Annotated in this window: 52 protein-coding genes, 3 tRNA genes and 1 pseudogene; 35 read left to right on the top strand and 21 right to left on the bottom strand. The window is 71.8% G+C overall.

Features of this window, described 5'->3' with window-relative positions; all coding sequences use genetic code 11:
• Window positions 1-543: 543 nt before the first annotated feature.
• The 10 genes from dnaN to ACQKM2_RS05495 all read left to right on the top strand — a co-directional run bounded on the left by dnaN (window position 544) and on the right by ACQKM2_RS05495 (window position 12,358).
• The gene (gene dnaN / locus ACQKM2_RS05540; RefSeq protein WP_007265226.1) at window positions 544-1,674 is read left to right on the top strand and encodes a DNA polymerase III subunit beta; all 1,131 of its coding nucleotides are present in this window, start codon (window positions 544-546) and stop codon (window positions 1,672-1,674) included.
• A 195-nt stretch (window positions 1,675-1,869) separates the two neighbouring features.
• Complete coding sequence (gene gnd / locus ACQKM2_RS05535; RefSeq protein ID WP_007265225.1) at window positions 1,870-2,745, top strand: phosphogluconate dehydrogenase (NAD(+)-dependent, decarboxylating); 876 nt, start codon at window positions 1,870-1,872, stop codon at window positions 2,743-2,745.
• A gap of 98 nt (window positions 2,746-2,843) precedes the next feature.
• A complete protein-coding gene (gene recF, locus ACQKM2_RS05530; protein ID WP_427706891.1) occupies window positions 2,844-3,980 on the top strand; it encodes a DNA replication/repair protein RecF in 1,137 nt (378 codons plus the stop codon).
• A complete protein-coding gene (locus ACQKM2_RS05525; protein WP_427706889.1) occupies window positions 3,977-4,504 on the top strand; it encodes a DUF721 domain-containing protein in 528 nt (175 codons plus the stop codon). Before recF ends, ACQKM2_RS05525 begins: the two co-directional genes overlap by 4 nt.
• 459 nt (window positions 4,505-4,963) lie before the next feature.
• Window positions 4,964-6,985, top strand: a complete 2,022-nt coding sequence (gene gyrB / locus ACQKM2_RS05520) for a DNA topoisomerase (ATP-hydrolyzing) subunit B (protein ID WP_427707181.1) — start codon at window positions 4,964-4,966, stop codon at window positions 6,983-6,985.
• Between the two features lie 44 nt (window positions 6,986-7,029).
• Window positions 7,030-9,642, top strand: a complete 2,613-nt coding sequence (gene gyrA, locus ACQKM2_RS05515; RefSeq protein ID WP_427706887.1) for a DNA gyrase subunit A — start codon at window positions 7,030-7,032, stop codon at window positions 9,640-9,642.
• 3 nt (window positions 9,643-9,645) lie between these two features.
• On the top strand, window positions 9,646-10,398 hold the full coding sequence (locus ACQKM2_RS05510; RefSeq protein WP_427706885.1) for a DUF3566 domain-containing protein: 753 nt from the start codon (window positions 9,646-9,648) through the stop codon (window positions 10,396-10,398).
• Window positions 10,399-10,493: 95 nt separating this feature from the next.
• Window positions 10,494-10,567: transfer RNA gene (locus tag ACQKM2_RS05505), tRNA-Ile, on the top strand.
• A gap of 144 nt (window positions 10,568-10,711) precedes the next feature.
• On the top strand, window positions 10,712-10,846 hold the full coding sequence (locus ACQKM2_RS05500; RefSeq protein WP_208809277.1) for a DLW-39 family protein: 135 nt from the start codon (window positions 10,712-10,714) through the stop codon (window positions 10,844-10,846).
• A 135-nt stretch (window positions 10,847-10,981) separates the two neighbouring features.
• Window positions 10,982-12,358 carry a hypothetical protein gene (locus ACQKM2_RS05495; protein WP_427706883.1) on the top strand — a complete coding sequence of 459 codons (1,377 nt, stop codon included), beginning with the start codon at window positions 10,982-10,984 and terminating at the stop codon, window positions 12,356-12,358.
• On the opposite strand, the gene ACQKM2_RS05490 is transcribed toward ACQKM2_RS05495, so the two are convergent.
• Together ACQKM2_RS05490 and ACQKM2_RS05485 are read right to left on the bottom strand one after the other, a co-directional pair.
• On the bottom strand, window positions 12,355-13,503 hold the full coding sequence (locus ACQKM2_RS05490) for a serine/threonine-protein kinase (RefSeq protein WP_427706880.1): 1,149 nt from the start codon (window positions 13,501-13,503) through the stop codon (window positions 12,355-12,357). The two genes, ACQKM2_RS05495 and ACQKM2_RS05490, sit on opposite strands and share 4 nt — an antisense overlap.
• A 31-nt stretch (window positions 13,504-13,534) precedes the next feature.
• Window positions 13,535-14,083 carry a helix-turn-helix domain-containing protein gene (locus tag ACQKM2_RS05485; RefSeq protein ID WP_007265216.1) on the bottom strand — a complete coding sequence of 183 codons (549 nt, stop codon included), beginning with the start codon at window positions 14,081-14,083 and terminating at the stop codon, window positions 13,535-13,537.
• A 162-nt stretch (window positions 14,084-14,245) separates the two neighbouring features.
• On the opposite strand from ACQKM2_RS05485, the gene ACQKM2_RS05480 reads away from it, so the two are divergent.
• Window positions 14,246-14,318: transfer RNA gene (locus tag ACQKM2_RS05480), tRNA-Ala, on the top strand.
• A 70-nt stretch (window positions 14,319-14,388) separates the two neighbouring features.
• On the opposite strand, the gene ACQKM2_RS05475 is transcribed toward ACQKM2_RS05480, so the two are convergent.
• From ACQKM2_RS05475 to ACQKM2_RS05465, 3 genes are all read right to left on the bottom strand, one after another.
• Window positions 14,389-14,742, bottom strand: a complete 354-nt coding sequence (locus tag ACQKM2_RS05475) for a hypothetical protein (RefSeq protein ID WP_427706878.1) — start codon at window positions 14,740-14,742, stop codon at window positions 14,389-14,391.
• Window positions 14,743-15,051: 309 nt separating this feature from the next.
• Window positions 15,052-16,311 carry a DNA sulfur modification protein DndB gene (locus tag ACQKM2_RS05470; protein ID WP_427706876.1) on the bottom strand — a complete coding sequence of 420 codons (1,260 nt, stop codon included), beginning with the start codon at window positions 16,309-16,311 and terminating at the stop codon, window positions 15,052-15,054.
• Window positions 16,312-16,425: 114 nt separating this feature from the next.
• Window positions 16,426-17,871, bottom strand: a complete 1,446-nt coding sequence (locus ACQKM2_RS05465; protein ID WP_427706874.1) for an MFS transporter — start codon at window positions 17,869-17,871, stop codon at window positions 16,426-16,428.
• Between the two features lie 120 nt (window positions 17,872-17,991).
• Here ACQKM2_RS05465 and ACQKM2_RS05460 point away from each other — a divergent pair, with 120 nt between their 5' ends.
• The gene (locus ACQKM2_RS05460; protein WP_427706872.1) at window positions 17,992-18,474 is read left to right on the top strand and encodes a MarR family winged helix-turn-helix transcriptional regulator; all 483 of its coding nucleotides are present in this window, start codon (window positions 17,992-17,994) and stop codon (window positions 18,472-18,474) included.
• Between the two features lie 110 nt (window positions 18,475-18,584).
• Window positions 18,585-19,061, top strand: coding sequence for a LysM peptidoglycan-binding domain-containing protein (locus ACQKM2_RS05455; RefSeq protein WP_427706870.1), 477 nt, complete (start codon window positions 18,585-18,587; stop codon window positions 19,059-19,061).
• A 69-nt stretch (window positions 19,062-19,130) separates the two neighbouring features.
• Here the strand turns inward: ACQKM2_RS05455 and ACQKM2_RS05450 are convergent, their stop codons facing one another.
• Entirely contained in the window at window positions 19,131-19,814 is a 684-nt protein-coding gene (locus ACQKM2_RS05450) for a DUF5324 family protein (RefSeq protein ID WP_427706868.1), read from the bottom strand.
• 175 nt (window positions 19,815-19,989) lie between these two features.
• Between ACQKM2_RS05450 and ACQKM2_RS05445 the strand changes: the two genes are divergently transcribed.
• Window positions 19,990-20,517 carry a peptidylprolyl isomerase gene (locus ACQKM2_RS05445; protein ID WP_125597985.1) on the top strand — a complete coding sequence of 176 codons (528 nt, stop codon included), beginning with the start codon at window positions 19,990-19,992 and terminating at the stop codon, window positions 20,515-20,517.
• 106 nt (window positions 20,518-20,623) lie between these two features.
• Window positions 20,624-21,496, top strand: coding sequence for a rhomboid family intramembrane serine protease (locus ACQKM2_RS05440; protein ID WP_427706866.1), 873 nt, complete (start codon window positions 20,624-20,626; stop codon window positions 21,494-21,496).
• Between the two features lie 129 nt (window positions 21,497-21,625).
• On the opposite strand, the gene crgA is transcribed toward ACQKM2_RS05440, so the two are convergent.
• Window positions 21,626-21,880, bottom strand: coding sequence for a cell division protein CrgA (gene crgA, locus ACQKM2_RS05435; protein ID WP_427706864.1), 255 nt, complete (start codon window positions 21,878-21,880; stop codon window positions 21,626-21,628).
• 91 nt (window positions 21,881-21,971) lie between these two features.
• Here crgA and ACQKM2_RS05430 point away from each other — a divergent pair, with 91 nt between their 5' ends.
• From ACQKM2_RS05430 to ACQKM2_RS05405, 6 genes and pseudogenes are all read left to right on the top strand, one after another.
• On the top strand, window positions 21,972-22,748 hold the full coding sequence (locus ACQKM2_RS05430; RefSeq protein WP_427706862.1) for a DUF881 domain-containing protein: 777 nt from the start codon (window positions 21,972-21,974) through the stop codon (window positions 22,746-22,748).
• Window positions 22,717-23,424, top strand: a complete 708-nt coding sequence (locus ACQKM2_RS05425; protein WP_427706860.1) for a class E sortase — start codon at window positions 22,717-22,719, stop codon at window positions 23,422-23,424. Before ACQKM2_RS05430 ends, ACQKM2_RS05425 begins: the two co-directional genes overlap by 32 nt.
• 103 nt (window positions 23,425-23,527) lie before the next feature.
• Entirely contained in the window at window positions 23,528-23,704 is a 177-nt protein-coding gene (locus tag ACQKM2_RS05420; protein ID WP_030011120.1) for a hypothetical protein, read from the top strand.
• Window positions 23,701-24,339 carry an aminodeoxychorismate/anthranilate synthase component II gene (locus tag ACQKM2_RS05415; protein ID WP_125595746.1) on the top strand — a complete coding sequence of 213 codons (639 nt, stop codon included), beginning with the start codon at window positions 23,701-23,703 and terminating at the stop codon, window positions 24,337-24,339. The genes ACQKM2_RS05420 and ACQKM2_RS05415 overlap by 4 nt, the downstream gene beginning before the upstream one ends.
• Window positions 24,294-25,169 (top strand): annotated as a pseudogene (locus ACQKM2_RS05410) (class E sortase); the annotation flags it as partial. The gene ACQKM2_RS05415 and the pseudogene ACQKM2_RS05410, both read left to right, overlap by 46 nt.
• 13 nt (window positions 25,170-25,182) lie before the next feature.
• Window positions 25,183-25,917 (top strand): class E sortase, encoded by a 735-nt coding sequence (locus ACQKM2_RS05405; RefSeq protein WP_427706856.1) that lies wholly within the window; start codon window positions 25,183-25,185, stop codon window positions 25,915-25,917.
• 94 nt (window positions 25,918-26,011) lie between these two features.
• Here the strand turns inward: ACQKM2_RS05405 and pknB are convergent, their stop codons facing one another.
• The 6 genes from pknB to ACQKM2_RS05375 form a co-directional block, all read right to left on the bottom strand.
• Window positions 26,012-28,060, bottom strand: coding sequence for a Stk1 family PASTA domain-containing Ser/Thr kinase (gene pknB / locus ACQKM2_RS05400; RefSeq protein ID WP_427706854.1), 2,049 nt, complete (start codon window positions 28,058-28,060; stop codon window positions 26,012-26,014).
• A 156-nt stretch (window positions 28,061-28,216) separates the two neighbouring features.
• Window positions 28,217-29,683 (bottom strand): peptidoglycan D,D-transpeptidase FtsI family protein, encoded by a 1,467-nt coding sequence (locus ACQKM2_RS05395; protein ID WP_427706852.1) that lies wholly within the window; start codon window positions 29,681-29,683, stop codon window positions 28,217-28,219.
• Window positions 29,680-31,104, bottom strand: coding sequence for an FtsW/RodA/SpoVE family cell cycle protein (locus tag ACQKM2_RS05390; RefSeq protein WP_427706850.1), 1,425 nt, complete (start codon window positions 31,102-31,104; stop codon window positions 29,680-29,682). The genes ACQKM2_RS05395 and ACQKM2_RS05390 overlap by 4 nt, the downstream gene beginning before the upstream one ends.
• Before the next feature lie 31 nt (window positions 31,105-31,135).
• The gene (locus ACQKM2_RS05385) at window positions 31,136-32,593 is read right to left on the bottom strand and encodes a PP2C family protein-serine/threonine phosphatase (protein WP_427706848.1); all 1,458 of its coding nucleotides are present in this window, start codon (window positions 32,591-32,593) and stop codon (window positions 31,136-31,138) included.
• Between the two features lie 141 nt (window positions 32,594-32,734).
• Window positions 32,735-33,235 (bottom strand): FHA domain-containing protein FhaB/FipA, encoded by a 501-nt coding sequence (locus ACQKM2_RS05380; RefSeq protein ID WP_427706845.1) that lies wholly within the window; start codon window positions 33,233-33,235, stop codon window positions 32,735-32,737.
• A gap of 10 nt (window positions 33,236-33,245) precedes the next feature.
• The gene (locus ACQKM2_RS05375; protein WP_427706843.1) at window positions 33,246-34,052 is read right to left on the bottom strand and encodes an FhaA domain-containing protein; all 807 of its coding nucleotides are present in this window, start codon (window positions 34,050-34,052) and stop codon (window positions 33,246-33,248) included.
• 293 nt (window positions 34,053-34,345) lie between these two features.
• Here ACQKM2_RS05375 and ACQKM2_RS05370 point away from each other — a divergent pair.
• From ACQKM2_RS05370 to ACQKM2_RS05345, 6 genes are all read left to right on the top strand, one after another.
• Window positions 34,346-34,428, top strand: a tRNA-Leu gene (locus tag ACQKM2_RS05370).
• Window positions 34,429-34,558: 130 nt separating this feature from the next.
• Window positions 34,559-36,253, top strand: coding sequence for a sensor histidine kinase (locus tag ACQKM2_RS05365; protein WP_427706840.1), 1,695 nt, complete (start codon window positions 34,559-34,561; stop codon window positions 36,251-36,253).
• Window positions 36,254-36,263: 10 nt separating this feature from the next.
• Window positions 36,264-36,923, top strand: coding sequence for a response regulator transcription factor (locus ACQKM2_RS05360; RefSeq protein WP_362456786.1), 660 nt, complete (start codon window positions 36,264-36,266; stop codon window positions 36,921-36,923).
• 69 nt (window positions 36,924-36,992) lie between these two features.
• Window positions 36,993-38,498 carry a DUF2252 domain-containing protein gene (locus ACQKM2_RS05355; RefSeq protein ID WP_427706838.1) on the top strand — a complete coding sequence of 502 codons (1,506 nt, stop codon included), beginning with the start codon at window positions 36,993-36,995 and terminating at the stop codon, window positions 38,496-38,498.
• Window positions 38,499-38,577: 79 nt separating this feature from the next.
• Window positions 38,578-39,408: a J domain-containing protein gene (locus ACQKM2_RS05350; protein WP_427706836.1), complete on the top strand. Its 831-nt coding sequence runs from the start codon at window positions 38,578-38,580 to the stop codon at window positions 39,406-39,408.
• Between the two features lie 66 nt (window positions 39,409-39,474).
• Complete coding sequence (locus tag ACQKM2_RS05345) at window positions 39,475-39,819, top strand: rhodanese-like domain-containing protein (RefSeq protein ID WP_427706834.1); 345 nt, start codon at window positions 39,475-39,477, stop codon at window positions 39,817-39,819.
• Between the two features lie 8 nt (window positions 39,820-39,827).
• On the opposite strand, the gene ACQKM2_RS05340 is transcribed toward ACQKM2_RS05345, so the two are convergent.
• From ACQKM2_RS05340 to paaA, 6 genes are all read right to left on the bottom strand, one after another.
• Complete coding sequence (locus ACQKM2_RS05340) at window positions 39,828-40,970, bottom strand: acyl-CoA dehydrogenase family protein (protein WP_427706832.1); 1,143 nt, start codon at window positions 40,968-40,970, stop codon at window positions 39,828-39,830.
• A 101-nt stretch (window positions 40,971-41,071) separates the two neighbouring features.
• Window positions 41,072-42,172: a 2Fe-2S iron-sulfur cluster-binding protein gene (locus tag ACQKM2_RS05335; RefSeq protein ID WP_427706830.1), complete on the bottom strand. Its 1,101-nt coding sequence runs from the start codon at window positions 42,170-42,172 to the stop codon at window positions 41,072-41,074.
• Window positions 42,173-42,679, bottom strand: a complete 507-nt coding sequence (gene paaD / locus ACQKM2_RS05330) for a 1,2-phenylacetyl-CoA epoxidase subunit PaaD (protein WP_427706828.1) — start codon at window positions 42,677-42,679, stop codon at window positions 42,173-42,175. It lies immediately after the preceding gene.
• Complete coding sequence (paaC, locus tag ACQKM2_RS05325; RefSeq protein ID WP_427706826.1) at window positions 42,673-43,407, bottom strand: 1,2-phenylacetyl-CoA epoxidase subunit PaaC; 735 nt, start codon at window positions 43,405-43,407, stop codon at window positions 42,673-42,675. The genes paaD and paaC overlap by 7 nt, the downstream gene beginning before the upstream one ends.
• Window positions 43,404-43,688: a 1,2-phenylacetyl-CoA epoxidase subunit PaaB gene (gene paaB, locus ACQKM2_RS05320; protein ID WP_042801229.1), complete on the bottom strand. Its 285-nt coding sequence runs from the start codon at window positions 43,686-43,688 to the stop codon at window positions 43,404-43,406. The genes paaC and paaB overlap by 4 nt, the downstream gene beginning before the upstream one ends.
• A complete protein-coding gene (gene paaA, locus ACQKM2_RS05315) occupies window positions 43,685-44,701 on the bottom strand; it encodes a 1,2-phenylacetyl-CoA epoxidase subunit PaaA (protein ID WP_427706823.1) in 1,017 nt (338 codons plus the stop codon). Before paaA ends, paaB begins: the two co-directional genes overlap by 4 nt.
• A gap of 135 nt (window positions 44,702-44,836) precedes the next feature.
• Between paaA and ACQKM2_RS05310 the strand changes: the two genes are divergently transcribed.
• From ACQKM2_RS05310 to ACQKM2_RS05300, 3 genes are read left to right on the top strand one after another with little or no spacing between them, the layout of a single operon-like run.
• The gene (locus ACQKM2_RS05310; protein WP_427706821.1) at window positions 44,837-45,535 is read left to right on the top strand and encodes a DUF5819 family protein; all 699 of its coding nucleotides are present in this window, start codon (window positions 44,837-44,839) and stop codon (window positions 45,533-45,535) included.
• The gene (locus tag ACQKM2_RS05305; RefSeq protein WP_427707180.1) at window positions 45,532-46,722 is read left to right on the top strand and encodes an HTTM domain-containing protein; all 1,191 of its coding nucleotides are present in this window, start codon (window positions 45,532-45,534) and stop codon (window positions 46,720-46,722) included. The genes ACQKM2_RS05310 and ACQKM2_RS05305 overlap by 4 nt, the downstream gene beginning before the upstream one ends.
• A 26-nt stretch (window positions 46,723-46,748) precedes the next feature.
• Window positions 46,749-47,480, top strand: coding sequence for a TrmH family RNA methyltransferase (locus tag ACQKM2_RS05300; RefSeq protein WP_427706818.1), 732 nt, complete (start codon window positions 46,749-46,751; stop codon window positions 47,478-47,480).
• 82 nt (window positions 47,481-47,562) lie between these two features.
• Here the strand turns inward: ACQKM2_RS05300 and paaN are convergent, their stop codons facing one another.
• A complete protein-coding gene (gene paaN / locus ACQKM2_RS05295; RefSeq protein ID WP_427706816.1) occupies window positions 47,563-49,245 on the bottom strand; it encodes a phenylacetic acid degradation protein PaaN in 1,683 nt (560 codons plus the stop codon).
• Between the two features lie 190 nt (window positions 49,246-49,435).
• Between paaN and ACQKM2_RS05290 the strand changes: the two genes are divergently transcribed.
• Window positions 49,436-50,962, top strand: a complete 1,527-nt coding sequence (locus ACQKM2_RS05290; RefSeq protein ID WP_427706814.1) for a 3-hydroxyacyl-CoA dehydrogenase — start codon at window positions 49,436-49,438, stop codon at window positions 50,960-50,962.
• On the top strand, window positions 50,959-51,549 hold the full coding sequence (locus ACQKM2_RS05285; RefSeq protein ID WP_427706812.1) for a TetR/AcrR family transcriptional regulator: 591 nt from the start codon (window positions 50,959-50,961) through the stop codon (window positions 51,547-51,549). The genes ACQKM2_RS05290 and ACQKM2_RS05285 overlap by 4 nt, the downstream gene beginning before the upstream one ends.
• A 28-nt stretch (window positions 51,550-51,577) precedes the next feature.
• Here the strand turns inward: ACQKM2_RS05285 and ACQKM2_RS05280 are convergent, their stop codons facing one another.
• Complete coding sequence (locus ACQKM2_RS05280) at window positions 51,578-52,132, bottom strand: Lrp/AsnC family transcriptional regulator (protein ID WP_427706810.1); 555 nt, start codon at window positions 52,130-52,132, stop codon at window positions 51,578-51,580.
• Window positions 52,133-52,311: 179 nt separating this feature from the next.
• On the opposite strand from ACQKM2_RS05280, the gene pdhA reads away from it, so the two are divergent.
• The 3 genes from pdhA to ACQKM2_RS05265 are packed head-to-tail and all read left to right on the top strand — an operon-like array spanning window position 52,312 to window position 55,741.
• A complete protein-coding gene (gene pdhA / locus ACQKM2_RS05275) occupies window positions 52,312-53,445 on the top strand; it encodes a pyruvate dehydrogenase (acetyl-transferring) E1 component subunit alpha (protein ID WP_427706808.1) in 1,134 nt (377 codons plus the stop codon).
• Window positions 53,445-54,443, top strand: coding sequence for an alpha-ketoacid dehydrogenase subunit beta (locus ACQKM2_RS05270; protein WP_427706806.1), 999 nt, complete (start codon window positions 53,445-53,447; stop codon window positions 54,441-54,443). Before pdhA ends, ACQKM2_RS05270 begins: the two co-directional genes overlap by 1 nt.
• Window positions 54,443-55,741: a dihydrolipoamide acetyltransferase family protein gene (locus ACQKM2_RS05265; RefSeq protein WP_427706804.1), complete on the top strand. Its 1,299-nt coding sequence runs from the start codon at window positions 54,443-54,445 to the stop codon at window positions 55,739-55,741. The genes ACQKM2_RS05270 and ACQKM2_RS05265 overlap by 1 nt, the downstream gene beginning before the upstream one ends.
• The last annotated feature ends 215 nt before the right edge of the window (window positions 55,742-55,956 follow it).

The raw sequence follows: 55,956 nt of genomic DNA, 5'->3' as shown, positions 1-55,956 counted from the left end.
GCAGACCCACAGGTTCCCGCATCCTGTGCACAGGTTCCCGACGGTTCTCCACACCGTTGTCCACTGTTCGGCAACAGCACACCCCCGGTCACCGCCCCGAGTGAAAGCGGTCACACGGATGTCGACGTTTGGTCTGTGGACTTCTGGGGAAAAGCTGGGGACACACCTGTGGAGTAGTGAGGGTCACCTGGGGACGGCCTGTGCAGAACTTTCCGTTCTCCACAGACACCCCGGGTTGTCCACCGGTCCCACCCACAGGGTGTGGGGATAAAAAATGCGGGTTGACCTGCGAGAACGGGCTTATCCACCGTTTCCACAGGCCCTACTACTACCCCCATGGAGAGTTAGGCCGGTTTCGGTTTTCAAGCGGGTCCTGTGCACAACTCGCCGGACGGCCGTCCCGCCGCCTCGCTCCCGACTTGACCGCCAGCCGCGACGGCTGTCGGCGCCGTACGTCAGACTGGTCCCCGGCATCGGTCGAGGCATCGACGGGCCGACGACGAAGGCCGGCAGACGAGCGAGCAACAGCAGGAGGCGGTTCCGGTGAAGATCCGGGTGGAGCGCGACGTACTCGCGGAGGCGGTGGCCTGGGCTGCACGCAGCCTCCCGGCCCGGCCGCCGGTGCCCGTACTCGCGGGCCTGCTGCTGAAGGCCGAGGAGGGCACCCTGTCCCTCTCCGGCTTCGACTACGAGGTCTCGGCCCGCGTCTCCGTCGAGGCGGACGTGGAGGAGGACGGCACCGTCCTCGTCTCCGGCCGGCTCCTCGCCGACATCTGCCGCGCCCTCCCCAACCGCCCGGTGGAGATTTCCACAGACGGTGTACGGGCGACCGTGGTCTGCGGCTCCTCGCGGTTCACACTCCACACCCTGCCTGTGGAGGAGTACCCGGCGCTCCCGCAGATGCCGACCGCGACCGGCACCGTGCCCGGCGAGGTCTTCGCCTCCGCCGCCGCGCAGGTCGCCATCGCCGCCGGCCGTGACGACACGCTGCCCGTGCTGACCGGTGTCCGCATCGAGATCGAGGGCGACCGCGTCACCCTGGCCTCCACCGACCGCTACCGCTTCGCGGTCCGCGAGTTCCTGTGGAAGCCGGAGAACCCGGAGGCCTCGGCCGTGGCCCTGGTGCCCGCCAAGACCCTCCTGGACACCGCCAAGTCCCTCACCAGCGGCGACACCGTCACCCTGGCGCTCTCCGGCTCCGGCCAGGGCGAGGGCCTGATCGGCTTCGAGGGCGCGGGCCGCCGCACCACCACCCGCCTGCTCGAAGGCGACCTGCCGAAGTACCGCACCCTCTTCCCGACGGAGTTCAACTCCGTCGCCGTGATCGAGACCGCCCCGTTCGTCGAGGCCGTCAAGCGCGTGGCCCTGGTCGCCGAGCGCAACACGCCGGTCCGCCTCAGCTTCGAGCAGGGCGTGCTGATCCTGGAAGCGGGCTCCAGCGACGATGCACAGGCTGTGGAACGCGTCGACGCGAACCTGGAGGGCGACGACATCTCGATCGCCTTCAACCCCACCTTCCTGCTGGACGGCCTGAGCGCCATCGACTCGCCCGCCGCCCAGCTCAGCTTCACCACGTCCACCAAGCCGGCGCTGCTCAGCGGTCGGCCCGCGGTGGACGCGGAGGCCGACGAGGCCTACAAGTACCTGATCATGCCGGTCCGCCTCTCCGGCTGACCCGTTCCCGCCGTACACCGGCCCCGGGCCCGGTCTCGCAGCCGCGAGTGCCGGGCCCGGCGCCGTCCGGAGCGGCCCGGAGCCATGGCCCGGCGTAGGCTCGGACCCGGCGGGCGACCCAGGAAAAACGACCGGAACCCACCGGTACCGGGGAAGCCCCGTACAGACGGCCCCAACGCTTAAGGAACCCACCTGATGGAGCTCGGTCTCGTCGGTCTCGGCAAGATGGGCGGCAACATGCGCGAGCGCATCCGCCGCGCAGGCCACACCGTCATCGGATACGACCGCAACCCGGACCTCGCCGATGTCCACAGCCTGCAGGAGCTTGTGGACAGCCTGCAGTCCCCCCGCGTCGTGTGGGTGATGGTCCCGGCCGGGGCCGCGACGCAGTCCACCGTCGACGAGCTGGCCGAGCTGCTCTCCCCCGGCGACATCGTCGTCGACGGCGGCAACTCGCGCTGGACCGACGACGAGAAGCACGCCGAGGAACTGAAGGCCAAGGGCATCGGCTTCGTCGACTGCGGCGTCTCCGGCGGCGTCTGGGGCCTGGAGAACGGCTACGCGCTGATGTACGGCGGCGACGAGAAGGACGTCGCCGTGGTCCAGCCGATCTTCGACGCCCTCAAGCCCGAGGGCGACTTCGGCTCCGTGCACGCCGGCAAGGTCGGCGCGGGCCACTTCGCGAAGATGGTCCACAACGGCATCGAGTACGCCATGATGCAGGCCTACGCCGAGGGCTGGGAGCTCCTGGAGAAGGTCGACTCGGTCACCGACGTCCGCGAGGTCTTCCGGTCCTGGCAGGAGGGCACGGTCATCCGTTCCTGGCTGCTGGACCTCGCCGTCAACGCGCTGGACGAGGACGAGCACCTCGACCAGCTCAAGGGCTTCGCCCAGGACTCGGGCGAGGGCCGCTGGACCGTCGAGGCGGCCATCGACAACGCCGTCCCGCTGCCGGCGATCACCGCCTCGCTGTTCGCCCGGTTCGCGTCCCGCCAGGACGACTCGCCGCAGATGAAGATGATCGCCGCGCTGCGCAACCAGTTCGGCGGCCACGCGGTCGAGAAGAAGTAGTCGAAAGGAGCGAGCGCTCCACAGCGACACCGCTCCACAGCGACACAGCAACACCGCAGCACAGAGCACAGCAGGAAGCCGGGGGAGGTCGGCGCCGAATGCACGTATCGCATCTCTCGTTGGCCGACTTCCGCTCGTACGCCCGGGCCGAGGTTCCCCTCGCCCCGGGCGTCACGGCTTTCGTGGGCCCCAACGGCCAGGGCAAGACGAACCTCGTCGAGGCCATCGGCTACCTGGCCACCCTGGGCAGCCACCGCGTCTCCTCGGACGCCCCGCTCGTCCGCATGGGCGCCGACCGGGCGGTCATCCGCGCCGCCGTCACCCAGGGCGAACGGCAGCAGCTGGTCGAGCTCGAACTGAACCCGGGCCGCGCCAACCGCGCCCGCATCAACCGGTCCTCGCAGGTCAGACCCCGCGACGTGCTGGGGATCGTACGCACGGTGCTGTTCGCCCCGGAGGACCTCGCCCTGGTCAAGGGCGACCCCGGCGAGCGGCGCCGCTTCCTCGACGAGATCGTGACGGCCCGCTCCCCGCGGATGGCGGCGGTCCGCTCCGACTACGAGCGCGTCCTCAAGCAGCGCAACACCCTCCTGAAGTCCGCCGCGATGGCCCGCCGCCACGGCGGCCGCTCCATGGACCTGTCCACCCTCGACGTCTGGGACCAGCACCTCGCCCGCGCCGGCGCCGAGCTCCTCGCCCAGCGCCTGGACCTGATCGCCACCCTGCTGCCGCTCGCCGACAAGGCGTACGAGCAGCTCGCGCCCGGCGGCGGCCCGCTCGGGCTGGCGTACAGGTCCTCCGCCGGCGACCCGGTCGACAGCGGCGCCGCCCGCACCCGCGAGGAGCTCTACGAGGTCCTGCTCGCCGCCCTGTCCCAGGTCCGCAAGCAGGAGATCGAGCGCGGGGTGACCCTGGCCGGCCCGCACCGCGACGACCTCCTGCTGCGCCTCGGCGAGCTCCCCGCGAAGGGGTACGCCAGCCACGGCGAGTCCTGGTCGTACGCGCTGGCCCTGCGCCTGGCCTCGTACGAGCTGCTGCGCTCGGAGGGGGCGGAGCCGGTGCTGATCCTCGACGACGTCTTCGCGGAGCTGGACGCGCGCCGCCGCGAGCGGCTCGCGGAACTGGTGTCCGGCGGCGAACAGGTACTGGTGACGGCGGCGGTGGACGACGACGTCCCGGGCGTGCTGACGGGCACCCGCTTCGGGGTGTCCGGCGGTGAGGTGACCCGGCTGTGAACGACGGCGAGCGGCACGAGCGCAAGGCTCCGGAGCCCTCCGGGGTGGACCTGGCCCGCCAGGCCCTCGCGGCCGCGCGCGAGCAGGCCCGCGCGCGGGGCAACGCGGTGGGCGGGAAGAAGCGCCAGCAGCAGCCCGGGCTGCGCTCCGGGGCCCGTGCCGACGGCCGGGACCCGATGCCGCTGATGGCGGCCCTGGACCGGCTGCGGACCGAGCGCGGCTGGGAGATGCCGATCGCGGTCGCCGGGGTGATGGAGCGCTGGGCGGAGATCGTCGGCCCGGAGATCGCGGCGCACTGTGAACCGGAGCGCTACGAGGAGCGTGAACTCCTCGTGCGGTGCGATTCCTCGGCCTGGGCCGCGCAGCTGAAGCTGCTGGCCCCGCAGCTGGTGGCGCGGCTGAACGCGGAACTGGGACAGGGCACGGTCCGGCTGATCAAGGTGCAGGGACCGGGCGGCCGCCCCAAGCGGTACGGGCCGTGGCGGGCCCCCGGCAGCACCGGGCCCGGCGACACCTACGGCTGACCGGGTTCCGGCCCGCCGGCCGGTTCCGCGACCGTACGGGTTCCGGCCAGCGGCGACGGCCGGGGCGAGGGCCCCGCACGGCCTGCGCAGGGCCCGTGACGGGTCCTGGGGAGGCCTCCGGCGGGCCCCTCGGAGCCCCCTTCGAGGGCCGGGGCGGAGCGCCCCGGCATGCCCGGCGCGGGTGGCGTCCCTCACGGTAGTGGAAGGTTGACAGGCCGAAGCGCTGGACGCCCGCGTGAGCCTCTTTGAGCCCCTCCCCGAATATGGGGAGTCTCGGAGAGGAGGTTCAGGGCGGCACATGCGGACTCAGGCACCGGCAAACCCCCATTCGTGTCAGTGGTACCGGTAGACTGGAAGCAATCCCGCCCGATCCGCGGGGGACAGCACGACAACGCAGACAACGCAGATCGACGCGGCCGCTCCCGCCGGCGCACACGCTGGTCCGGAGTACGGGCTGCGCTGTGCCAGAAAGGGCGCTTCGTGGCCGATTCCGGCGACTCCAACGAGAAGAATTACGACGCCAGTGCGATCCAGGTCCTCGAGGGCCTGGACGCAGTGCGCAAGCGGCCGGGTATGTACATCGGCTCGACGGGCGAGCGTGGTCTGCACCACCTCGTCTACGAGGTCGTCGACAACTCGGTCGACGAGGCGCTGGCCGGACACGCGGACACCATCGACGTGACGATCCTCGCCGACGGCGGGGTGCGCGTGGTCGACAACGGCCGAGGCATCCCGGTCGGCATCGTGCCGTCCGAGGGCAAGCCGGCCGTCGAGGTCGTCCTGACCGTCCTGCACGCGGGCGGCAAGTTCGGCGGCGGCGGCTACGCCGTCTCCGGCGGTCTGCACGGCGTCGGCGTGTCCGTCGTGAACGCCCTGTCGACCAAGGTCGCGGTCGAGGTCAAGACGGACGGCCACCGCTGGACCCAGGACTACAAGCTGGGCGTGCCGACGGCCCCGCTGGCCAAGAACGAGGAGACCGGCGAGACCGGTACGTCGGTGACGTTCTGGGCCGACGGCGACATCTTCGAGACCACCGAGTACTCCTTCGAGACGCTGTCGCGGCGCTTCCAGGAGATGGCCTTCCTCAACAAGGGCCTGACCCTGACGCTGACCGACGAGCGCGAGTCGGCGAAGGCCACGGCGGGCGCGGACGACCCGGACGCGGACACGGCCGAGCCGCAGGCGCGCACGGTGAAGTACTTCTACGAGGGCGGCATCGTCGACTTCGTGAAGTACCTCAACTCGCGCAAGGGCGAGCTGATCCACCCGACCGTCATCGACGTCGAGTCCGAGGACAAGGAGCGGATGCTCTCGGTCGAGATCGCGATGCAGTGGAACTCGCAGTACAGCGAGGGTGTCTACTCCTTCGCGAACACGATCCACACGCACGAGGGCGGCACCCACGAAGAGGGCTTCCGCGCGGCGCTGACCGGCCTGGTCAACCGCTACGCGCGCGACAAGAAGCTGCTCCGCGAGAAGGACGACAACCTCGCCGGCGAGGACATCCGCGAGGGTCTGACGGCGATCATCTCGGTCAAGCTGGGCGAGCCCCAGTTCGAGGGCCAGACCAAGACCAAGCTGGGCAACACGGAGGCCAAGACCTTCGTGCAGAAGGTCGTCCACGAGCACCTGAGCGACTGGTTCGACCGCAACCCGGTCGAGGCCGCGGACATCGTCCGCAAGGCCATCCAGGCGGCCACGGCGCGCGTCGCGGCCCGCAAGGCCCGTGACCTGACCCGCCGCAAGGGCCTGCTGGAGAGCGCCTCGCTGCCGGGCAAGCTGTCCGACTGCCAGTCGAACGACCCGACCAAGTGCGAGATCTTCATCGTCGAGGGCGACTCCGCCGGCGGCTCCGCGAAGTCCGGCCGCAACCCGATGTACCAGGCCATCCTGCCCATCCGCGGCAAGATCCTGAACGTCGAGAAGGCCCGTATCGACAAGATCCTCCAGAACACCGAGGTCCAGGCGCTGATCAGCGCCTTCGGCACCGGTGTGCACGAGGACTTCGACATCGAGAAGCTCCGCTATCACAAGATCATCCTGATGGCGGACGCCGACGTCGACGGCCAGCACATCAACACCCTGCTGCTGACCTTCCTGTTCCGCTTCATGCGCCCGCTGGTCGAGGCCGGTCACGTGTACCTGTCCCGTCCGCCGCTCTACAAGATCAAGTGGGGCCGCGACGACTTCGAGTACGCGTACTCGGACCGCGAGCGCGACGCCCTGGTCGAGCTCGGCAAGCAGAACGGCAAGCGCATCAAGGAAGACTCGATCCAGCGCTTCAAGGGTCTGGGCGAGATGAACGCCGAGGAGCTGCGCGTCACCACCATGGACGTGGACCACCGCGTGCTCGGCCAGGTCACGCTGGACGACGCGGCGCAGGCCGACGACCTGTTCTCGGTGCTGATGGGTGAGGACGTCGAGGCGCGGCGCTCCTTCATCCAGCGCAACGCCAAGGACGTCCGCTTCCTCGACATCTGAGTCGGCCTCCGCTGACCGCCGCCTGAAAGGATTCCTGACCAGCAATGGCCGACGAAACCACCCCCACCGCCGAGAATTCCGCGGAGGAGCAGCCCGTGCTGCGCATCGAGCCCGTCGGGCTCGAGACGGAGATGCAGCGCTCCTACCTCGACTACGCGATGTCCGTCATCGTCTCCCGCGCCCTGCCCGACGTGCGCGACGGCCTCAAGCCCGTCCACCGTCGTGTGCTGTACGCGATGTACGACGGCGGCTACCGGCCCGAGAAGGGCTTCTACAAGTGCGCCCGCGTCGTCGGCGACGTCATGGGCACGTACCACCCGCACGGTGACAGCTCCATCTACGACGCCCTGGTCCGCCTGGCCCAGCCGTGGTCGATGCGCATGCCGCTGGTGGACTCCAACGGCAACTTCGGCTCCCCGGGCAACGACCCGGCGGCCGCCATGCGCTACACCGAGTGCAAGCTCATGCCGCTGGCCATGGAGATGCTCCGGGACATCGACGAGGAGACCGTCGACTTCCAGGACAACTACGACGGCCGCAACCAGGAGCCCACCGTCCTGCCGGCGCGGTTCCCGAACCTGCTGGTCAACGGCTCCGCCGGTATCGCCGTCGGCATGGCCACCAACATCCCGCCGCACAACCTGCGCGAGGTCGCGGCCGGCGCCCAGTGGGCGCTGGAGCACCCGGAGGCCTCGCACGAGGAGCTCCAGGACGCGCTCATCGAGCGCATCAAGGGCCCGGACTTCCCGACCGGCGCCCTCGTCGTGGGCCGCAAGGGCATCGAGGAGGCGTACCGGACCGGTCGCGGCTCCATCACGATGCGCGCGGTGGTCGAGGTCGAGGAGATCCAGAACCGCCAGTGCCTGGTGGTCACGGAGCTCCCGTACCAGACCAACCCGGACAACCTGGCGCAGAAGATTGCCGACCTGGTCAAGGACGGCAAGATCGGCGGCATCGCCGACGTCCGCGACGAGACCTCGTCCCGGACCGGCCAGCGCCTGGTGATCGTGCTCAAGCGCGACGCCGTCGCCAAGGTGGTGCTGAACAACCTCTACAAGCACACCGACCTGCAGACGAACTTCGGCGCGAACATGCTGGCGCTGGTGGACGGGGTGCCGCGCACCCTGTCGATCGACGCGTTCATCCGCCACTGGGTGCAGCACCAGATCGAGGTCATCGTCCGCCGTACGCGCTTCCGCCTGCGCAAGGCGGAGGAGCGGGCCCACATCCTGCGCGGCCTGCTCAAGGCGCTGGACGCCATCGACGAGGTCATCGCCCTCATCCGGCGCAGCAACACGGTCGAGATCGCGCGCGAGGGCCTGATGGGCCTCCTGGAGATCGACGAGATCCAGGCGAACGCGATCCTGGAGATGCAGCTGCGCCGCCTGGCGGCCCTGGAGCGCCAGAAGATCGTCGCCGAGCACGACGAACTCCAGGCGAAGATCAACGAGTACAACGCGATCCTGGCCTCGCCGGAGAAGCAGCGCTCGATCGTCAGCGAGGAACTGGCCGCGATCGTCGAGAAGTACGGCGACGACCGGCGCTCCAAGCTGGTGCCCTTCGACGGTGACATGTCCATCGAGGACCTGATCGCCGAAGAGGACATCGTCGTCACCATCACGCACGGCGGCTACGTCAAGCGCACCAAGACCGAGGACTACCGCTCGCAGAAGCGCGGCGGCAAGGGCGTGCGCGGCACGAAGCTGAAGCAGGACGACCTGGTCGACCACTTCTTCGTCTCCACCACGCACCACTGGCTGCTGTTCTTCACGAACAAGGGCCGCGTCTACCGGTCCAAGGCGTACGAGCTCCCGGACGCCGGCCGCGACGCCCGCGGGCAGCACGTGGCGAACCTGCTGGCCTTCCAGCCGGACGAGAAGATCGCCCAGATCCTCGCGATCCGCGACTACGAGGCGGCGCCCTACCTGATCCTGGCCACCAAGGGCGGCCTGGTGAAGAAGACGGCGCTCAAGGACTACGACTCCCCGCGTTCGGGCGGCGTCATCGCCATCAACCTCCGGGAGACCGAGGACGGCGGCGACGACGAGCTGATCGGTGCCGAGCTGGTGTCCGCCGAGGACGACCTGCTGCTCATCAGCAAGAAGGCGCAGTCCATCCGCTTTACGGCGACGGACGACGCGCTGCGCCCGATGGGCCGTGCCACTTCCGGTGTGAAGGGCATGAGCTTCCGCGAGGGTGACGAACTGCTGTCGATGAGCGTTGTCCGGCCGGGTACGTTCGTCTTCACCGCCACCGACGGCGGCTACGCGAAGCGGACGGCGGTGGACGAGTACCGGGTCCAGGGCCGTGGCGGTCTGGGCATCAAGGCGGCGAAGATCGTCGAGGACCGCGGTTCGCTGGTCGGCGCGTTGGTGGTCGACGAGTCGGATGAGATCCTCGCCATCACGCTCGGCGGTGGTGTGATCCGCACGCGCGTCAACGAAGTCAGGGAGACCGGCCGTGACACCATGGGCGTCCAGCTGATCAACCTGGGCAAGCGCGATGCCGTGGTCGGTATCGCTCGTAACGCCGAGGCCGGTCAGGAAGCTGACGAGGCCGACGAGATCGAGTCAGAGATCGAGGCCGCGGCGGCCGACGCACCGGCCGCCGGGGCGGCCGAGGGCACGGAGCCCTCGGTCGGGGAGCACGAGGAGTAAGTCGTGAGTGGAGCCACGGGCGCCGGACCGGCCAAGACTGGAGCGAACGGTGCCCGTGGCCCCGCCGCGGACTCCCAGGGGGGAACCGTGACGGACACCCGAGAACCGGAACCCAAGCCGGCGGCGCAGACCAAGACGCAGCCGAAGGCGAAGGAGCCGGTCAAGGAGCAGGCCAAGGAACAGGCTGCCAAGGACCAGACCGGCGCCAAGGACCAGGCCAAGGTGCCGACCAAGGCGCCGGCCAAGGAGCAGCCCGCCAAGGACCAGCCCAAGGGGCCGGCCAAGGAGCGGGCCGGGCAGCCCCAGAAGCCCCCGCAGGCCTACGCGGCGCCCACGGGCCCGGGTGCGCAGCGCGGGGCCGTCCCGGGGGTCCGTACGGCCCCCAGGACGCGCAAGGCGCGGCTGCGGGTGGCCAAGGCCGACCCGTGGTCCGTGATGAAGGTCAGCTTCCTGCTGTCGATCGCGCTGGGCCTGTGCACCGTCGTCGCGGCGGCGGTGCTGTGGATGGTCATGGACGCCATGGGCATCTTCTCGACCGTCGGCGGCACCATCAGCGAGGCGACCGGCTCGAACGAGGGCAACGGGTTCGACCTCCAGTCGTTCCTGTCGCTGCCGCGCGTGCTGATCTTCACCTCGGTGATCGCGGTGATCGACGTGGTGCTGATGACGGCTCTGGCGACGCTGGGTTCGTTCATCTACAACCTGTCGGCGGGCTTCGTGGGCGGCGTGGAGCTCACGCTCGCCGAGGACGAATGACCGGCTGACTGACCTGCGGGAAAGCCCCTCAGGAGCGGATTTGGGTTCCACTGCGTCTGTGCGCTAATCTTCAGGAGTCAGCGCGCAGGCGCGGAGGGGCTATAGCTCAGTTGGTTAGAGCGCATCCCTGATAAGGATGAGGCCACAGGTTCAAATCCTGTTAGCCCCACAGTGAAGAAGACCCCCAGGCCAAGGCCTGGGGGTCTTCTTCGTTGGGCCGTCCGGGTTGGTCCCAGGTAACCGATCGGTATCGGTCGGTGTGTATTGTTGGCGGCCAGAAGTCCCCAACGTCTACGAAAGACGAGGTCGCGCCGTGAAGAAGCTGCTCCTGGTCGCCCTGGCCGCCATCGGCGGGCTCCTCGTGTACCGCCAGATCCAGGCGGACCGTGCCGAGCAGGACCTGTGGACGGAGGCAACCGACTCCGTGCCCTCTGGTTCCGGTGTGTGAGCCCCACGATTGATTCCATGAAGCCCCGGCTGCCGCTGCTGCCGGGGCTTCGTGCTGTTCCGGCGACAAGTCCGGCCGCAGGAAGTTCTGTTACGCAAAGATTTTAGTTGCTGTAGCGAATTCGGGGTGGGTGTGATGGATCGGGTGCGCCACGGGCGCCGGACGGCGCCGGCCGGGGCGGCGGCCCTGGGGCTGCTGGCCCTCTCGGCGTGGCTGCCCGGGGCGGCGTACGCGGTCCCGGCCGCCGGGCCGACGGGAGGGCCGACGGGAGGGTCGCCGGCGGCGGTCTCCGGGCCGGGCGGGGCACTGCCGGAGTACCGGCCCGCGGACGGTGCCGAGCCGGTGCGGGGCGCGCCCTCGACGGCGGACGCCCCGCTGCTGGAGGCCGGCACGCCCTACGAGGACACCCTCGCCCCGGGCGAGCGGGTCTACCGGCTCGGCCTCGACGACGCCTCGACCGTCTACGTCTCCGCCGTGCTGCGGCCGCCCGCGGGCGCCAAGGCCGGCTACGGGGACGACCTGGAGGTCGAGGTCATGACCAGCGGCGGCCGGGCCTGCCCCGGCAACCCCGGCCGGGCGTCCTTCGGTCACGACCCGGTCCCGCTCGGCGCGGTGGGCCAGCGGAGGCTGGCGGAGGACGCCGAGTGCCAGGGCGCGGGCACGTACTACGCGAAGGTCACCCGGACCGCGGGCAAGGACTCCGACCGGGCGGCATGGCCGGTGGAGCTCCTCGTGATGCGCGAGCCGGCCCCGGCCGCCGGCACCGCCCCCGCCGCCGCGCCCAGCGTCCGGCCCTCGGCCTCCCCGGCCCTGCCGGGCACGGACCCGGTGGCCCGTACCGGAGGCACCGGCTTCAACGACGCGCGCGCCCTGGGCCCCGGGGTGTGGCGCGACGGCCTGCGGCCCGGCCAGACCCGGTTCTACCGGGTGCCGCTGGACTGGGGGCAGCAGCTGGGGATCGGCGCCGAGGTGGCCAAGGCGCGGATGACCAAGGACTACGGCTCCGCCCCCGACGGGCTCACCGTCGCGCTGTACAGCCCGTACCGGGGGCCCGTGGACGCGGAGGGCACCTCGTACGACGGGAGGCAGGCGGCGGTGACGCTGCCGAAGACCGCGCCGGTGGCCTACGAGAACCGTTTCTCCAGCGTGCGCGAGGTGGAGCCGGTCCGGGTCGCGGGCTGGTACTACATCGCCGTCACCCTGGGCGGGAAGGTCGGGGAGTTCACCGAGGACGCGACGCCGGTGCCGCTCACGCTGCGGATGGACGTGACCGGCGGCCCGGTCAAGGCCCCCGCGTACAAGGAGGGCCTGGCCGCCGCGGGGTTCGGGGTCGGCGCCGCCGACCGGGCCGCCGCGAAGGAGGGGCTCACCGCCCCGGAGGCGGCGGCCGCGCGGGACGACGCCTCGGCGATGCGGGTGGTGGCCGGGGCCGGCTTCGGCACGGGGGCGGTGCTGCTGCTCGTACTCGGGGGATGGATCCTGCTGGCCCGCCGCGGCCGGGCCGCGTCCTAGAGCCGCGTCAGGGCCCAGGCGCCGACCGCGAAGCACAGCAGGGCCGCGGTGAGGATGCCGGCGGTGACCTTCGCCGGGGGCGGGGCGATCCCGCCGGACCGGGCGGCCCGCGGCGCCGGGGACGCGGCCTGCGGGGCGGCGGTGGGAGGGGCGGCGGCGGGAGGGGCCAGGTGGAAGCCGCTCGTCTCCGGGGCCCCGGCGGGCTCCGCGGGGCCGTAGGAGGCCGGCGGCGGCCCGAAACCCACCGGCGCTGCGGCGGAGGCGATTTCAGGCCCATGGGGGCCGAAACCAGCCGGAAGCGGACCGAGTTGGTCGAACACCTCCACCGGCTCCTCGCCTGGCGCGGCGTCGGGCAGCAACTGGGCGGCCTCGGCAAGGGCCTTGCGTGCCCCTGTGGCGGTCCGGAACCGGTTTCCGGGGTCCGGGTGCAGGAGGTTCGAGATCACGCCCCACAGGGGCGCGGGGACGCCTTCGGGGGTGTCCGGGGTGCCGTGCGCCCCGAACTGCTCCACCAGCGCGCGCGAGTCGGGCCTGCTCCCGCGCAGGAGGTACAGGGCGACCAGGCCGACGGCGAAGAGGTCGGCGGGGAAGTCGGGCTCGGCGCCCGCCAGTTGTTCCGGGGCGAAGTAGCCCGGGGTGCCGACGACGCGGTCGGTGTCCGTGAGCCGGGGCTCGCCCTTGCGCACGGAGATCCCGAAGTCGGACAGCCGCAGGTGCGGCCGCCCGGTTCCGGTGGCCTCCATCAGGATGTTGGCCGGTTTGATGTCGCGGTGGACGACGCCCTCCGCGTGCACCGCCGCCAGCCCCGACAGGAGCTGGTCGAGCAGCACGCACACGAAACGGGGCGGCAGCGGCCCGTAGTCCCCGATCACGTGGGCCAGGGAGCCGCCGGCGACGAGGTCCATGGTGAACAGGACCTTGTCGTCGTCCGCCGCCCAGCTGGCGGGCGCCAGGACGTGCGGGTGGTCGATGCGCAGGGCCTGCTCGCGCACGAACCGCAGGAGCATGTGGGCATCGCCCTGGAGGAGGACCTTCGCGGCGACGTACTTGCGGCGGCGCCGGTCCCAGGTCCGCCAGACGGCGCCCGCGCCGCCCCGTCCGATCGGATCGACCAGCTCGTACCGGCCGGCGAAGACCTCACCCATCGCTGCGCCCGTCCCCCGTCACCCGCGCGTGTCAGTTCTGGTGGGCCTCGTAGTGGGACACCGCCTCGGAGGTGCGGCCCGCCCCGTAGACCCGGAGGAACTCTGCCAGTTCGGGATGGGTGGGGGCGAGGGTGTCCGCCGCCTCGATGATGTCGCCGGCGGCGGCGACCGAGCGCAGCAGCGACTGGATCTCGCGGACGACGCGCTTGACGGTGGGGGCGCCGGAACCGGTGCTGGTCTGGCCGCTGTTGCTGAGGACGGAGCCGCCCTGGGTGTTCTTGATCTCGTCCATCCGGTCGGTGGCCTCGGCGGCGCTGACGCTGCCGTCGGCCACCTGGCCCGCGAGGTCCTGGAGGGCCTGCACCCGCTGGACCACGGCCGGGTTGCCGATCTTGGCGCGCTGCCCGCTCATCAGCTGGGACAGCATCGGCGCCGAAAGCCCGAGCACGGCAGCGAGGCGGGCCTGGTTGAGGCCGAGGTCATCTATGAGCCGTCGGAACAGCGCGCCGAGCGGCTCCCCGTACCAACTGCGCTGGAGTTCCCGGGCTCTGGCCGTGGCCTCCTGCTGTACTGCGTCCACTCTTCCTACTCCCCTTCGCTGGTGCGAACCTCGCGAGCATCTTACGGAGCGTGGTCGCGGGGCGGGAGTCCCTATCATTTTGCGGGATGCGGGGGTGCACCGGGTACTCTGTCCTGCGGAACGGACACTCCCTCCCGAGGGGACGTCCGCGTCCAGTTGCTCGGGGCCTTAGCTCAGTTGGTAGAGCGCTGCCTTTGCAAGGCAGATGTCAGGAGTTCGAATCTCCTAGGCTCCACAACAAAATCCCCTCTGACCTGCGGAAACGCGGGTCAGAGGGGATTTTTGCGTTCTGCTGGGGGACCGTGTCACCGGGTACGGCAGAAGGCCACGACGGCCTCGCGCAGCCTTTTGTTGGCCTCCCGCAAGGGGCCGGCGGCCTCGGACAGTGCGATCGCTGCGTCCATCTCGGGCAGGTTGGCGTTGCCCGCGAGGGCGAGCCGATAGCTGGTGAGGCACTGCATTTCGGCGTCGAGCAGCTGCTTCAGCGGCCTGGGAGGGCGGATCAGGAAATCCTCCAGCCGGCGGCCGAGGGACTCCAGCTCGGTCTTGGACCCGCTCTTGCGGGCTGCGATGACGGAGTCGACCGCGTCCGTGAAGGGCTTGATCTCCGCCGCGTCCGCGCGATCGTGCTTGCGGCGCTGCAGGACGAAGATCGCCAATGCCCCGATGCCCGCAGCTACGATCGTGACTACGATCCCCCAACCTGCCGTGCCCACCATGTGCCCCCGTGGTTGCGTTGCCTTACGGCAAATCGACGCTCCACCTCGGCAAAATGCCAAAGTGGAGCATCTCAGGGGCAGATGATGCCCCTGAGATGCGTGAGGATCATCGTACTGGCTGTTGTGGGTGTCGATGTGCCGAACCGCTGTTAATCAGGGATCGATCGCTTCCTCGAACTGAACGGCGCAGGCAATCTCCCTGATGAGCGAAGTGCGGGGACCTGAATTCTGATCTGCGGGGATACCTTCTCAGAGGTTCGGACGGCCGTACCGGATCCACTGGAAGCGGGGGGAAGTAGGGTCTCCGAGCGCGCCGGCCGTCTTGCTGCCGTTGTCCTTGACGCCGCCGGCGAGTGAGAAGGCCCCCGTGGCGGTCTGCTTGCCGGCCGTGCCCTCCCAGTAGTGGGGGTCCCTGGTCCACTTCACGTCGGCCAGCAGCCTCATGTACTCGTCCGGGGTGAGCGCGTCGTACCCGGCGTTCCAGGACATGGCGCGGTGGGCGACGGCCCCGAGGGCCGCGAAGACGGCCGGGGACGCGATGACCGTGTTGTTGCGGTCGATGAAGCTGGCGGCGAACGTCGACAGGAGCCGACCGAGCACCAGGTGGATCTCCTCCGTGGCCGACTCCCGCTCGCAGCCGTACGGCAGCTCGGAGATGGGTCCGCTCGTCTTCTCGAAACCGGCCCGGCCGAAGATCGCGGTGACGACGAACGACCGCAGGGTCGACAGGGTCATCCACTCGGTGTCGGCGGCCTTGAGCTGACGCTGCCGCACGGACACGACGTCACCCAGGGGCACCAGCTCGCCCGTGCCGCCCGGGGCAGGCACCTGCACGCTCTTCAGGAGGTCGAGGGTGATGCTCGTCGCCACGTTCGAGGAGTCGGAGGTGAGGGCGACGTTCTTGTTCGGGATCACGCCGAGCAGGTTGCGGTCGTGGAAGATCTGCCGCGCCGAAACGAGGTCGAGGCCGTGGTAGACCTCCACACCCACGAGGCGGGCGTTGATCTGCTGGGCGGTCAGTCCGTACGCGGCCGGGTCGTCCCGCAGGATGAAGTGCGCCAGGTGCTGGGTCTCGGCGTCCATCAGGACACCGGTGGCGTCGTACGGCAGGTAGGCGAAGGTGTCCGCCCCCAGCAGCCCCCGGGCCTGGACGGTCTGCAGCGGGTGCGGGATCCACAGCGCGAACGGCGGCGTGGCCCAGCGCTCGTCGCGTTCGCCGAGGACGACCTCCGCGAGGTACTTCGCATAGTCCTTGGCGTTCTGCGCCTTCTTGGTGGACTTGATGGCGCGCTGGACCTCGTTGCGGGCTTCTGCCTGCTCGCGCTCGCCGGCGGAGAGGTACTTGAAGGCCTGAGGCTGTTCCGCCCTGCGGGGGTCGGGGACGATGCGCGAAAGCTGACCCCACGGCATCGTGGCCATGAGGCGGGTCTGGCTGAGCTGAAGGACGCGGATCGGGTCGCCGAGCCCCCGGTCCAGCTCGGTCACGTACTGCGTGGTCTGGTTGTCCACCGCTGCCCCCGTCGTCTCTGAGATGCCCCGAAATGTGCGGGGCCTTGCACCGGCTGAGCATATCGAAGTGCGGGGGGAGTCAATGTCCGATTCGCCTCCCCCGCACTTCGGGCGTTAGCGGGTCCGGGGGGTGCGCAGGAGGGTGGCCGTGAGGGCGGTGGCGGCCAGGAGGAGGGCGGCGCCGGTGGCGAAGGCCAGGTGGTAGCCGGAGGTGAGGGCCTCGGGCCGGGCGGTCCCGGCGGCCGTCAGGGCCTCGGTGCGCGAGGCGGCGAGCGTGGACAGGACGGCGACGCCGAGGGCCATGCCGATCTGCTGCGTGGTGTTGAAGAGGCCCGAGGCCAGTCCGGCGTCCCGCTCGTCGGCGCCGGACATCCCCAGGGTGGTGAGCGCGGGCAGGGCCAGGCCGAAGCCCGAGGCCAGCAGCATCACGGGCAGCAGGTCGGTGACGTAGTCGGCCCGTACCGGGAGGCGGGTGAGCAGGGCGAGGCCGGCGACCAGCAGGGCGAGGCCGGTGAGCAGGACGCGGCGCTCGCCGAAGCGGGCGATCAGCTTGGCCGCGCCGCCGAGGGAGATCCCGCCGATGGCCAGGGCGGCCGGCAGCATCGCGAGGCCGGTCTCGGCGGCTCCGTAGCCCTGGACCTGCTGGAGGTAGAGCGCCACCAGGACCTGGAAGGAGAAGAGCGCGGCCACCATCAGCACCTGGACCAGGTTGGCGCCGGCCACGGTGCGCGAGCGCAGGATCCGAAGGGGCATCAGCGGGGTGCGGGCCCTGGCCTGGCGCAGGGCGAAGGCGGCGATCAGGGCCAGGGAGAGCGCCCCGAGGCCGAGGGTGTGCGCGGAGGTCCAGCCGTGCTCCTCGACGCGTACGACGGCGTAGATCCCGGTCATCAGGCCGGCGGTGACGAGCAGGGCGCCCGGTACGTCGGCGCCGGCGCGCAGTCCGAGCCCCCGGTCGGCGGGGAGCGCGGGCAGGGCGGCCAGCAGGGCGGCGATGCCGATGGGCAGGTTGATGAAGAAGATCCAGTGCCAGTCGAGGGCGTCGGTGAGGACCCCGCCGAGCACCTGCCCGAGGGAGGCCCCGGCCGCTCCGGTGAAGGAGAACACGGCGATGGCCCTGGCGCGTTCGCCGGTCCCGGGGAAGAGGGTGACGAGGATCCCGAGGCTGACGGCGGAGGCCATGGCGCTGCCCACGCCCTGGAGGAAGCGGGCGGCTATGAGCAGGGCGGGGGACGCGGCGAACCCGGCGAGCAGGGAGGCGGCCGTGAAGACGGCGGTGCCCGCGAGGAACATGCGCCTGCGGCCGATCAGGTCGCCGAGCCGGCCGGCGAGGAGCAGCAGGCTGCCGAAGGCGATCAGGTAGGCGTTGACGACCCAGCTGAGGCCGGCGGGGCTGAAGCCGAGGTCGTCCTGGATGGCCGGCATGGCCACGGTGACGATGCTGCCGTCGAGGACGGTCATCAGCATGCCCGTCGAGAGCACGGCGAGGGCGGTCCGGCGCGAGCGCGGACGGCGGGCCGGAGCGGCCGCCCCGGCGGGGGATTCCGTAACTGCGGTGGTCATGGGTGTCTCCGGTCGTCGTCGGCGGTTCAGCGGCGGGCCATCGGCGGGCAACTGGTGTGACCGTAGCAGATGGTTTCGTTGCAGACTATTTTCTTCGGATCGAATTGTTAGGCTGGACCCATGACTGCGATGGGACCCACCCGCACCGAGCCCGACCTGTCCTTCCTCCTGGACCGCACCAGCCACGTCCTGCGCACCCGGATGGCGGCGGCCCTCGGCGAGATCGGGCTGACCGCCCGCATGCACTGCGTCCTCGTGCACGCCCAGGAGGAAGAGCGCACACAGGCCCAGCTCGCCGAGATCGGCGACATGGACAAGACGACGATGGTCGTCACCGTCGACGCCCTGGAGAAGGCCGGACTGGCCGAGCGCCGGCCCTCCGCCAAGGACCGGCGGGCCCGGATCATCGCGGTGACCGAGAAGGGGGCCGCCCTCTGCGCGGAGAGCCGGCGGATCGTCGACGCGGTCCACGCGGAGGCCCTCGCCGGCCTCGCCGAGGAGGACCGCGCGTGTCTGCTGCGGGTCCTCGGACGGCTCGCCGAGGGGCCGCTGGCCGTGCCCGCCGAGAGCCCCCGCCCGGCCCGGCGGGCCCGGCAGCAGTAGCCGCCGGGGTCCCCCGTACGGCCCAGTCACCCGGCCGTACGGCTGACGGTGGACGACAGTGGGGGGAGGCAATGAGGCCAGGGGGCAACAGCACGCCGGAGGCGCACGCGATGGGACTCTTCGATTTCCTGAAGTCGGACAAGAAGAAGGAACACGAGGCAGCGGAGAAGGCGAAGCGGGAGATGGAGCGGCAGGGGCCGAAGACGGGCTCCGACATGGGCTCCAAGTACGCGGACTCCTACGCGGACGCCGCCTCCGCCACCAAGGCGGCCGCCGAGCGGATGGCCGCCGCCGCTCCGCCCAAGGCGGCGGCGCCCGTGGCCAAGCCCATGGCGCCGGCCGCTCCGAGCCCCACCTCGGCGGCCCACAAGGCCGTCCCGGTGTCGCCGAAGCAGGCCCCGAAGCCCGCGCCGGCCGCGAAGAAGCGCACGTACACCGTCAAGCCCGGCGACTCGCTCTCCGCGATCGCCCGCCGCGAGCTCGGCAACGAGGCCCGCTGGCGCGAGCTCTACGCCATGAACCGGGGCGTGGTCGGCTCCAACCCGGACCTCATCCGGCCGGGGATGGTCCTGACCCTGCCGAACTAGCGACGCACGGCATGCGGGAGGGGCCCGGATCCGCGGGTGGATCCGGGCCCCTCCCGCACGCGGTGGGCGTCAGGCGTTCTTGCCGCCGTTCGACTCGCGCTCCTTCTCCGCCAGCTCGTCGTCGAAGGAGGCCGGAGCGGCGTCCTGCGCGGACAGCTCGGTGGCCGCCGGGGGCTCCACCAGCCAGTCCGGGTTCGACTGCTGGTCCCACCACTTCCACGCCACGTAGGCGCCGCCGGCCAGGAGCCCGACCAGCGCGGCCCCCTTCACCCAGCGGCCGCACCGCGCCCTGCGCTCGTGCCGCCGCACCAGGCGCCGCACCTCCTTCGCCGAGACCTGGCCGCGCAGCGCCGCGAGGGCCGCCGTCGAACGGGAAGCGGCCTCCTCGGCCACCGGTCGGCTCGCCGCGAGGGCGCTCTCGAACCGGGGCGCCGTGTAGTCGGCGGCGTGGCGCGCCGCGAGGCGGGTCTGGTGGACGGCCTTCACCGCGGCCCGGTCCACGTTCGGGGGCACGTGCGTGCGCGCCGCCTGCATCCTCGGATGAAGGTGGTTGTCGTACGCCGCGCGCGCGTGCAGCTGGGCCTGGCAGGCCGCGTGGGAGACCTTCGGCGCCAGCCGCTCGTTCGCCTCGTGCGCGTAGTGGGCGGCCGCGTCCATGGCGGTCTCTGCGTACGGCGCCACCACTTCCGCTGCGTGCTTCACGGCGTCCATGGCGTTCTCGGCGGCCAGGCGCACGCTGTCCTTGCGGGTCACGGGATCCTCCTCCTCGGTGGCGGACACAGTTCACCTTTCCACCCTTTGTCGGATCATGCCCCTCGCAGCGCCGCCCGCGCATGCGCGACAGGGCATACGGGTGGAGGATTTCCGCGGCCTTCCGCCCTCCGTGCGAGGATCGGGCCCGACAGTGATGACTATGGAAGGCAGACCCGTGGCCGAGAAGCTCTACGCCACCCTGAAGACCAACCACGGCGACATCGAGATCGAGCTGCTGGAGAACTTCGCTCCGAAGACCGTGCGCAACTTCGTGGAGCTCGCCACGGGCGAGCGTGAGTGGACCCGTCCCACCGACGGCCAGAAGACCACGGCCCCGCTCTACGACGGCACCGTCTTCCACCGCGTCATCAGCGGCTTCATGATCCAGGGCGGCGACCCGCTCGGGAACGGCACCGGCGGCCCCGGCTACCAGTTCGCCGACGAGTTCCACCCCGACCTGGCCTTCACCAAGCCCTACCTGCTGGCCATGGCCAACGCCGGCCCGGGCACGAACGGCTCGCAGTTCTTCATCACGGTCGCCCCCACGGCCTGGCTGACCCGCAAGCACAGCATCTTCGGCGAGGTCACCGACGCGGCCAGCCGCAAGGTCGTCGACGCCATCGCCTCCGGCCCCACCAACCCGCGCACCGAGCGGCCGCTGGACGACGTGATCATCCAGTCGGTCTCCATCGAGCGCCGCTGACCGGAGGGACGGCGGGGCGGGAACCTTCGGGACCCGCCCGTCCGTACTCGATGTGTACCGGAACGGCGGGGCGCGGGCCCCGTCACGCCGCCGATCGAGGGGACCGATGGACACCGACCGTCTGCCGGGCTGCTACCGCCACCCGGACCGCGACACGGGCATCAGCTGCACCCGCTGCGAGCGGCCCATCTGCCCCGAGTGCATGATCAGTGCCTCGGTGGGCTTCCAGTGCCCCGAGTGCGTCCGGGAAGGTTCCGGTACCGGGCACTCCGCCGCGGCCAACGCCCCGCGCACGATCGCGGGCGGGCTGGTGACCGGCGATCCCCAGCTCGTCACCAAGATCCTCATCGGGATCAACGCGGCGGTGTTCCTCGCCGTCCTCGCGATGCCCAGCCTCGCCATCGGCCTGGAGCTGCTCGGCCGGTACGTGGAGTACTACGGGGCACCTGTGGAGGGGATCTCCACCGGGCAGTACCACCGGCTGCTGACCTCGGTGTTCCTGCACGTCGAGTGGTGGCACATCTTCGGCAACATGCTCGCCCTGTGGGTGATCGGCGGTCCGCTGGAGGCGGCCCTCGGCCGCGTCCGCTACCTCGCGCTCTACCTGCTGTCCGGGCTGGGCGGCAGCGCCCTCGTCTACCTGCTGACCGCGCCGAACACCCCGACCCTGGGCGCCTCCGGCGCCGTCTGCGGCCTGCTCGGCGCCACGGTGGTCCTCGCCCGCCGGCTCCGCTACGAGATGCGGCCGGTGCTGGTCACGCTCGGGCTGATGCTGCTGATCACCTTCGTGCCCTTCGGCGGGCTGTCGGTGTCCTGGCAGGCGCACATCGGCGGCCTGGTGACCGGCGCACTGGTCGGCCTGGGCCTGCTCGTGCCCGCCGCGGGCCGCAGGCGGGCGTTCGTCCAGACGGCGGCCTGTGCGGCGGTGTTCCTGCTGGCCGTGGTGGTGGTCGTCCTCCGGACGGCCGAACTCACCTGATCACACCGGCGTCAACTCTCCACAGAGTTATCCACAGATCTTCTGTCTTTTCCTCAGGTGTGGATGACGCTGTGGATAACTCATGGGGAGAGCTTGCGCCGCTCGGCTATCCGGGTATGGTGCCGGGCACTACTTCCACTGGGTGGAGACGCCGAAGCCGGCCGCGATGAAGCCGAAGCCGACCACGATGTTCCAGTTGCCCAGCGCCTCCACCGGCAGCTGGGTGTCGGACACGTAGAAGACCACGATCCACGCGAGTCCGATGAGGAAGAAGGCCAGCATGACCGGGGCGACCCAGCTGCGGTTCGTCAGCCTGATCGCCTGCGCCTGCCTTGCCGGCGGCGGCGTGTAGTCGTCCTTCTTGCGGATACGTGACTTCGGCACGAGGGGCTCTCCTGTCGATGCGCTGGGGACCTTGCCTGCCCCGGGCGTCCGTTAGCGTAGTGGACCTCTGGCGTTGAAGGAGAAGGGTACGTTGAGCAATTCCGACGACTCCTCCACGGGTGCCCGCCGACGGGCCAGGCCCGTCCGGCTGCTGACGGCCGCCGTCTTCGCGCTCGCCGGCCTCATCTTCGTCACCAGCTTCAACACCTCCAAGGGTACGAACATCCGGACGGACGCCTCGCTGCTGAAGCTGTCCGACCTCATCCACGAGCGCAGCGCCAAGAACGCCGAGCTGGAGAAGACCGCCGCCGCCGCGCGCGACCAGGTCGACGCCCTCGCCGAGCGCGACAACGGCAGCACCAAGGCCGAGGAGGCCAAGCTGGCCGCCCTGCGCACCGCCTCCGGCACCGAGGAGCTCACCGGCCGGGGCCTGACGGTCACCCTCAACGACGCGCCGCCCAACGCCACGGCCCGCGTCCCCGGCGTCCCCGAACCCCAGCCCAACGACCTGGTGATCCACCAGCAGGACCTCCAGGCCGTGGTGAACGCCCTGTGGCTGGGCGGCGCCGAGGGCATCGAGGTCATGGGCCAGCGGCTGATCGCCACCAGCGCGGTGCGCTGCGTCGGCAACACCCTGATCCTCCAGGGCCGCGTGTACTCGCCCCCCTACAAGGTCTCCGCCGTCGGCGACCCGGCCGCGCTGCGCAAGGCGATCAACGCCTCCCCCGCCATCCAGAACTACCTGCTGTACGTCAACGCGTACGGGCTCGGCTGGAAAGTGGAGGAGGAGAAGCGGCTGACACTGCCCGGCTACTCCGGCACAGTGGACCTCCACTATGCGAAGCCGCTGGAGTCCGCCGCGCCCTGACGTCGTACTGCGCCTGGTGGTACGGACGTTCAGCGAGGTGTGCCTGACCGCCGGGACGCTGATCGTCCTGTTCACGGCGTACGTACTGCTGTGGACCGGGGTCAAGGCCGACCGGGCCGCGGCGGCCGAGCGCGACCGGCTGCGCGACCGCTGGGCGGCGTCCGCCCCGGCAGCGGCCCCCACCCCCGCCCCCGGCACCGCGCAGGCCCCCGCGCAGGCCCCGTACGAGCCCGGGCGGGCCTTCGCCGAGCTGTACGTCCCCCGCTTCGGCAAGGACTGGAGCAGGCCCGTCCTGGAGGGCACGGACCCGGAACCGCTGAAGAAGGGCCTGGGCCACTACACCGGCTCCGCCCGCCCCGGCGGCGACGGCAACTTCGCGGTGGCCGGGCACCGGCGCACCTACGGCGACCCCTTCAAGGACATCCCCGAGCTGCGGCCCGGGGACACCGTGACCGTCCGGGACGCCACCGGCTGGTACACCTACACCGTCCGGGCCGCGCCGCTGCGCATCCTGCCGTCCGAGACCGGGGTGGTCGCGCCGGTGCCCCGCCGGTCCCCGTTCGCCACCCCCGGCAAGTACCTCACCCTCACCACCTGCGACCCCGAGTGGGGGCACAGCCACCGCCTGGTGGTCTGGGCGGAGCTCACCGGAACCCGGCCCGCCGGGAGCGGGTGATTGCCCCGCTGACCCCCGCCGCGGGGCCCCGGGCCCTTAGGCTGTTGCGGTACCGCCCCCGCGGTACGAGCAACGAACGTGGACGACGAAGGAAACGGACGCAATGTACGGCTGGATCTGGCGGCATCTGCCGGGCAACGCGTGGGTGCGCGCGCTGATCTCCCTCGTACTGGTCCTGGCGGTGGTGTTCGTGCTGTTCCAGTACGTGTTCCCGTGGGCAGAGCCGCTCCTTCCGTTCAACGATGTGACGGTGGACGAGGGATCGGGAGCCACTCCGTGAGCGCGCGCATTCTGGTTGTCGACAACTACGACAGCTTTGTCTTCAATCTGGTCCAGTACCTCTACCAGCTCGGCGCCGAATGCGAGGTGCTGCGCAACGACGAGGTGGAGCTCGCGCACGCACAGGACGGCTTCGACGGCGTCCTGCTCTCGCCCGGCCCCGGCACGCCGGAAGAGGCGGGCGTCTGCGTCGACATGGTCCGGCACTGCGCCGACACGGGCGTACCCGTCTTCGGAGTCTGCCTCGGCATGCAGTCCATGGCGGTCGCCTACGGCGGCGTCGTCGACCGCGCCCCCGAGCTGCTGCACGGCAAGACCTCGCCCGTGGTCCACGAGGGGCTCGGCGTCTTCGCCGGACTGCCGTCGCCCTTCACCGCGACCCGCTACCACTCGCTCGCGGCCGAGCCGGCGACCCTGCCGGACGTGCTGGAGGTGACCGCGCGCACCGAGGACGGGATCATCATGGGCCTGCGGCACCGGGAGCACGACGTGGAGGGCGTCCAGTTCCACCCCGAGTCGGTGCTGACCGAGTGGGGCCACCGGATGCTCGCCAACTGGCTCGTGCGCTGCGGTGACGCCGGAGCCGTCGAGCGGTCGGTGGGGCTGGCCCCGGTGGTGGGCAAGGCCGTCGCGTGACGGCGGTCGCGCCGTCCGCGCCCAGCGAGGGCCGGGCCGCGCGGCGCAGGGCTGCGCAGGAGGCCGCGAAGCGCTCGCACGCGCGCTCCCGCAGGCGCGGCGGGAGCGGACGGGGCCGCAGGCGCGCCCGTCCGCGGGGCGGCGGGCCGGTGGTGGTGCTCAGCCGGGCCGTCGGCGAGCTGTTCATCACCGCCGGCGTGGTGATGCTGCTCTTCGTCACCTACCAGCTCTGGTACACGAACGTCCTGGCGGAGCGGGCGGCCGACGGGGCCGCGGGATCGCTCCAGCAGACCTGGGAGCACCCGCCGGGGGCGGGCGCGCCGCCGCCCGTGGCCGCTTTCGAGCCCGGCCAGGGCTTCGCGATCCTGCACATCCCGAAGCTGGACCTGAAGGTGCCGGTGGCCGAGGGCATCAGCAAGGCGAAGGTCCTCGACAAGGGGATGGCCGGCCACTACGGCGAGGGGGCGCTGAAGACGGCGATGCCCTCCGACAAGCAGGGGAACTTCGCGGTCGCCGGACACCGCAACACCCACGGGGAACCGTTCCGCTACATCAACCAGCTGGTGCCGGGTGACGCGATCGTCGTGGAGACCCGGGACGCGTACTACACGTACCAGATGACCTCGTCGCTGCCGCAGACCTCGCCGGCGAACGTGGCGGTGATCAAGCCGGTGCCGGAGGGCTCCGGGTTCACCGGACCGGGCCGCTACATCACGCTGACGACCTGCACGCCGGAGTTCACCAGCACCTACCGGATGATCGTATGGGGCAGGATGACCGATGAACGCCCCCGAAACCAGGGCGCCCCGCCCGCGATGACCAGCCCGTAAGGACGAACCCGCAGTGTCTCGTGCCCACCGACGACGTTCCGCACCGCCGCCCGCCGACCGCAGTGTGATCGCGGGGGCCCTGAGCCTGCTGGGCGAGCTCCTGATCACGGTGGGCCTGGTCCTGGGCCTGTTCGTGGCGTACTCGCTCTGGTGGACCAACGTCCTCGCCGACCGGCAGGCCTCGGCGCGCGGCGACGAGATCCGCCAGCGCTGGGGCAGCCCCTCGCCATCGGCGAGCGGTCCGGTGCGGCCGGGCGCCCTGGACACCAAGGACGGGGTCGGCTTCCTGCACGTGCCCGCGATGAAGAACGGCGAGGTGCTGGTCAAGGAGGGCACCGCGCCGGACGTCCTGAACGACGGCGTGGCCGGGTACTACCTGGACCCGGTGAAGTCCGCGCTGCCCTGGGACGACAAGGGCAACTTCGCGCTCGCCGCGCACCGCGACGGCCACGGGGCGAAGTTCCACAACATCGACAAGGTGAAGAACGGCGACGCGATCGTCTTCGAGACCAAGGACACCTGGTACGTCTACAAGGTCTTCGCGGAGCTGGCCCAGACCTCGAAGTACAACACGGACGTGATCAACCCGGTCCCGAAGCAGTCGGGCAAGACCGCCCCGGGCCGCTACATCACGCTGACGACCTGCACCCCGGTCTACACCTCGAAGTACCGCTACATCGTCTGGGGCGAGCTGGTGCGGACGGAGAAGGTGGACGACAAGCGCACCAAGCCGGCGGAGCTGCGCTGAGGGCGTTCCCCCCTTCCCCCCGCGATGTTTCACGTGAAACGGGCCCGGCCCCCCTCCAGGAGGGGGGCCGGGCCCGTTTCACTTCCGGGTCCTGCTAGCGGCGGTTGCCGCCGGTGAGGCCGCCGAACCAGCCTCCGCCCTGCTGGCCGCCGTCCTGCGGCTGGCTGGGGTTGGCCATGGTCCGGACGTTGATCACCGTGCCCGCCGGGACCGGAGACGAGGCGGCCGGCTCGGAGGCCATGATCACGGCGCTGTCGTCCGTCGGGCCGGCCAGGACCGAACCGAAGTTCAGGTTGGCCGCCTTGAGGGTGTTCTTGGCCTGCAACACGGTCTGGCCGGCCAGAGGCGGGACCACGGTCGGCTGGGAGGACGCCTTGGAGATGCTGACGTTGACCGGGGTGTCCTTGGGGAGCTGCGTACCGGGCTCGTACTGCTGCGCCACGACCGTCTGGGGCGCGGCTCCCGGGGAGTCGACCTCGGTCGTGCTGCCGAGCTTCAGCTTGGCGTCCGCGAGGGCCTTGGTCGCGGCTGCCTTGTTCATGCCCTTGAGGTCCGGGACGACGCCCTTGGCGACTTCCTTGGCGACCTGGAGGGTGATCACGGAACCCTGCTCGGCCTGGCTGCCGCTCTTGGGGTTCTGCTCCAGCACGGTGCCGGGAGCGGCGGTGTCGGACTCGACGAGCTTCTTCTCGACCTGGAACTTCTTCGACTTCAGGCTCGACTCGGCGTCCTCGAACTTCAGCCGCGTGACGTCGGGGACCGCGACCTTGGGGGCGCCCGAGGACACCTTCACCTTGACCGTGGCGCCCTTGTCGACCTTCTCGCCGGCTGCCGGGTTCTGCGAGCAGACGTTGCCCTTGGGCTGGTCCTCGCAGGGTTCCTCGGCTTCCTTCTCCAGGCCGAGGCCCATGTTCTTGGCGCTGCTCTGCGCCTGCTCGAAGGTCTGGCCGACGAGCTTGGGCACTGCCGGGCGGTTGTCCGCGGTGTTGCTGAAGATCGTCCGGCCGATCAGGATCGCGCCGACCAGGACGAGGACGGCGGCGACGGCCAGCAGGACCGTCGAGACGCGGCTCTTCTTCTGCTGGCGGCGGCCGTGGCCCTGGTCGTAGCCGCCGTGGCCCTGGTTGTCGTACCCGTAGTTGCCGTCGCCGCCCCCGGGGGGCATCGGCGGCATCATCGAGGTCTGGCCGGAGTCCTGGGAGCGCAGGGCGGTGGTGGGCTGGTCGTAGCCCTGGTGCCCGTAGCCGCCCTGGTCGGGGTAGCCGTAGCCGGCGGCGCCCATGGCGGCGGTCGCGGCGACGGGCTGGCCTTCGAGGCAGGCCTCGATGTCGGCCCGCATCTCGTCGGCGGACTGGTAGCGGTAGTCGGGGTCCTTGACCAGGGCCTTGAGGACGATGGCGTCCATCACGGGCGTGATCTCGGGGTCGAAGTTCGACGGGGGCTGGGGCTCCTCGCGTACGTGCTGGTACGCGACGGCCACCGGGGAGTCGCCGACGAACGGGGGACGGACGCACAGCAGCTCGTAGAGCAGGCAGCCCGCGGAGTAGAGGTCGGAGCGCGCGTCGACCTGCTCGCCCTTGGCCTGCTCCGGGGAGAGGTACTGGGCGGTGCCGATGACGGCGGCCGTCTGCGTCATGGTCATGCCGGAGTCGCCCATGGCCCGGGCGATGCCGAAGTCCATGACCTTGACCTGGCCCGTCCGGGTGAGCATCACGTTGGCCGGCTTGATGTCCCGGTGGACGATGCCGGCGCGGTGCGAGTACTCCAGCGCCTGGAGGATGCCGATGCACATTTCGAGGGTGCGCTCGGGGAGCAGCTTGCGGCCGGAGTGCAGCAGCTCGCGCAGGGTCGAGCCGTCGACGTACTCCATCACGATGTACGGGATGGAGATGTTGTCGACGTAGTCCTCGCCGGTGTCGTAGACGGCGACGATCGCCGGGTGGTTCAGCGAGGCGGCCGACTGGGCCTCGCGGCGGAACCGGGCCTGGAAGGACGGGTCACGGGCGAGGTCGGCACGCAGGGTCTTGACGGCTACGGTACGGCCGAGCCGGGTGTCGTGGCCGAGGTAGACCTCGGCCATGCCACCGCGGCCGAGCACGTGGCTCAGCTCGTACCGGCCGCCGAGGCGACGCGGCTCTTCCATAACGTTCCAGCCCTCTCCGTCAGTCCCGACCGCACCGGTGTGTGGTCCGGCGGTGTGCTGTTCGCGGCAAGGCTACCGGCCGATCGACGGTGATCGGTTCGTGACCACAGGCTGATATCGGACCGGTACCGAGCGCTCGGATCCTGTCTCCGGTACTCATCCCTTGTTCTTCAGGACGGCTTCCATGACGGCCTTCGCGACGGGTGCGGCCAGGCCGCCACCGCTGATGTCCTCACGGTCGGCGGCGCTGTCCTCGATCACGACGGCCACGGCGACGGGCGAGCTGCCGTCGGGGAGCTCGGCGTAGGAGATGAACCAGGCGTAGGGGCGCTTGGCGTTCTTCTCGCCGTGCTGGGCGGTACCGGTCTTGCCGCCTACCTTGACGCCGTTGATCTGGGCCTTGGTTCCCGTGCCCTTCTCGACGACGTTGACCATCATCTGCTGGACCTTCTGCGCGTTCGCCGCGCTGAGGGGCTTGCCCATCTCGGAGGGCTCGTGCTTCTCGATCGTGTCGAGGCCGGGCGCCGTGAGCTGGTCGACCATGTACGGCTTCATCAGCTTGCCGTCGTTGGCGATGGCGGCGGTGACCATGGCCATCTGGAGCGGGGTGGCCGCGGTGTTGAACTGGCCGATGGAGCTCTGCGCGTTGCCGTCGCGGCCCATGGTCTTGTCGTAGACGCTGGCGAAGGCCCGGACCGGGGTGTCGATCTTGTCGTTGTTGAAGCCGAACTTCTGGGCCGTCTCGACCATCTTGTCGCGGCCGACCTTGTCGCCCAGGTTCGCGAAGACCGAGTTGCAGGAGACCCTCAGCGCGTCGTTCAGGCTCGCCTTCTCGCAGCCGACGGCGTGGTTGACCATCGGGGTCTTCGTGCCGGGCAGGATGTACGGCTCGGGGGTGTCCGTGGGCGCGTTGATGTCGCTGACCACGCCGTTCTCCAGCGCGGCGGCGGCCGTGACCACCTTGAAGGTGGAGCCCGGCGGGTAGGTCTCGCGCAGGGCGCGGTTGACGAGCTTCTTGTCCTCGGAGTCCTTCAGCTCGACCCAGGCCTTCTCGTCGCCCTTGGAGTTGCCGGCGAAGGTGGACGGGTCGTACGAGGGGGTGCTGACCAGGGCCAGGATGGCGCCGGTGCGGGGGTCGATCGCCGCGACCGCGCCCTTCTTGGTGCCGAGCTGGTCGAAGGCGGCCTTCTGGGCGGCGGGGTTCAGCGTGGTGATGACGTTGCCGCCGCGCTTCTTCTCCCCGGTGAACATGCCGATGGTGCGGTCGAAGAAGAGCCGGTCGTCGTTGCCGGTGAGGATGCCGTCCTCCAGGGACTCCAGCTGGGTGGAGCCGAAGGCCTGCGAGGCGTAGCCGGTGACGGGCGCCCACAGGGGGCCGTCGACGTAGGTCCGCTTGAACTTGTAGTCGCTGCCCGCGGTGACGGCGGACCCGGTGATCGGCTGGCCGCCCTGGACGATGATGTTGCCGCGTTCGGTGCCGTACTGGGCGATCTGGACCCGGCGGTTCTCCTTGCGCGTGCTGAGCTCCTCGGCCTGGACGTACTGCAGCCAGTTGGTCCGGATCAGCAGGGCGAGGACGAGCAGCCCGCAGAACAGCGAGATGCGGCGCAGGGGCTTGTTCATGACGGGCGGACCACCTGGGTCATCTCGGAGTCGGGGGACGGGGCGGGGGCCGGGGCAGGTCGGCGTGCGGTGTCGCTGATCCGGATGAGGATGGCGATGAGGACCCAGTTCGCCAGGACGGAGGAACCGCCGGAGGCGAGGAAGGGCATGGTCATGCCGGTGAGGGGGATGAGGCCCATGACTCCGCCGGCGACGACGAAGATCTGCAGGGCGAAGGCGCCGGAGAGACCGATGGCGAACAGCTTGCCGAAGGGGTCGCGGGCGGCGAGGGCGGTGCGCACACCACGTTCGATGATCAGGCCGTAGAGCAGGAGGAAGGCCATGACACCGGTCAGGCCGAGCTCCTCGCCGACGGTGGAGAAGATGAAGTCGGAGTTGGCGGCGAAGCCGATCAGGTCCGAGTTGCCCTGGCCCCAGCCGGTGCCGAGCACCCCGCCGGAACCGAAGCTCATGATCGACTGGCCGACCTGCTCGCAGGCGCCGGACGTGGAGTAGCAGGCGAAGGGGTCGAGCCAGGCGGTGACTCGGGCCTTGACGTGGCTGGCCGTGGCGCCGACGACGGTGGCACCGCCGACCGACATGAGCAGGCCGATGACGATCCAGCTGGTCCGCTCGGTGGCCACGTACAGCATGATCACGAACATGCCGAAGAACAGCAGCGAGGTGCCGAGGTCGTTCTCGAAGACGAGGACGAGCAGGCTCATCGCCCAGATCATCAGGATCGGGCCGAGGTCGCGGCCGCGCGGCAGGTAGAGGCCCATGAAGCGGCGGCTGGCCAGGGCCAGGGCGTCGCGCTTCACCATCAGGTAGCCGGCGAAGAAGATCGCGATGACGATCTTCGCGAACTCGCCCGGCTGGATGGAGAAGCCGCCGACGCTGATCCAGATCTTGGCGCCGAAGACGTCCGCGCCCAGACCCGGGATGACGGGCAGGATCAGCAGGATCAGGGCGCCGGCCATGGAGATGTACGTGAACCGCTGGAGCACGCGGTGGTCCTTGAGGACCAGCAGCACGACCGCGAACAGGGCGAGGGCCAGCCCCGTGTACATCATCTGGCGCGGCGCGGACTCCGAGAAGGTGCCGAAGCTGCGCTTGGCGAGGTTCTGCAGCCGCTCCGACTGGTCCAGGCGCCAGATCAGGACGACGCCGAGCCCGTTGAGCAGCGTCGCGATCGGCAGCAGCAGCGGGTCGGCGTACTTGGCGTACCGCCGGACGACGAGGTGGCCGATGCCCGCGAGCACGGCGAAGCCGAGTCCGTAGAGCAGCGTGCCCGGGGGCAGCTCGCCGTGGATGGACAGGCCCACGTTGGCGTAGGCGAAGATCGGGATGACCACGGCGAAGGCGAGCAGCAGGAGCTCGGTGTTCCGTCGGCTCGGCGCCTCGATGGCGCCGATGGTGGTCGTGTTGGTGACAACGCTCATGGTGTGGCAGGCCCCCTGTGCCCGCGTATGTCTACTGCTTTTCGCACTGGCCGACGACAGCCTGCTCCGCGGGAGTCAGGCTGGGGCCGGGCGTCTGGTTGCCCTGGGCTTCGGAGGCGCGGCGTGCCTCGTCCTGCTTGCAGGCGGAGACCTGGACCCCGAGCTCCTCGATCTTCTTGCGCGCGCCGTCGATGCTGCTCTCGCTGATCGTGGCCTCGACCTGCTTGCGCTTGAAGGGCGGGAGGTACTTCAGTTCGATCTCGGGGTGGTCCGTCTCCACCTCCGAGAGGTGGATCCAGGCCAGGTTCTGGCTGAGGCCGCGGTACAGCGCGACGTGGTCACCCTTGACGCCGACGTAGTACTGCGTCTGCGTCCACCGGTGCGCCGCGTACAGGCCGCCGCCGACGACACCGGCCACGAGCAGCAGGATCAGCGTGCGCGTGGTCCACTTGCGCCCTTTGCTGCGCCGCTTGCGCGGGTGGTCGTAGGTGTCCTCGTACTTGCCGTCGGCGTCGTAGGGCTCGGGTTCGCCGAAGCTGCCCAGTGCGCCGCCCTGGCCCTGGTCGGGGTATCCGTAGCCGGGGGCTTCGCCGCTGCCGGGAGGGCCGAAGGCGCCCGCGGGCGGCGGGGCCTGGCGGCCGAGCCCGGAGGCCCGCCCGGCCGGCGTCTGCATGGCGTTGCCGTCGAAGAGCTGGTGCTGGTTCTCGGCGACCGCGCCGACGACGACCGGGGTGTCGTTCAGCTGGGCGGCCATGGTGTCGCCGCTGTCGGTGTCGAGGACGTCCGCGACGATGCAGGTGATGTTGTCCGGACCGCCGCCGCGCAGGGCGAGCTGGATCAGGGACTGCACGGTCTCGTGCGGGCCGTGGTAGTCGGCGAGGGTCTCTTCCAGGGTCTGGTGGGAGACCACGCCGGACAGGCCGTCGGAGCAGATCAGGTAGCGGTCGCCGGCCCGGACCTCGCGGATGGAGAGGTCGGGCTCCACGACGTCGCCGCTGCCGAGCGCCCGCATGAGGAGGGAGCGCTGCGGATGGGTGGTCGCCTCCTCCTCGGTGATCCGGCCCTCGTCGACGAGGCGCTGCACCCAGGTGTGGTCCTGGGTGATCTGCGTGAGGACGCCGTCGCGGAGCAGGTAGGCGCGCGAGTCGCCGACGTGCACGAGGCCGAGGCGCTGGCCGGTCCACAGCAGGGCGGTGAGCGTGGTGCCCATGCCTTCGAGCTGGGAGTCTTCCTCGACCATGGCGCGCAGCTGGTCGTTGGCGCGCTGCACGGCGATGCCGAGGGCGGTGAGGATGTCGGAGCCCGGGACGTCGTCGTCGAGCTGGACGAGCGAGGAGATGACCTCGGAGCTGGCGACCTCGCCGGCTGCCTGGCCGCCCATGCCGTCGGCGACGGCGAGGAGCCGGGGACCGGCGTAGCCGGAGTCCTCGTTGCCCTCGCGGATCATCCCCTTGTGCGATCCGGCGGCGAAACGCAGGGACAGACTCATGCGCACCTGCCCTGTCGACGCCTCGGGGTACAACCGGTCTCGAGCCACACTGCCCACCCTCCGGTCGGGAGCGCGCTCGGGTCCGTGTCCCCGGTGGGACGGACCGCCGCGGCTCGCTCGCTCCGCTCGCTCATTCTCGTACTACTTCCGCAGCTCGATGACGGTCTTGCCGATGCGGATCGGGGCGCCCGGCGGAATGGGCGTCGGGGTGGTCAGCCGGGTCCGGTCGAGGTACGTGCCGTTCGTGGACCCGAGATCCTCGACGATCCACTGGCCGTCACGGTCGGGGTAGATCCTGGCATGCCGGCTGGAGGCGTAGTCGTCGTCCAGCACGATCGTCGAGTCGTGGGCGCGGCCCAGCGTGATCGTCTGGCCGGCGAGGGCGACCGTGGTGCCCGTGAGGGTGCCCTCGGAGACGACGAGCTTGGTCGGCGCGCCCCTGCGCTGGCGCTGCTGGGGCGGGGCGGCCTGCCGTCCCGCCTGCTGCGCGGCTCCGCCGGCGGCGCCGCCGCGGCGCGAGCCGCGCTGCGTGACTCGCGTACCGAAGAGGTCGCTGCGGATGACCTGAACGGCCACGATGACGAACAGCCACAGAACGGCCAGGAAACCCAACCGCATGACCGTCAGGGTCAGCTCTGACATTGCCCCCGCTTCACCCTTCGGCTTGCCGGTAAATGATGGTGGTGCTGCCCACGACGATCCGCGAGCCGTCGCGGAGCGTAGCGCGGGTGGTGTGCTGCCCGTCCACCACGATGCCGTTGGTGGACCCGAGATCCTGGATCGTCGGGGGTGTTCCGGTCCGGATCTCACAGTGCCGGCGGGACACGCCGGGGTCGTCGATCCGCACATCGGCCTCGGTGCTGCGGCCGAGTACGAGTGTCGGGCGCGAGATCTGGTGGCGGGTGCCGTTGATCTCGATCCAGCGGCGCGTGGCCCCCGGGGCGCCGGGAGCCGCGGGCGCGGCGCCGGGGCGCGAGCCGGGTCCGCCCGCGGGCGGACCCGGGGGCATGGGCGGGGCGCCGACCGGCGGGTAGCCGTATCCGCCCTGCCCGCCCTGGGCGCCCTGGGGGGAGTCCTGGGAGGTGCTGGAGGCCAGGGTGCGACTGCGGACCCGGTAGAGGCCGGTGTCCAGGTCCTCGGCCTTCTCCAGGTGCACCTTGATGGGGCCCATGAAGCTGTAGCGCTGCTGCTTGGCGTAGTCGCGTACGAGGCCGGCGAGTTCGTCGCCGAGCTGACCGGAGTAGGGGCTCAGGCGCTCGTAGTCGCCGGCGCTGAGCTCCACGATGAAGTCGTTGGGTACGACGGTCCGCTCGCGGTTCCAGATCGTGGCGTTGTTGTCGCACTCGCGCTGGAGGGCGCCGGCGATCTCCACCGGCTGGACCTCGGACTTGAACACCTTGGCGAAGGTGCCGTTCACCAGACCTTCGAGGCGCTGCTCGAAACGCTTCAGGACTCCCATGGGGCACCTCCTCCGTCGTTGTCGCCCTGTACTGCTTACTGATCGTATCCACGCGTGGCGGATTCGGCTGGTTCCCCTTCGGTCCTGCGCGCAGGAGTGTTGGTGCTCACAAGGGATCGTAGGGGTGCGCCAGGGACAGTGTCCCGCACCCGGAGGGGACAGTGGGAGGGGCCGTGCCGGTCGTCGTGAGGGGGGTCGGGGAAAGCGATTTCAATCCGGCCCGTTCGACGTGTTAATGTTTCGACGTCGCCAGGGGAACGGCCCGAAAGGGAAGAACCACTGGGACGCTGCTCGGGCGAGTGGCGGAACGGCAGACGCGCTGGCTTCAGGTGCCAGTGTCCTTCGGGACGTGGGGGTTCAAATCCCCCCTCGCCCACATCGGGGAAGCCCCGATCCGGACTCCGGATCGGGGCTTCTCGCATGTCCGGCCCCGTACGACTTTCGTCGTGCGGGACGCGACGAAAGAAGACGGCGGGCGGCGGGGGCCGGTGTCTAGGGTCGGGCCTGTGGATGCCAAGGCGAGGACGCGTGCGGGCTGGGACTGGCTGAAGGGCCCCGAACCCTGGTCGCGTCGGATGCTGGCGGGGGACCTGACGAGCGCCGCCGTGCTGGCGCTGCTCGGTGTCGGCGTGGACGAACTCAGCAACAGCTCCGGACTGAAAACGGTCCTCGGGGTCGTGGCCGTGGTGTCTCTGGTGCTGCTGCGCCGGAGACTGCCGGCCACCACGCTGGTGGTGGGTGCGGCGGCCAGTGCGCTGCTGCCCGGGGTGTTCCTCGTGACGGTCGTACTGGGCTGGTCCGCGGGCCGGCGCATCGTCGGCGTGGGCCGGGCGCTCGGCGCGTTCCTGCTGGCCTTCCTCGCGGAGGTCGGCCTCACCCTGCTCGACCAGTGGGCGCAGATGCGGCCGATGCTGGTGGTCGCCTTCTCCACCCTGCTGTTCCTCGCGGCGACCGTCATGCCGGGTCTGGCCAGCCGCTACTGGCACCAGCGCAGGACCCTGCTGAGCGCGCTCCAGGAGCGCAACGACCGGCTGCTGCGCGAGCGGACCATGGTCGCCGGGCAGGCCAGGCTGCGGGAGCGGCAGCGGATCGCCCAGGACATGCACGACAGCCTGGGCCACCAGCTGGCGCTGATCTCGGTGCACACGGGGGCGCTGGAGGTGGACCCCGCGCTCACCGACCGCCAGCGCGAGGCGGTGGGGGTGCTGCGGCAGGCCTCGGTGGCGGCCATGCACGAGCTGCGCGAGGTCGTCGGGATCCTGCGCGACGGGGTGGAGGCGCCCGCGCCGGTGGAGGAGGCGCAGCCGGCCGCGCGGGGGGTGGCCGGGATCGCCGGGATCGTGGAGGCGGCGCGGGCCGCGGGGACCGACGTGCGGCTGGGCACGGCGGGGCAGCCGCGGCCGCTGGTCGCCGCCTGCGACCACGCGGCGTACCGGATCGTGCAGGAGGCGCTGACCAATGCCTACAAGCACGCTCCGGGGTCGCCGATCACCGTGGAGCTGCGCTACGAGGACGACTCGCTGGTGGTGGAGATCGCCAACGGTCCGGCGACCGGACGGGTTCCGGGCGAGGTCGTGTCGGGCGGGCAGGGGCTGACCGGGCTGCGGGAGCGGGCCCGGCTGGTCGGCGGCATGGTGCACGCGGGGGCGACCGAGGACGGCGGGTTCCGGGTGGCGGGCGTGCTGCCGTACGGGACGGAGCCGGCCGGGCTCGTCGAGGACGTCGCCGACGACTTCGGGCAGGGCTCGCAGGCGCGGGCGCTGGCGCTGAAGGGCGCGCCGCCGCTGGACTGGGCCGCGCTGGACCGCGAGCTGGCGGTGCCGCTGCGCAGCCGGACCGGGGGTGTGGCGATGGGCTGCGGGATCGCCGTCGCGGCGGCGGTGGTGATGTTGATCATCGTGATGGGGGTGGCGGTGGTGATGCTGGTCGGCTCCGCGAGCAAGGCGATGATCAGCAAGGAGGAGTACGACGCGGTCCGCGTGGGCGAGTCCGAGGAGTCGGTGCGGGGGCGCCTGCCGAGCGGGGACAGCGTCCTGACGGCGGGCATGGACCGCAAGGGCCCGCCGCGGCCGGAGGGCTCGGAATGCCTGGCCCTGATCTCCAGCGGCACTTCGGACTGGTCCGACGACGACACCGTTTTCCGGTTCTGCTTCAAGGACGGCAAGCTCGTCGACAAGCAGGCGTACGAGGTCGAGCAGTAGGAGCGTGCGGGTGACAGCCAAGGTGATCAGAGTGGTGATCGCTGACGACGAGCCGCTGATCCGCGCGGGGATCAGGATGATCCTGACCTCGGCGCCGGACATCGAGGTCGTCGCCGAGGGCGCCAACGGCCGGGAGGCGGTCGAGCTGGCCCTCTCGCACGCCCCGGACGTGGTCCTGCTGGACATCCAGATGCCGGTGATGGACGGGCTGACGGCGCTGGGCGAGCTGGGCCGGGCCGCGCCGGCGGTCCGGGCGCTGATCCTGACCACCTTCGGGGAGAAGGAGAACGTGCTGCGGGCGCTGAGCCAGGGCGGCGCGGGCTTCCTGCTGAAGGATTCGGCGCCGGGTGAGCTGATCGGCGCCGTCCGCGCGGCCGCGGCCGGGGACGCGTACCTCTCGCCCGGGGCGACCCGGCACGTGGTCGACCAGCTGGCCGCGGGTCCGGCCGCCGGGCGCGGCGAGGAGGCCCGCCGACGGGTCGCGGAGCTGAGCGAGCGGGAGCGCGGTGTGCTGGCGCTGCTGGGCGAGGGCTTGTCGAACGCGGACGCCGGGCGCAGGCTCCACATGAGCGAGGCGACGGTGAAGACGTACGTGAGCCGGATCCTGGCGAAGCTGGGCTGCGAGAACCGGGTTCAGGCGGCCCTGCTGGCCAGGGACGCCGGGCTGTAGGTACGGTCTGCCCGGACTTGATCGGCCGTGAAGCGGCCGGTGTGGCGCGAACAGGGCGGGGCAGCGCGGATGGTGGCGATACCGGAGCAGTACGCGGCGGCGGGCGGGGTGGCCGGGGCGTCGGGCGGAGCGGGCGTGGCGGTGGACCCGTCCGCGGGGCGGGACGGCGGCCGGATCCCGCGCGTCGCGGGCTTCGCACCGCGGAACGTCAGCGGTTCGCCCAAGGAGGCGGGGAAGGCGCTGCGGCTGCGCGTCCCGCGGGCGGCCCACGCGCGCTTCGAGGCGCCCGCCGGGCGGCCGGACGCGGTGCGCGCGGTAGAGGAGTCCAACGTGGGGCGGGTCGCCGAGCTGACCCCGATACGGGTGGGCCGGATGGCCGCGAACCCCTTCGCCTTCCTGCGCGGGGCGGCCGGGCTGATGGCGCACGACCTGTCCGGCGGTCCGGTGACCGGGGTGGGCGCGCAGATCTGCGGTGACGCCCACGCGGCCAACTTCGGCCTGTACGGGGACGCGCGCGGCCGGCTCGTGATCGACCTGAACGACTTCGACGAGACCGTCTTCGGCCCGTGGGAGTGGGACGTGAAGCGGCTGGCGACCTCCCTGATCCTCGCCGGGCGGGTGGCCGGCGCCTGCGAGGACACCTGTCTGGCGGCGGCCCGGGACGCGGTCGGCGCCTACCGGCGCACCATGCGGCTGCTGGCGAAGCTGCCCGCGCTCGACGCGTGGAACGCGATCGCGGACGAGGAGCTGGTCTCCCACACCGACGCCCGGGACCTGCTCGGCACGCTGGAGCGGGTCTCGGAGAAGGCCCGGAACAACACCTCCGCGCGGTTCGCCGCCAAGTCGACCGAGCTCCTCGTGGACGGCGGGCGCCCCCGCGGCGGAGCCGCTCATAGACGCTTCGTGGACGCGCTGCCGGTGCTGCGGCGGGTCGGGGACGGGGAGGCCGCGGCCGTGGCCGCCTCGCTGGGCCCGTACCTGGCGACCCTGTCGGGGGACCGGCTGCCGCTGCTGGCCCGGTACGCGATCCACGACGTGGCCTTCCGCGTCGTCGGCACCGGCAGTGTCGGCACCCGCTCCTACGTGGTGCTGCTGCTGGACCACCGGGGCGAGCCGCTGGTGCTCCAGGTGAAGGAGGCGCGGCCGTCGGTGCTGCTGCCGCACCTGCCCGGGCTGGGCTTCCACGCGCCGGCGGAGGAGCACGAGGGCCGCCGGGTGGTGGCCGGGCAGAAGCGGATGCAGGTGGTCTCCGACATCCTGCTGGGCTGGACCACAGTCGAGGGGCGCCCGTACCAGGTCCGGCAGTTCCGCAACCGCAAGGGCAGCGTGGACCCGGCCGCGCTGGCCGTGGACCAGATCGACGACTACGGCCGGATGACCGGTGCCCTGCTGGCGCGGGCGCACGCGCACAGCGCCGATCCGCGGCTGCTGGCGGGGTACTGCGGCAAGAACGAGGAGCTGGACGAGGCGATGGCCGCGTTCGCCGTGGCGTACGCCGACCGCAGCGAGGCCGATCACGCGGATCTGGTGGCCGCGGTGCGGTCGGGACGGATCGCGGCGGAGTTCGGGGTCTGAGCGGCCGGCCCCCGCGGGGCCGGTGCCGAGGGCATGTTTCACGTGAAACATGCCCTCGGGCGGGCCGTAGGCTGGGCGGGTGAGCGAGCAGACCGAACACACCGCACCCGAAGAGTCCGCCGTCCCCGGTGACGAGCGGCCCGAGGCGCGGCTGGAGCGCGCCGTGCGGGCCGCCGAGCAGGCGCTGATCGAGTTCGAGATCGCCGTGGAGACCTTCCGGGTGGAGGTCGAGAACTTCTCCCGGCTGCACCACCAGAAGCTCGGCCCGATGTACTCCCGCCTCGACGAGCTGGACGCGCTGATCGCGGAGGCGAAGGCGGCGCGCACCGGTGATCCCGAGGACCTGCGGCGGGCCCAGGAGGCCCGCTCGCTGGTCATGCCGATGCCCGGGGTGGAGGAGCTGTTCCACGACTGGCTGGGCTCGGACGGGATCTCCGACGACGCAGCGGCGATGCTCACCGACCGGTCGGTGCGGCCGCCGCAGCGGGTGCGGCCCACCGAGGAGGTCCGGCGGCTGTACCGCGAGCTGGTCCGCAAGGCCCACCCCGACCTGGCGCAGGACGAGGCCGAGCGCACGCGCCGCGACGCCTTCATCTCCCGGGTCAACGCCGCCTACGGGCGCGGTGAGGAGCGGCTGCTGCGCGAACTGGCCGAGGAGTGGGAGGCCGGCCCGGCGCCCGAGGAGGCCGGTCCGAGCGAGAGCGAGGAGCTGTACGCCCGCCTGGAGTGGCTGGCCCAGCGCAAGGAGCTGCTCTCGCTGGTGGCGAAGGAGCTGGAGGACAGCGCGATCGGCGCCATGCTGCGGATGGCGCCGGACGACCCGGACCGGCTGCTGGAGGAGATCGCGGAGCAGCTGCTGGCGCAGGTCTCCGAGCGCGAGGCGGAGCTGGCGTCGTACAGCGCCGGATGAGGCCGGCCCGGCCGGGGCTTCGGATAGGTTGGCAGACCAGATCCGTGAAGAGAGAAGGCGACTGTTATGAACCTCGGACCGCTTCCCTCGGTGGACGCCGCCGCGGTGCCCGCCGAAGGCTTCGTCCTCGACGTCCGTGAGGACGACGAATGGGCGGCCGGGCACGTCGAGGGTGCGCTGCACATCCCGATGAGCGACTTCGTGGCGCGCTTCGGTGAGGTCACCGAGGCGGTCGCGGACGGCCGTACCGCGTACGTGATGTGCCGGGTGGGCGGCCGTAGCGCCCAGGTCACCCAGTACCTGGTGCGCCAGGGCATCGGGGCCGTGAACATCGACGGCGGGATGCAGGCCTGGGACCGTGCCGGGCGCCCGATGGTGACGGACAGCGGGAACCCGGCCTTCGTGCTGTAGTCCGCCGCTCAGGCCAGGGGGTGGGCGGCCAGCAGGTCGCCCAGTGCCTCCTCGTGCGCGGCGGCCGGGCCGAGCTGGAGTTCCAGCTGCTTGGCCCACGCGTGGTAGCGGTGCAGCGGGTAGTCGGTGTCCGCGCCGAAGCCGCCGTGCAGGTGCTGGGCGGTCTGCACGACCCGGCGTACGCCCTCGGAGGCCCAGATCTTGGCGACGGCGACGTCCCCGGCGCTGGGCAGCGGGCCGCCCGCCCCGCCGGTCGCGGCGTCGAGCCGCCAGGCGGCCTGCCAGAGGGTGGCCTCCATGGCGCGCAGGTCGATGTAGCGGTCGGCGGCCTGCACCGCGACGGCCTGGAAGGTCGCCACGGGGAAGCCGAACTGCTCCCGCTTGCCGGTGTACTGGCTGGTCATGGTGAGGGCGGCCTCGCCGAGGCCGAGTGCGAGGGCGCAGGTGCCGGTGGCCAGCAGCTGGTGGAGCCGGTCCCAGGCGCCCGGGGCGTCGATCACGTGGGCGGCGGGTGCCCGTACCGCGTCGAGGGTGACCTCGGCGAGCCGCTCGCCGCTGGTGGAGTACTGGTCGGCGAGCGTGAGGCCCGGGGTGGGGCGGGGCAGGAGCGCGAGGACGGCCTCGCCCTCGCCGCTGTGGGCGGGGACCGCGATCCAGTCGCAGCCGTGGGCCCAGGCCACGGAGGTCTGCACCCCGTCCAGGAGCCAGTCCGCGCCCTCGCGGCGTGCGGTGACGGCGAGTTCGGCGGGGTCGTGGCCGGTGCGGCCGTGCGCGGCCGCGGTGAGGACCAGCGTGCCGTTCCCGGCGCCGGGCAGCAGGGCGGCGGCCAGTTCGGGGCTGCCGTGGGCCTGGACGGCCATGGCGGTGGCGCAGTGTTCCAGCAGCGGTACGCGGGCCAGTACCCGCGCCGCTTCGCGCAGCACGAGGCACAGGGCGATGGCGTCGAGGCCGGCCCCGCCGTGCTCCTCGGCGAGGACGAGGCCCAGCAGGTCGGAGCCGGCGAGCCGGGCCCACAGCGGCCGGTCGAAGTCGTCCGCGACGGCCCCGGGCGTGAGCGCGGGGCTGGGGACGCCGTCGGGGGCCACGCCGGCGAAGACGGCCCGGGCGGCCTCGACGGCGGCCTGCTGTTCCTCGGTGAAGGTGAAGTCCACTGCCTGTCCTCCTGCGCGCACCGGCTCAAGCCCTGATCTGACGGTGCGTCAAGATAGAGCAGCGTGCGGCAATTGGACAGACCTCCCGGCCCCCCGGACGCCTACCGGTCGAAGTCGATCTCCACTTCCTCCGTCAGGGCGTGGGACTGGCAGGCCAGCACGAACCCGGCGTCGGTCTCCTCCGCCTCCAGCGCGAAGTTGCGGTCCATCCGCACTTCGCCGGAGACCACGAAGGCCCGGCAGGTGCCGCACACGCCGCCCTTGCAGGCGTACGGGGCGTCCGCGCGGTTGCGCAGCACGGTGTCCAGCAGGGACTCGCCGTCCTGTACGGGCCACGTGCCCGAGCGGCCGTCGAGCCGGGCGGTCACCCGGCCGTGGGCCGGGGTCGGGACGGAGCGGACGGGGCCCTGCGGGGCGGTGTCCTCGACGTGGAAGATCTCCTCGTGCACCCGGGTCCGGACCACGCCGAGCGCGCCCAGGGCCCGCTCCGCACCGGTCACCAGCCCGTAGGGGCCGCACAGGAACCAGCCCGTCACCTCCCCGACCGGGAGCAGCGCGGGCAGCAGGGACACCAGCCGGGCCTCGTCGAGCCGCCCGGAGGGCAGCCCGGCCTCCTGCTCCTCGCGGGAGAGCACGGTGACCAGCTGGAAGCGGTCGGGGTAGCGGTCCTTGAGGTCCGCCACCTCCTCCAGGAACATCGTCGAGGCCGCCGTGCGGTCGGCACGCACCAGGCAGAACCGGGCGTCGGGCCGTGCCGCCAGCACCGAGGCGGCGATCGACAGCACCGGGGTGATGCCGCTGCCGCCGACGATCGCCGCGTAGTGCGCGGCCTGAGGGGCGGCGGCCGGCTCCAGCACGAACCTTCCGGCCGGGACCATCACGTCCAGCACGTCGCCGGCGGCGACCTCCTTGTGCGCGAACGTGGAGAACTCGCCGCCCTCCACCAGGCGCACGCCCACCCGCAGTTCGGCCGGGCCGGGGCCGTCGGGGGCCGGGGCGGGGGAGCAGATCGAGTAGGTGCGGCGGACTTCGGTGCCCTCGGCGGCGCGGCGGCGCAGCGTCAGGTGCTGGCCGGGGGCGTGGCGGTAGTCCTCGCGCAGTTCCTCGGGGACCCGGAGGGTGAGGGCCACCGAGTCGTCGGTGAGCCGGTCGACTGCCGCCACCGTCAGCGGGTGGAACGCGCCGTGGCGGGGTGCGGCCATCTACAGCTCCTTGAAGTGGTCGAACGGTTCGCGGCAGGAGACGCAGCGGCGCAGCGCCTTGCACGCGGTGGAGGAGAAGCGGCTGAGCAGCTCGGTGTCCGTGGAGCCGCAGTTGGGGCAGCGCACCGACAGCGTCAGCGGTACCGGTCCGCCGGTGGAGTGCGGGCGGGGCGGCGCGATGCCGAACTCGGCCAGTTTGCGGCGGCCTTCGGCGCTGATGTCGTCGGTGGACCAGGCCGGGGACAGCACCGTGGTGACCCGCACCTCGGGGATGCCGTGGCCGGTGAGGACCCGCTCGATGTCGGCGGACATGGCCTCGATGGCCGGGCAGCCGGTGTACGTCGGGGTCAGGACCACCTCGGCGTGCCCGTCCTCGTGCATCCGCACCCCGCGCATGACGCCCAGCTCGGCCAGGGTCAGCACGGGCAGTTCCGGATCGGGGACGGAACCGGCCAGCTCGGCCAGTTCCGCCTCCAGGCGGGTGGTCCCGGCCACGGCGCTCACCACGACGCTCCGGGGTGGCTGCGGTGCAGGTGCTGCATCTCGGCGAGCAGCCGCCCGAACGGCTCCGTGTGCAGCCCCTGGCGGCCGGCTCCGGCGGCCCAGGCGCCGGTGCGCGGCCCCTCGGGCAGGGCGAGCCCCGCCCGGTCCAGTACGTCGCCCACCGCGGCCAGCCAGCGGCCCTCCAGGGCCTCCACGGCGGCCCGGTCCAGGCCGAGGCCCTCGACCGGCAGGAACATCTCCCCGGTGAACTTCCACAGGGCGTCCAGCGCCGTGCGCATCCGGGTCCGGCTCTCCTCGGTGCCGTCGCCGAGGCGCAGCGTCCACTGCTCGGCGTGGTCCCGGTGGTAGGCGGTCTCCTTCACGGCCTTGGCCGCGAGCGGGGCGAACGGGCCGTCGCCGGCGGCGAGCTCCCCGTACAGCTCGTGCTGGTAGAAGGAGAAGTAGAGCTGGCGGGCGATGGTGTGGGCGAAGTCCCCGTTGGGCTGCTCGACCAGCTGGACGTTGCGGAAGGACCGCTCCTCGCGCAGGAAGGCCAGCTCGTCCTCGTCGCCCGCCATGGACAGCAGCAGTCGGGCCTGTCCGAGCAGGTCGAGGGCGATGTTGGCCAGGGCGACCTCCTCCTCCAGGACGGGGGCGTGGCCCGCCCACTCGCCGAGGCGGTGGGAGAGGATCAGCGCGTCGTCGCCGAGGGCGAGGGCGGCCGCGGTGCGGGTGTCGGTGCCGGCGCTCACAGGTGGCGCACCCCCTCGGGGATCTCGTAGAAGGTGGGGTGACGGTAGGGCTTGTCGGCGGACGGGGCGAAGAACGGGTCCCGCTCGTCCGGCGAGGAGGCGGTGATCTCCGCGGAGGGCACGACCCAGATGGAGACGCCCTCGTTGCGCCGCGTGTAGAGGTCGCGGGCGTTGCGCAGGGCCATCTCCGCGTCCGGGGCGTGCAGGCTTCCCGCGTGCGTGTGCGAGAGGCCGCGGCGCGAGCGCACGAACACCTCCCACAGGGGCCAGTTCTGCGTCATGCCTGTACCTCTCGTCCGGTGCTGGTGTGCTTGGCGGCGTAGGCGGAGGCGGCCTCGCGGACCCAGGCGCCTTCCTCGTGCGCCGTGCGCCGCTGGCTGATCCGCTGTTCGTTGCAGGGGCCGTTGCCCTTGAGGACGTCCCAGAACTCGGCCCAGTCGATGGCGCCGAAGTCGTGGTGGCCGCGCTCCTCGTTCCACTTGATGTCCGGGTCGGGCAGGGTCAGGCCCAGCGACTCGGCCTGCGGCACGGCGATGTCCACGAAGCGCTGGCGCAGCTCGTCGTTCGAGTGGCGCTTGATCTTCCAGGCCATCGCCTGCGCGCTGTGGACCGACTCGTCGTCCGGCGGGCCGAACATCATCAGCGAGGGCCACCACCAGCGGTTCACGGCGTCCTGCGCCATGGCGTGCTGGGCCTCGGTGCCCCGGGAGAGGGCGAGGAGCAGCTCGTAGCCCTGGCGCTGGTGGAAGGACTCCTCCTTGCAGATCCGGACCATGGCGCGGGCGTAGGGGCCGTAGGAGCAGCGGCAGATCGGCACCTGGTTGGTGATCGCCGCGCCGTCCACGAGCCAGCCGATGGCGCCGACGTCGGCCCAGGTCAGGGTGGGGTAGTTGAAGATCGAGGAGTACTTCTGCTTGCCCGAGTGGAGCTTGTCGAGCAGCTCGTCGCGGCTGGTGCCGAGGGTTTCGGCGGCGCTGTAGAGGTAGAGCCCGTGGCCCGCCTCGTCCTGCACCTTGGCCATGAGGATCGCCTTGCGGCGCAGCGAGGGTGCGCGGGTGATCCAGTTGGCCTCGGGCTGCATGCCGATGATCTCGGAGTGCGCGTGCTGTGCCATCTGCCGGACGAGGGAGGCGCGGTACTCCTCGGGCATCCAGTCCCGGGGCTCCACGCGCTCGTCGGCCGCCACGGCGGCGTCGAAGTCCGCACGGAGCTGTGCGCCGAGGTCTGCGGACTGCCCGTCCACCGCGCCGTCCACCGTGCCTGACGTGCCCGTTTCCGGGGTCACTGCGACCATCCCGGTCCCCTGTCAGAGTGTGCCGTCCGCCCGACCGACCGATCGTTCGGTTCATCCTCTTCAATGGTGAGACGGCGGCCCGTAGGGTGTCAACCTCTGTGGGCAACCCTGTGGACGCCGGATGATCGGGGCGGGATGGATTCGAACGAGCGCGAGCCTGCGGAAGGAGCCCTTCCGGCGGCCGCCCCGGCACAGCCCGCACCGCCCCGCGCACCCGGGATCGCCGGCCTGTCCGCCCCCTACCGGGTCCTCGCGGCCCTCGCCCTGGGGGCGCTGGGCGTCGGCGCCTGCCTGCACCTCGCACTGGTCTTCCTGCACGTCGCGCCGTCCAACACCGTCGGCAAGCAGAACGCCCGGCTCGTGGACGGCTGGATCTACCCCGAGTTCGAACAGAACTGGAAGCTCTTCGCGCCCAACCCGCTCCAGCAGAACATCTCCGTCGAGGTCCGCGCCCAGGTCCGCACCGCCGGCGGGGAACTCGTCACCCGCGACTGGCGCGACCTGTCCGCCGAGGACGGCGCGGCGATCCGCCACGGCCTGCTGCCGAGCCACACCGAGCAGAACGAGCTCCGCAGGGCCTGGGACTTCTTCACCGGCTCCCACGACGAGGACAACAAGCCCGACGGCGAGCGCGGAGAGCTGGCCGAGCAGTACCTGAAGCGGATCGCCGTGGGCCGGCTGACCGGCGGGGAGGCCGCCGGCCGGCCCGGGGGCGAGCGGATCGTACGGATCCAGCTGCGCTCGGCGACACGGTCGGTGGCCGCGCCCTCCTGGAGCGCGGAGAAGGCCGACACCCAGACGTACTACCGGGAGCTGCCGTGGTGGAACGTGTGAGGGGCACCCTCGCGCGGGCGGTCGCGAAGGCCACCGGACAGGCGCAGGGCCCCTACCAGAGCGCCGTCGTACGCATCGGCTTCGCCGCGACCTGGCTGTTCTTCCTGCTGCGGGAGTTCCCCCACCGGCACGAGCTGTACGGCCCGGACGGGCCGTGGAGCTGGCAGCTCGCCGAGCGGCTGATCGCCTCGAACCGTGCCTTCACGGTGCTGATGTGGTCGGACTCGACGCCGTGGTTCGAGGCCGTGTACGCGCTCTCCGTGCTCGCGAGCGTCCTGCTGGTGCTGGGCTGGCGGACGCGGGCCGCCTCGGTCCTGTTCATGGTCGGGGTGCTGTCGCTGCAGAACCGCAGCGTGTTCATGGGCGACGGCGGGGACAACGTCATCCACCTGATGGCGGTCTACCTCGTGCTGACCCGCTGCGGGCAGGTGTGGTCGCTGGACGCCCGCCGGGCCCGGCTGCGCGGCTCGGCGACCGCGGGGGCCGCCGGGCCGGTGCTGTGGGCGCTGCTGGGCGCCGGGTTCGCGTACGGGGCGGTGAGCGGGCACCTCGGCGCGCTCTGGCTCGTGTTCTTCGGGACCCTGCTGACCGGGACGGCGCTGTGGTGGGTCGCCGACCGGTACGAACCCGGGGGCGAGCGGCGGGCGACCCTCGACGTGTTCGCGAACCTGCTGCACAACGCCGGGATGCTGGTGATCGCGGCCGAGGTGTGCCTGATCTACGCCACCGCCGGCTGGTACAAGATCCAGGGCTCGCGGTGGCAGGACGGGACCGCGCTGTACTACCCGCTGAGCCTGGACTACTTCACCCCGTGGCCCTGGCTGTCGGAGCTGGTGGCGTCCAGCGGGGTGGTGGTGATGCTGCTGACGTACGGGACCGTGCTGGTGCAGGTGGCGTTCCCGTTCACGCTGTTCAACCGGCGGGTCAAGAACGTGCTGCTGGCGGTGATGATGCTGGAGCACGCCGGGATCGCGGTGCTGCTGGGGCTGCCGTTCTTCTCCCTGGCGATGATCGCCGCCGATGCGGTGTTCCTGCCGACGGGGCTGCTGGTGTGGGCGGGGGCGCGGGTCGCTGCCGCGTGGGGGCGGGTGCCGCTGCGCGGAGCCGCTCCCCGCCCCGCCCTTTCCCCGTTTCCCGGGGCTCCGCCCCCGGACCCCAGCGCCCCGAACGCCGGCGAGGCAACGTAGACCGGGCCGGGCTTAGGGTCAGGGGTATGGGTGTGACCTGGGAAGAGGCCGTTTCGCGGGACGACGTCGTGTTGCTCGACGGGTTCCACGCGCTGAAGCACGCGCTGCGGTTCGGCGCCGAGGTGCTGGCCGTCGTCGCCGACGAGCCCGAGCGGGTGCGGGAGCTCGCCGCCGGGCTGGCGCCCGACGTGGAGGAGGCGGTGGCCCGGCTGGTGCGGCAGGGGGCGCTCAAGGAGCTGCTGCCCCGCGTGCACCCCACCGGGGTCGCTGCGCTCGCCGTGCGGCCGGGCCGGGATGCCGGACGGGCCGCGCTGGCGCGGATGCCCCGGCCCGCGCCCGTCGTGCTGCTCGACAACCCGCGCAACCTCGGCAACGTCGGCGCCGTCGTCCGCCTCGCCGCCGGCTTCGGGGCCACCGGCGTGGTGACCCGGGGCGACCTCGACCCCTGGCACCCCAACGTGGTCCGCGCCGGTGCCGGGCTGCACTACGCGACCACGGTGGACCGGCTGGAGCTGGAGGAGCTCCCGCCGGGCCCGGTGTACGCGCTCGACCCGGAGGGCGAGGACATCCGCGCCCTCGTCCTCCCGGACGACGCCCTGCTCGCCTTCGGCTCCGAGCGGCACGGGATCTCGCCCGAGCTGCGCGCCCGGGCGGACCACCTCGTGTCGCTGCCGATGCGGCCGCAGGTGTCCAGCTACAACCTGGCCACCAGCGTGGCCATGACCCTCTTCCACTGGGGCGGTCCCCCCGCCCCGTGACGGCCGGGCGGCCTGCGGGCCCGGCGGGCGGGCGGGCCCGTACGCGTCCCTCGGGGCGGTGCGGAGACGGGTCCGTCCGGCGTCAGCCCTGGCGGCGGACCTCCACCACGCGGAAGCGGTTGGCGACGAACGCGCCGTCGCACAGCGCCGCGTTCGCGGCGGGGTTGCCGCCGGAGCCGTGGAAGTCGGAGAAGGCCGCGGTCTGGTTCACGAAGACCCCGCCCGTCAGGTTCAGCGACAGCTGCGCCGACTCCTCCAGGCAGACCTCCTCGATCGCCCGCTCGGTGTCCGCGGACGTGGTGTACGCGCCCACGGTCATCGCACCCTTCTCCCGCACCGTACGGCGCAGCAGGTCGAGGGCGTCCGCCGTGGAGTCCACCGCCACCGCGAAGGAGACCGGGCCGAAGCACTCGGACAGGTAGGCCGCCTCCGGGTCCGGCTTGCCGGCGTCCAGCTTCACGATCACCGGGGTGCGCACGACCGCGTCGGGGAACTCGGGGTTGACCACCTCGCGGGAGGCCAGCGCGACCTCGCCGAGGCCGGCCGCGGCCTCCAGCCGGGCCTTGACGTCCGGGTTGACCAACGCGCCCAGCAGGGCGTTGGCGCGGGTGTCGTCGCCCAGCAGGCCGCCGACCGAGGCGGCGAGGTCGGCGACGACCTCGTCGTAGGACTTGTGGCCGGCGTCCGTCTCGATGCCGTCGCGGGGGACCAGCAGGTTCTGCGGGGTGGTGCACATCTGGCCGCTGTACAGGGAGAGGGAGAAGGCCAGGTTGGACAGCATGCCCTTGTAGTCGTCGGTGGAGTCGACGACGACCGTGTTGACGCCGGCCTTCTCCGTGTAGACCTGCGCCTGGCGGGCGTTGGCCTCCAGCCAGTCGCCGAACTCCGTCGAACCGGTGTAGTCGACGAGCTTGATCTCGGGGCGGACGGCCAGGGTCTTGGCGATGCCCTCGCCCGGCCGCTCGACGGCCAGGGCCACCAGGTTCGGGTCGAAGCCCGCCTCGGCCAGGACCTCGCGGGCCACCTGCACGGTCAGCGCCAGCGGCAGCACGGCGCGCGGGTGCGGCTTGACCAGGACGGCGTTGCCGGTGGCGAGGGAGGCGAACAGGCCGGGGTAGCCGTTCCAGGTGGGGAAGGTGTTGCAGCCGATCATCAGCGCGATGCCGCGCGGCACGGCCGTGAAGGTCTTGCCGAGCTCCAGCGGGTCCTTCTTGCCCTGCGGCTTCGACCAGGCGGCCTGTCCGGGAACCCGGGTCTGCTCCTCGTACGCGTACGCCACCGCCTCCAGGCCGCGGTCCTGCGCGTGGGGGCCGCCCGCCTGGAAGGCCATCATGAAGGCCTGGCCGCTGGTGTGCATGACCGCGTGCGCGAACTCGTGGGTGCGGGCGGAGATGCGGGCGAGGATCTCGATGGAGACCAGGGCGCGGGTCTCGGGACCGGCGTCGCGCCAGGCGGCGATGCCCGCCTTCATCGCGGGCAGCAGCACGTCCGGGTCGACGTGCGGGTACTCGACGCCCAGCTCCGGGCCGAACGGCGAGACCTCGCCGCCCGCCCAGCCGTCGGTGCCGGGCTGCCCGAGGTCGAAGCGGGTGCCGCGGACGGCCTCGAAGGCGGCGAGCCCGTCGGCCGGGGCGCTCTCCCCGTAGGCCTTGGGGTGCTCGGGGTGCGGGGACCAGTAGGCGCGGCTGCGGATGGCATCCAGCGCCTGGTCCAGGGTGGTCCGGTGCTTCTCGGAAAGCTGGGGGACGGTGAGCTCGGCGGCCATCAGGGACCAACTCCTCGTTGAGCCGGGCGGGATCAGGCTGGTTCGCAGACTGGGATTCAGGCTGGAGTCAGGCTGGGATCGGGCTGGGGCGGGTGAAGAAGAGCAGACTGGAGTTAGAGTAACCGAACGATCGGTCGGTACAAGAGGGCCCGGCAGACCTGTGGACAACCGCGTGCGGGAGGATCAGGACATGACAGCAATCGAGCGGGCTCGCACTGTGGCGGTCATCGGCGCCGGAACCATGGGCCAGGGCATCGCCCAGGTCGCTCTCCTCGCAGGTCATCGCGTACGCCTCTACGACTCCGTGCCCGAGCGGGCCCGCGAGGCCGTCCAGACCGTGGCCGGCCGGGTCGAGCGGCTCGTCGCCAAGGGGCGGCTGGACCGGGCCGAGGCCGACGACGCCGTCGGTCGGCTCGACTCCGCCGAGACCCTGACCGGGCTGGCCTCCGCCGCCCTGGTGATCGAGGCGATCGTCGAGGACGTCGCCGTCAAGCGCGCGCTGTTCGCGGCCCTCGAAGGAGTGGTTTCGCCGGACGCGCTGCTGGCGACCAACACCTCCTCCCTCTCCGTCACCGAGCTCGCCGCGGGCCTCGCGCACCCGGGCCGCTTCCTCGGCCTGCACTTCTTCAACCCGGCCCCGCTGCTCCCCCTCGTCGAGGTGGTCAGCGGCCACGCGACCGACCCGGACGCCGCCGAGCGCGCGTACCGCACGGTCCTGGGCTGGGGGAAGACGCCGGTCCGCTGCGCCGACACCCCCGGCTTCATCGTCAACCGGATCGCCCGCCCCTTCTACGCCGAGGCCTTCGCGGTCTACGAGGAGCAGGGCGCGGACCCCGCGACCATCGACGCCGTCCTGCGCGAGAGCGGCGGCTTCAAGATGGGGCCCTTCCAGCTGACCGACCTGATCGGCCAGGACGTCAACGAGGCCGTCACCCGCTCCGTCTGGGACTCGTTCTTCCGGAGCCCCAAGTTCACCCCCTCGCTCGCCCAGCGCCGCCTGGTCCAGGCGGGCCGCCTCGGCCGCAAGTCCGGCCACGGCTGGTTCCCGTACGCCGAGGACGCGCAGGCCCCCGCCCCGCACACGGCCGGCCCCGAGGACGCCCCGGAGAAGGTCACCGTCGTCGGCGACCTCGGCCCGGCCGCCGTCCTGGCCGACCTCATGGAGGAGGCCGGGATCGCGGTCACCGCCACCGGGCACGGGGGCCCGTACGTCCAGCTGCCCGGCGAGGGCCAGCTGGTGCTCGCGGACGGCAAGACCTCCGTCGAGTTCGCCGACGTCGTCTACTTCGACCTCGCGCTCGACTACCGCGACGCGACCCGGATCGCGCTGTCCGCGAGCGCGGACACCAGCGAGCGCACCCTCGCCGAGGCGATCGGCCTCTTCCAGAAGCTCGGCAAGGAGGTCTCCGTCATCGGCGACGTCCCGGGCATGATCGTCGCCCGGACCGTCGCGATGCTGATCGACCTCACCGCCGACGCCGTGGCGCGCGGGGTGGCCTCCGCCGAGGACATCGACACCGCGATGCGGCTCGGCGTGAACTACCCGCTCGGCCCCGCCGAATGGCACGACCGGCTCGGCCGCGACTGGGCGTACGACCTGCTGCACCACCTCGACGAGCGGTGTCCGGGCGGGCGCTACGCGCCCTCGCTGGCGCTGTTCAAGCTCGGCTACGAGGCCGGCGAGGACGAGGACGGGGAAGAGGAGGGGGCCGAGTGACCACGGCCAGGCGCGACACCTACACCCCGGAGACGCTGCTCTCCGTCGCCGTGCAGGTGTTCAACGAGCGCGGCTACGACGGCACCTCCATGGAGCACCTCTCCAAGGCCGCCGGAATCTCCAAGTCCTCGATCTACCACCACGTCGCGGGCAAGGAGGAACTCCTCCACCGCGCCGTCAGCCGGGCCCTGGACGGCCTGTTCGGGATCCTGGAGGAGCCGGGCGCCGTACGCGGCCGCGCGGTCGCGCGCGTCGAGTACGTCACCCGCCGCACGGTCGAGGTCCTGGTCGCGGAACTGCCGTACGTCACCCTGCTGCTGCGGGTGCGCGGCAACACCCGCACCGAGCGCTGGGCCCTGGAGCGCCGCCGCGAGTTCGACCACCAGGTCGCGGAGCTCCTCAAGGCCGCGGCCGCCGACGGGGACCTGCGCGCCGACGTGGACATCCGGCTCGCCACCCGCTTGCTGTTCGGCATGGTGAACTCGCTGGTCGAGTGGTACCGGCCGCATCCCGGCACCACCCCAGACCAGCTCGCGGACGCGGTGGTCAGCATGGCCCTGGACGGCCTGCGCACCCAGGCCCCGTAACCCGTCCGGCCCAGTCGTCCGGTCCCGCTCAGTCCTCCGCGAGGGCGGGGCCGGACGGCGGGCCCGGGTCCAGCAGATCCGTTTCCTCGAACACCAGCAGCGTGCGCGTGGACAGCACCTCCGGGATGGCCTGGAGGCGGGTCAGGACCAGTTCCCGCAGTGTGCGGTTGTCCGGCGTGTGGACCAGCAGCAGGACGTCGAAATCCCCGCTGACCAGCGCGATGTGCGCCGCCCCCGGCAGTTCCCGGAGCTTCTCGCGCACCGTCCGCCAGGAGTTCTGGACGATCTTCAGCGTGATGTACGCCGACGCGCCCTGACCCGCGCGCTCGTGGTTGACCCGGGCGGTGAAGCCGCGGATCACCCCGTCGTCGATCAGCCGGTTGATCCGCGCGTAGGCGTTGGCCCGGGAGACGTGCACCTGCTCCGCCACCGACCGTATCGACGCCCGGCCGTCCGCCTGGAGCAGCCGCATGATCGAACGGTCGATGGGGTCCAGGGGGCGTGGCGGTACCGGTGGGCCTGAAGGTGCGCCCCCCGGTGGGACCGGTGCGGAACCCGCTCCGGCCATTTGTTCATCCGGCATTGCCCACTGCCTCCCTCTGCTGGACGTCCTGCACCCATCCCACGGCCCCGCCGCCACTTTGTCCACAGCCTGGAGCCGCCTGTAGCCAAATTGCGCCAACGACCGAACAATCGGTTGGTGAGGCGCCTCACACCCGGTGGCGCCCCCAGCCCGCTTCCCACGAGGAGGTGTACGCCGCCATGACGGTCCAAGAGCTGCCCGGTGCCGGTGCGCCGCACCGTGTCACCCCGCCGCCCGCCTGGAGGCCCCGCATGGAGGCCGCCCCCCTGCTGCCGGACCCCGAGCCCTACCGGGTGCTGGGCACTCCGGCGGCGGAGGAGCTCGACCCGGCACTCATGCGCCGGTACTACGCCGAGCTCGTCCGGGGCCGCCGCTACAACGCGCAGGCCACCGCCCTGACCAAGCAGGGCCGTCTCGCCGTGTACCCCTCCACCGTCGGGCAGGAGGCCGCCGAGATCGCGGCCGCGCTCGTCCTGGAGGAGCAGGACTGGCTCTTCCCCAGCTACCGCGACACCCTCGCGGCCGTGGCGCGCGGACTGGACCCCGTACAGGCCCTGACGCTGCTGCGCGGCGACTGGCACACCGGGTACGACCCCCGCGAGCACCGCATAGCCCCCCTGTGCACCCCCCTCGCCACCCAGCTGCCGCACGCGGTGGGCCTGGCGCACGCCGCGCGGCTGCGCGGCGACGAGGTCGTCGCGCTCGCCATGGTCGGCGACGGCGGCACCAGCGAGGGCGACTTCCACGAGGCGCTGAACTTCGCGGCCGTCTGGCAGGCCCCGGTGGTCTTCCTCGTCCAGAACAACGGCTTCGCGATCTCCGTCCCGCTCGCCAAGCAGACCGCGGCCCCCACCCTCGCCCACAAGGCCGTGGGCTACGGGATGCCCGGCCGGCTGGTCGACGGCAACGACGTCGCCGCCATGCACGAGGTCCTCACCGAGGCGGTGAAGCGGGCCCGCGCGGGCGGCGGACCGACCCTGATCGAGGCCGTCACCTACCGGATGGAGGCCCACACGAACGCCGACGACGCCACCCGCTACCGCACCGACGCCGAGGTCGAGGTCTGGAAGGCGCACGACCCGGTGCAGCTGCTGGAGCGCGAGCTGACCGCGCGCGGGATCCTCGACGAGGAAGGCATCCGCGAGGCGCGCGACGCGGCCGAGGCGATGGCGGCGGACCTGCGCGAGCGGATGAACGCCGATCCCGTGACCGACCCGATGGACCTCTTCGCGCACGTCTACGCGGAGCAGACCGGCCGGCTGCGCGAGCAGGCCGCCATGCTGCGCGCCGAGCTGGAAGCGGAGGGAGAGTGATGACGACCGTTGCCGCGAAGCCCGCGACGATGGCGCAGGCCCTCACCCGAGCCATGCGCGACGCGATGGCCGAGGATCCCACCGTCCACGTGATGGGCGAGGACGTCGGCGCGCTGGGAGGTGTCTTCCGCATCACCGACGGGCTCGTGAAGGAGTTCGGCGAGGACCGCGTCACGGACACCCCGCTCGCCGAGGCCGGGATCCTGGGCACCGCCGTCGGCATGGCCATGTACGGGCTGCGGCCCGTCGTGGAGATGCAGTTCGACGCGTTCGCCTACCCGGCCTTCGAGCAGCTCCTCTCGCACGTCGCGAAGATGCGCAACCGCACCCGGGGCAAGATGCCGCTGCCGATCACCATCCGCGTGCCCTACGGCGGCGGGATCGGCGGCGTCGAGCACCACTGCGACTCCTCCGAGGCCTACTACACGGCCACCCCCGGGCTCACCGTCGTGACCCCGGCGACCGTCGAGGACGCGTACGGGCTGCTGCGCGAGTCCATCGCCAGCGACGACCCGGTGGTCTTCCTGGAGCCGAAGCGGCTCTACTGGTCCAAGTCGCAGTGGTCGCCGGAGGCCCCCGCGGCCGTCCCGGGCATCGGCAAGGCCCTGGTCCGCCGGGCCGGCACGAGCGCCACCCTGATCACGTACGGCCCCTCGCTCCCGGTCTGCCTGGAGGCGGCCGAGGCGGCCCGCGAGGAGGGCTGGGACCTGGAGGTCGTCGACCTGCGCTCCCTCGTCCCCTTCGACGAGGAGACCGTCGTCGAAGCCGTGCGCCGCACCGGGCGCGCGGTCGTGGTCCACGAGGCCGGCGGCTTCGGCGGACCTGGCGCGGAGATCGCCGCCCGCGTGATGGAGCGCTGCTTCCACCACCTGGAGGCGCCGGTGCTGCGCGTGACCGGCTTCGACATCCCGTACCCGCCGCCGATGCTGGAGAAGCACCACCTGCCCGGTGTGGAGCGGATCCTGGACGCCGTGGCCCGCCTGCAGTGGGAGAACTGATGCCGCAGGTCATGGAATTCAAGCTGCCCGACCTCGGCGAGGGCCTGACCGAGGCCGAGATCGTGCGGTGGCTGGTGGCGGTGGGCGACGTCGTCGCCATCGACCAGCCGGTCGTCGAGGTCGAGACGGCCAAGGCGATGGTGGAGGTGCCCTGCCCGTACGGCGGTGTCGTCACCGCCCGGTTCGGGGAGGAGGGCGAGGAGCTGCCGGTCGGCGCCCCGCTGATCACCGTGGCGGTGGGCGCGGAGTCGGCGCCCGCCGGGGCGGCGGAGCCCGTCGAGGCGGGTGCCGAGAAGGGCTCCGCCGACGCGCCCCGGCCGCTGATCGGGTACGGCTCGGACCACTCGCGCCCGGCGCGTCGGCGGCGGGTGCGACCCGTCACCGCCGCGGTGTCGGCTCCGGCTCCGGCTCCGGCCGCTCCTGTGGTGGCTGCCGGGCCCGTGCCCGTCATCTCGCCGCTCGTGCGCAAGCTGGCCCGGGACAACGGGGTCGACCTGCGGTCGCTGCGCGGGTCCGGGCCGGAGGGCCTGATCCTGCGGGCCGACGTGGAGGCCGTGCTCCGGGCTCCCGCGCCCGCCCCGGTGGCCGGGCCGGTTCCGGTGGCCGCGCAGGGCGAGCGGATCCCGCTCAAGGGGCTGCGCGGGGCCGTCGCCGAGAAGCTCTCGCGCAGCCGCCGGGAGATCCCCGAGGCCACCTGCTGGGTCGACGCGGACGCCACCGAGCTGATGGCGGCGCGGGCCGCGATGAACGCCGTGGACGGGCCGAAGATCTCGGTGCTCGCGCTGCTGGCGCGGATCTGCACGGCCGCGCTGGCCAAGTACCCCGAGCTCAACTCCACGGTCGACCTCGCCGCCAACGAGATCGTGCGGCTCCCGTCCGTGCACCTGGGCTTCGCCGCGCAGACCGAGCGCGGGCTGATGGTCCCGGTGGTGCGGGACGCCCACACGCGCAGCCCGGAGTCCCTGGCGGCGGAGTTCGCCCGGCTGACCGAGCTGGCCCGGGCGGGGAAGCTGGCCCCGTCGGACCTGACCGGCGGGACGTTCACCCTGAACAACTACGGGGTGTTCGGGGTGGACGGCTCCACGCCGATCATCAACCACCCCGAGGCGGCGATGCTCGGCGTGGGCCGGATCATCCCGAAGCCGTGGGTCCACCGGGGGGAGCTGGCCGTCCGTCAGGTCGTGCAGCTGTCCCTGACCTTCGACCACCGCGTCTGCGACGGCGGGGCGGCCGGGGGGTTCCTGCGGTACGTGGCCGACTGCGTGGAGAACCCTGCCGTGCTGCTGCGCAGCTTGTAGGGGGCCGTCGTTCCGGGTGCCGGTGCCGGTGCCGGTGCCGGTGCCGGTGCCGGTTGGTCGGGTGCGGGTGGGTGGCCGCTGCGCGGAGCGGTCCCCCACCCGCCCTTCGCCCCGTGCCCCGGCGGGGCCCCCCCCCCCCCCCCCCAAAAACCCCCCCGGGGTGGGGCCGCCCGCGGGCCCCACCCCCAACCCCCCCCCCGGGGCCAGCTCAGCGG

It is taken from the genome of Streptomyces sp. NPDC004126, from assembly GCF_050275515.1.
Lineage (GTDB): Bacteria > Actinomycetota > Actinomycetes > Streptomycetales > Streptomycetaceae > Streptomyces.
The sequence above is the reverse complement of the archived record's forward strand: the minus strand, read 5'-3'. Positions and strand labels throughout refer to the sequence as shown.

Excerpts from the sequence above, each read along its gene's own strand:
- ACQKM2_RS05440 (WP_427706866.1), top strand. The coding sequence starts at position 20,624 with ATGGACACCGACCGTCTGCCGGGCTGCTACCGCCACCCGGACCGCGAC.
- ACQKM2_RS05455 (WP_427706870.1), top strand. The coding sequence starts at position 18,585 with ATGGGACTCTTCGATTTCCTGAAGTCGGACAAGAAGAAGGAACACGAG.
- pknB (WP_427706854.1), bottom strand. The coding sequence starts at position 28,060 with ATGGAAGAGCCGCGTCGCCTCGGCGGCCGGTACGAGCTGAGCCACGTG.
- ACQKM2_RS05265 (WP_427706804.1), top strand. The coding sequence starts at position 54,443 with ATGCCGCAGGTCATGGAATTCAAGCTGCCCGACCTCGGCGAGGGCCTG.
- ACQKM2_RS05465 (WP_427706874.1), bottom strand. The coding sequence starts at position 17,871 with ATGACCACCGCAGTTACGGAATCCCCCGCCGGGGCGGCCGCTCCGGCC.
- ACQKM2_RS05280 (WP_427706810.1), bottom strand. The coding sequence starts at position 52,132 with ATGCCGGATGAACAAATGGCCGGAGCGGGTTCCGCACCGGTCCCACCG.
- ACQKM2_RS05355 (WP_427706838.1), top strand. The coding sequence starts at position 36,993 with ATGGTGGCGATACCGGAGCAGTACGCGGCGGCGGGCGGGGTGGCCGGG.
- ACQKM2_RS05310 (WP_427706821.1), top strand. The coding sequence starts at position 44,837 with ATGGATTCGAACGAGCGCGAGCCTGCGGAAGGAGCCCTTCCGGCGGCC.
- ACQKM2_RS05395 (WP_427706852.1), bottom strand. The coding sequence starts at position 29,683 with ATGAACAAGCCCCTGCGCCGCATCTCGCTGTTCTGCGGGCTGCTCGTC.
- ACQKM2_RS05335 (WP_427706830.1), bottom strand. The coding sequence starts at position 42,172 with ATGGCCGCACCCCGCCACGGCGCGTTCCACCCGCTGACGGTGGCGGCA.
- gnd (WP_007265225.1), top strand. The coding sequence starts at position 1,870 with ATGGAGCTCGGTCTCGTCGGTCTCGGCAAGATGGGCGGCAACATGCGC.
- ACQKM2_RS05460 (WP_427706872.1), top strand. The coding sequence starts at position 17,992 with ATGACTGCGATGGGACCCACCCGCACCGAGCCCGACCTGTCCTTCCTC.
- ACQKM2_RS05425 (WP_427706860.1), top strand. The coding sequence starts at position 22,717 with ATGCGAAGCCGCTGGAGTCCGCCGCGCCCTGACGTCGTACTGCGCCTG.
- ACQKM2_RS05375 (WP_427706843.1), bottom strand. The coding sequence starts at position 34,052 with ATGGGAGTCCTGAAGCGTTTCGAGCAGCGCCTCGAAGGTCTGGTGAAC.
- ACQKM2_RS05490 (WP_427706880.1), bottom strand. The coding sequence starts at position 13,503 with ATGGGTGAGGTCTTCGCCGGCCGGTACGAGCTGGTCGATCCGATCGGA.
- recF (WP_427706891.1), top strand. The coding sequence starts at position 2,844 with ATGCACGTATCGCATCTCTCGTTGGCCGACTTCCGCTCGTACGCCCGG.
- ACQKM2_RS05420 (WP_030011120.1), top strand. The coding sequence starts at position 23,528 with ATGTACGGCTGGATCTGGCGGCATCTGCCGGGCAACGCGTGGGTGCGC.
- ACQKM2_RS05345 (WP_427706834.1), top strand. The coding sequence starts at position 39,475 with ATGAACCTCGGACCGCTTCCCTCGGTGGACGCCGCCGCGGTGCCCGCC.
- ACQKM2_RS05385 (WP_427706848.1), bottom strand. The coding sequence starts at position 32,593 with ATGAGTCTGTCCCTGCGTTTCGCCGCCGGATCGCACAAGGGGATGATC.
- ACQKM2_RS05380 (WP_427706845.1), bottom strand. The coding sequence starts at position 33,235 with ATGTCAGAGCTGACCCTGACGGTCATGCGGTTGGGTTTCCTGGCCGTT.
- ACQKM2_RS05495 (WP_427706883.1), top strand. The coding sequence starts at position 10,982 with ATGGATCGGGTGCGCCACGGGCGCCGGACGGCGCCGGCCGGGGCGGCG.
- paaA (WP_427706823.1), bottom strand. The coding sequence starts at position 44,701 with ATGGTCGCAGTGACCCCGGAAACGGGCACGTCAGGCACGGTGGACGGC.
- ACQKM2_RS05390 (WP_427706850.1), bottom strand. The coding sequence starts at position 31,104 with ATGAGCGTTGTCACCAACACGACCACCATCGGCGCCATCGAGGCGCCG.
- paaN (WP_427706816.1), bottom strand. The coding sequence starts at position 49,245 with ATGGCCGCCGAGCTCACCGTCCCCCAGCTTTCCGAGAAGCACCGGACC.
- paaB (WP_042801229.1), bottom strand. The coding sequence starts at position 43,688 with ATGACGCAGAACTGGCCCCTGTGGGAGGTGTTCGTGCGCTCGCGCCGC.
- ACQKM2_RS05300 (WP_427706818.1), top strand. The coding sequence starts at position 46,749 with ATGGGTGTGACCTGGGAAGAGGCCGTTTCGCGGGACGACGTCGTGTTG.
- ACQKM2_RS05270 (WP_427706806.1), top strand. The coding sequence starts at position 53,445 with ATGACGACCGTTGCCGCGAAGCCCGCGACGATGGCGCAGGCCCTCACC.
- ACQKM2_RS05290 (WP_427706814.1), top strand. The coding sequence starts at position 49,436 with ATGACAGCAATCGAGCGGGCTCGCACTGTGGCGGTCATCGGCGCCGGA.
- pdhA (WP_427706808.1), top strand. The coding sequence starts at position 52,312 with ATGACGGTCCAAGAGCTGCCCGGTGCCGGTGCGCCGCACCGTGTCACC.
- gyrA (WP_427706887.1), top strand. The coding sequence starts at position 7,030 with ATGGCCGACGAAACCACCCCCACCGCCGAGAATTCCGCGGAGGAGCAG.